Source organism: Arcicella sp. GW821-FHT09D11, from assembly GCF_059416265.1.
In genome coordinates this window covers 355647-413317 of the sequence record NZ_JBWKOV010000005.1, presented here as the reverse complement: position 1 = coordinate 413317, position 57671 = coordinate 355647, and the positions used below count along the sequence as shown (strand labels likewise).

General features: G+C 36.8%; 48 protein-coding genes (2 of these 48 cut by a window edge). 18 read left to right on the top strand and 30 right to left on the bottom strand.

The genetic code is table 11. From position 1 onward, the window contains the following. From AC07N0_RS17050 to AC07N0_RS17005, 10 genes are all read right to left on the bottom strand, one after another. A protein-coding gene (locus AC07N0_RS17050; RefSeq protein ID WP_494590129.1) for a hypothetical protein crosses the window boundary here: on the bottom strand, positions 1-42 show its 5' end (the start). 549 nt of this gene lie to the left of the window's left edge; only the first 42 of its 591 coding nucleotides appear in the window; the start codon lies at positions 40-42; the stop codon falls past the left edge of the window. A gap of 260 nt (positions 43-302) precedes the next feature. Continuing rightward, on the bottom strand, positions 303-2435 hold the full coding sequence (locus tag AC07N0_RS17045) for a fibronectin type III domain-containing protein (RefSeq protein WP_494590128.1): 2133 nt from the start codon (positions 2433-2435) through the stop codon (positions 303-305). 20 nt (positions 2436-2455) lie between these two features. Next, positions 2456-8266, bottom strand: a complete 5811-nt coding sequence (locus tag AC07N0_RS17040; protein WP_494590127.1) for a carboxypeptidase regulatory-like domain-containing protein — start codon at positions 8264-8266, stop codon at positions 2456-2458. 516 nt (positions 8267-8782) lie between these two features. Next, positions 8783-11029: a xanthine dehydrogenase family protein molybdopterin-binding subunit gene (locus tag AC07N0_RS17035; RefSeq protein WP_494590126.1), complete on the bottom strand. Its 2247-nt coding sequence runs from the start codon at positions 11027-11029 to the stop codon at positions 8783-8785. Positions 11030-11044: 15 nt separating this feature from the next. Beyond that, on the bottom strand, positions 11045-11497 hold the full coding sequence (locus AC07N0_RS17030) for a (2Fe-2S)-binding protein (RefSeq protein WP_492803034.1): 453 nt from the start codon (positions 11495-11497) through the stop codon (positions 11045-11047). Positions 11498-11609: 112 nt separating this feature from the next. Then, positions 11610-13853, bottom strand: a complete 2244-nt coding sequence (locus AC07N0_RS17025) for a xanthine dehydrogenase family protein molybdopterin-binding subunit (RefSeq protein ID WP_494590125.1) — start codon at positions 13851-13853, stop codon at positions 11610-11612. Positions 13854-14020: 167 nt separating this feature from the next. Next, positions 14021-15094 carry an alpha/beta hydrolase gene (locus tag AC07N0_RS17020; protein WP_494590124.1) on the bottom strand — a complete coding sequence of 358 codons (1074 nt, stop codon included), beginning with the start codon at positions 15092-15094 and terminating at the stop codon, positions 14021-14023. 97 nt (positions 15095-15191) lie between these two features. After that, complete coding sequence (locus AC07N0_RS17015) at positions 15192-15629, bottom strand: nuclear transport factor 2 family protein (protein ID WP_494590123.1); 438 nt, start codon at positions 15627-15629, stop codon at positions 15192-15194. Between the two features lie 56 nt (positions 15630-15685). After that, positions 15686-16141 (bottom strand): nuclear transport factor 2 family protein, encoded by a 456-nt coding sequence (locus tag AC07N0_RS17010; protein ID WP_494590122.1) that lies wholly within the window; start codon positions 16139-16141, stop codon positions 15686-15688. 48 nt (positions 16142-16189) lie between these two features. Beyond that, positions 16190-17806: a carboxylesterase/lipase family protein gene (locus AC07N0_RS17005; protein ID WP_494590121.1), complete on the bottom strand. Its 1617-nt coding sequence runs from the start codon at positions 17804-17806 to the stop codon at positions 16190-16192. A gap of 182 nt (positions 17807-17988) precedes the next feature. On the opposite strand from AC07N0_RS17005, the gene AC07N0_RS17000 reads away from it, so the two are divergent. Together AC07N0_RS17000 and AC07N0_RS16995 are read left to right on the top strand one after the other, a co-directional pair. Further along, complete coding sequence (locus AC07N0_RS17000) at positions 17989-18903, top strand: helix-turn-helix domain-containing protein (protein WP_494590120.1); 915 nt, start codon at positions 17989-17991, stop codon at positions 18901-18903. 22 nt (positions 18904-18925) lie between these two features. After that, positions 18926-19780, top strand: coding sequence for an aldo/keto reductase (locus AC07N0_RS16995; RefSeq protein ID WP_494590119.1), 855 nt, complete (start codon positions 18926-18928; stop codon positions 19778-19780). 146 nt (positions 19781-19926) lie between these two features. On the opposite strand, the gene AC07N0_RS16990 is transcribed toward AC07N0_RS16995, so the two are convergent. Beyond that, positions 19927-20847 carry a hypothetical protein gene (locus tag AC07N0_RS16990; RefSeq protein WP_494590118.1) on the bottom strand — a complete coding sequence of 307 codons (921 nt, stop codon included), beginning with the start codon at positions 20845-20847 and terminating at the stop codon, positions 19927-19929. A 348-nt stretch (positions 20848-21195) separates the two neighbouring features. Between AC07N0_RS16990 and AC07N0_RS16985 the strand changes: the two genes are divergently transcribed. Next, positions 21196-21975, top strand: a complete 780-nt coding sequence (locus AC07N0_RS16985) for a phytanoyl-CoA dioxygenase family protein (protein ID WP_494590117.1) — start codon at positions 21196-21198, stop codon at positions 21973-21975. 208 nt (positions 21976-22183) lie between these two features. On the opposite strand, the gene arr is transcribed toward AC07N0_RS16985, so the two are convergent. The 5 genes from arr to dnaK form a co-directional block, all read right to left on the bottom strand. Continuing rightward, on the bottom strand, positions 22184-22624 hold the full coding sequence (gene arr / locus AC07N0_RS16980) for an NAD(+)--rifampin ADP-ribosyltransferase (protein WP_494590116.1): 441 nt from the start codon (positions 22622-22624) through the stop codon (positions 22184-22186). 79 nt (positions 22625-22703) lie between these two features. Then, entirely contained in the window at positions 22704-22955 is a 252-nt protein-coding gene (locus AC07N0_RS16975) for an FUSC family protein (RefSeq protein WP_494590115.1), read from the bottom strand. Positions 22956-22963: 8 nt separating this feature from the next. Then, positions 22964-23683 (bottom strand): DUF3667 domain-containing protein, encoded by a 720-nt coding sequence (locus tag AC07N0_RS16970; RefSeq protein ID WP_494590114.1) that lies wholly within the window; start codon positions 23681-23683, stop codon positions 22964-22966. A 675-nt stretch (positions 23684-24358) separates the two neighbouring features. Beyond that, complete coding sequence (locus AC07N0_RS16965; protein ID WP_494590113.1) at positions 24359-25849, bottom strand: hypothetical protein; 1491 nt, start codon at positions 25847-25849, stop codon at positions 24359-24361. 265 nt (positions 25850-26114) lie between these two features. Beyond that, on the bottom strand, positions 26115-28022 hold the full coding sequence (gene dnaK / locus AC07N0_RS16960) for a molecular chaperone DnaK (protein WP_494590112.1): 1908 nt from the start codon (positions 28020-28022) through the stop codon (positions 26115-26117). A gap of 624 nt (positions 28023-28646) precedes the next feature. Between dnaK and AC07N0_RS16955 the strand changes: the two genes are divergently transcribed. After that, on the top strand, positions 28647-29564 hold the full coding sequence (locus tag AC07N0_RS16955) for a D-2-hydroxyacid dehydrogenase (RefSeq protein WP_494590111.1): 918 nt from the start codon (positions 28647-28649) through the stop codon (positions 29562-29564). A gap of 10 nt (positions 29565-29574) precedes the next feature. On the opposite strand, the gene AC07N0_RS16950 is transcribed toward AC07N0_RS16955, so the two are convergent. The 3 genes from AC07N0_RS16950 to AC07N0_RS16940 form a co-directional block, all read right to left on the bottom strand. Continuing rightward, on the bottom strand, positions 29575-30129 hold the full coding sequence (locus AC07N0_RS16950) for a hypothetical protein (RefSeq protein WP_492799512.1): 555 nt from the start codon (positions 30127-30129) through the stop codon (positions 29575-29577). 31 nt (positions 30130-30160) lie between these two features. Beyond that, positions 30161-31066, bottom strand: coding sequence for a universal stress protein (locus tag AC07N0_RS16945; RefSeq protein ID WP_492799511.1), 906 nt, complete (start codon positions 31064-31066; stop codon positions 30161-30163). Between the two features lie 77 nt (positions 31067-31143). Further along, the gene (locus tag AC07N0_RS16940) at positions 31144-32085 is read right to left on the bottom strand and encodes a universal stress protein (RefSeq protein ID WP_494590110.1); all 942 of its coding nucleotides are present in this window, start codon (positions 32083-32085) and stop codon (positions 31144-31146) included. Between the two features lie 484 nt (positions 32086-32569). Here AC07N0_RS16940 and AC07N0_RS16935 point away from each other — a divergent pair, with 484 nt between their 5' ends. Both AC07N0_RS16935 and AC07N0_RS16930 read left to right on the top strand, forming a co-directional pair. Then, positions 32570-32920, top strand: a complete 351-nt coding sequence (locus AC07N0_RS16935; RefSeq protein ID WP_494590109.1) for a hypothetical protein — start codon at positions 32570-32572, stop codon at positions 32918-32920. A gap of 139 nt (positions 32921-33059) precedes the next feature. Continuing rightward, positions 33060-34346, top strand: coding sequence for a hypothetical protein (locus AC07N0_RS16930; protein ID WP_494590108.1), 1287 nt, complete (start codon positions 33060-33062; stop codon positions 34344-34346). A gap of 132 nt (positions 34347-34478) precedes the next feature. Here AC07N0_RS16930 and AC07N0_RS16925 read toward each other — a convergent pair whose 3' ends face one another. From AC07N0_RS16925 to AC07N0_RS16910, 4 genes are all read right to left on the bottom strand, one after another. Continuing rightward, positions 34479-35357, bottom strand: coding sequence for an Rpn family recombination-promoting nuclease/putative transposase (locus AC07N0_RS16925; protein WP_494590107.1), 879 nt, complete (start codon positions 35355-35357; stop codon positions 34479-34481). A gap of 43 nt (positions 35358-35400) precedes the next feature. Further along, the gene (locus AC07N0_RS16920; RefSeq protein WP_494590106.1) at positions 35401-36432 is read right to left on the bottom strand and encodes a sialidase family protein; all 1032 of its coding nucleotides are present in this window, start codon (positions 36430-36432) and stop codon (positions 35401-35403) included. Between the two features lie 278 nt (positions 36433-36710). Further along, positions 36711-38207, bottom strand: a complete 1497-nt coding sequence (locus tag AC07N0_RS16915; RefSeq protein WP_494590105.1) for an alpha-L-fucosidase — start codon at positions 38205-38207, stop codon at positions 36711-36713. Positions 38208-38432: 225 nt separating this feature from the next. Next, positions 38433-39860, bottom strand: coding sequence for an alpha-L-fucosidase (locus AC07N0_RS16910; protein WP_494590104.1), 1428 nt, complete (start codon positions 39858-39860; stop codon positions 38433-38435). A gap of 300 nt (positions 39861-40160) precedes the next feature. Here AC07N0_RS16910 and AC07N0_RS16905 point away from each other — a divergent pair, with 300 nt between their 5' ends. Together AC07N0_RS16905 and AC07N0_RS16900 are read left to right on the top strand one after the other, a co-directional pair. After that, entirely contained in the window at positions 40161-41351 is a 1191-nt protein-coding gene (locus AC07N0_RS16905; RefSeq protein ID WP_494590103.1) for a LysM peptidoglycan-binding domain-containing protein, read from the top strand. 213 nt (positions 41352-41564) lie between these two features. Further along, positions 41565-42299, top strand: a complete 735-nt coding sequence (locus tag AC07N0_RS16900; protein ID WP_494590101.1) for an RpnC/YadD family protein — start codon at positions 41565-41567, stop codon at positions 42297-42299. On the opposite strand, the gene AC07N0_RS16895 is transcribed toward AC07N0_RS16900, so the two are convergent. Genes AC07N0_RS16895 through AC07N0_RS16880 form a run of 4 tightly spaced genes read right to left on the bottom strand, consistent with a single transcriptional unit; the run spans position 42283 to position 45083 of the window. Then, positions 42283-43545, bottom strand: coding sequence for a Y-family DNA polymerase (locus tag AC07N0_RS16895; RefSeq protein WP_494590100.1), 1263 nt, complete (start codon positions 43543-43545; stop codon positions 42283-42285). The genes AC07N0_RS16900 and AC07N0_RS16895 overlap by 17 nt on opposite strands. Positions 43546-43548: 3 nt before the next feature. Continuing rightward, a complete protein-coding gene (locus AC07N0_RS16890) occupies positions 43549-43998 on the bottom strand; it encodes a LexA family protein (RefSeq protein WP_494590099.1) in 450 nt (149 codons plus the stop codon). A gap of 20 nt (positions 43999-44018) precedes the next feature. Continuing rightward, positions 44019-44507, bottom strand: coding sequence for a GNAT family N-acetyltransferase (locus tag AC07N0_RS16885; protein WP_494590098.1), 489 nt, complete (start codon positions 44505-44507; stop codon positions 44019-44021). 6 nt (positions 44508-44513) lie between these two features. Further along, positions 44514-45083 carry a 1-acyl-sn-glycerol-3-phosphate acyltransferase gene (locus tag AC07N0_RS16880; protein WP_494590097.1) on the bottom strand — a complete coding sequence of 190 codons (570 nt, stop codon included), beginning with the start codon at positions 45081-45083 and terminating at the stop codon, positions 44514-44516. A 179-nt stretch (positions 45084-45262) separates the two neighbouring features. Between AC07N0_RS16880 and surE the strand changes: the two genes are divergently transcribed. After that, on the top strand, positions 45263-46030 hold the full coding sequence (gene surE, locus AC07N0_RS16875; RefSeq protein WP_492799497.1) for a 5'/3'-nucleotidase SurE: 768 nt from the start codon (positions 45263-45265) through the stop codon (positions 46028-46030). A gap of 40 nt (positions 46031-46070) precedes the next feature. Further along, positions 46071-47609, top strand: a complete 1539-nt coding sequence (locus AC07N0_RS16870; protein ID WP_494590096.1) for a GH3 family acyl-acid amido synthetase — start codon at positions 46071-46073, stop codon at positions 47607-47609. A gap of 181 nt (positions 47610-47790) precedes the next feature. Here AC07N0_RS16870 and AC07N0_RS16865 read toward each other — a convergent pair whose 3' ends face one another. Together AC07N0_RS16865 and AC07N0_RS16860 are read right to left on the bottom strand one after the other, a co-directional pair. Next, complete coding sequence (locus tag AC07N0_RS16865) at positions 47791-48405, bottom strand: LysE family translocator (RefSeq protein WP_492799214.1); 615 nt, start codon at positions 48403-48405, stop codon at positions 47791-47793. A 4-nt stretch (positions 48406-48409) separates the two neighbouring features. Continuing rightward, complete coding sequence (locus AC07N0_RS16860) at positions 48410-48958, bottom strand: NUDIX domain-containing protein (RefSeq protein ID WP_492799215.1); 549 nt, start codon at positions 48956-48958, stop codon at positions 48410-48412. Positions 48959-49031: 73 nt separating this feature from the next. Between AC07N0_RS16860 and AC07N0_RS16855 the strand changes: the two genes are divergently transcribed. The 6 genes from AC07N0_RS16855 (at position 49032) to AC07N0_RS16830 (ending at position 55356) form a co-directional block, all read left to right on the top strand. Continuing rightward, entirely contained in the window at positions 49032-50018 is a 987-nt protein-coding gene (locus AC07N0_RS16855) for a cation diffusion facilitator family transporter (protein ID WP_492799216.1), read from the top strand. A 55-nt stretch (positions 50019-50073) separates the two neighbouring features. After that, on the top strand, positions 50074-50826 hold the full coding sequence (locus tag AC07N0_RS16850) for an alpha/beta fold hydrolase (RefSeq protein WP_494590095.1): 753 nt from the start codon (positions 50074-50076) through the stop codon (positions 50824-50826). Positions 50827-50960: 134 nt separating this feature from the next. Then, positions 50961-51641: a response regulator gene (locus tag AC07N0_RS16845; RefSeq protein ID WP_492799218.1), complete on the top strand. Its 681-nt coding sequence runs from the start codon at positions 50961-50963 to the stop codon at positions 51639-51641. Beyond that, a complete protein-coding gene (locus tag AC07N0_RS16840) occupies positions 51641-53026 on the top strand; it encodes a sensor histidine kinase (RefSeq protein WP_494590094.1) in 1386 nt (461 codons plus the stop codon). Before AC07N0_RS16845 ends, AC07N0_RS16840 begins: the two co-directional genes overlap by 1 nt. A gap of 92 nt (positions 53027-53118) precedes the next feature. Next, entirely contained in the window at positions 53119-54060 is a 942-nt protein-coding gene (locus AC07N0_RS16835; RefSeq protein ID WP_492799220.1) for a DUF8428 domain-containing protein, read from the top strand. 123 nt (positions 54061-54183) lie between these two features. After that, on the top strand, positions 54184-55356 hold the full coding sequence (locus AC07N0_RS16830; RefSeq protein ID WP_494590093.1) for an endonuclease/exonuclease/phosphatase family protein: 1173 nt from the start codon (positions 54184-54186) through the stop codon (positions 55354-55356). Positions 55357-55359: 3 nt separating this feature from the next. Here AC07N0_RS16830 and AC07N0_RS16825 read toward each other — a convergent pair whose 3' ends face one another. Beyond that, the gene (locus AC07N0_RS16825) at positions 55360-56043 is read right to left on the bottom strand and encodes a DUF2461 domain-containing protein (RefSeq protein WP_494590092.1); all 684 of its coding nucleotides are present in this window, start codon (positions 56041-56043) and stop codon (positions 55360-55362) included. Positions 56044-56218: 175 nt separating this feature from the next. On the opposite strand from AC07N0_RS16825, the gene trpS reads away from it, so the two are divergent. Beyond that, positions 56219-57190, top strand: coding sequence for a tryptophan--tRNA ligase (gene trpS, locus AC07N0_RS16820; RefSeq protein ID WP_492799223.1), 972 nt, complete (start codon positions 56219-56221; stop codon positions 57188-57190). 20 nt (positions 57191-57210) lie between these two features. Further along, positions 57211-57671, top strand: partial view of a phosphatase PAP2 family protein gene (locus AC07N0_RS16815; protein ID WP_494590091.1) — the 5' portion only. 100 nt of this gene lie beyond the right edge of the window; only the first 461 of its 561 coding nucleotides appear in the window; its start codon is at positions 57211-57213; its stop codon lies off the right edge, out of view.

The following is a 57671-nucleotide window of genomic DNA, read 5'->3' as shown; positions in this document are numbered from 1 at the left end:
AGATATTATTGCAATGGCATTAAAAACAATGTTTCGAATCACGTGTAGCGTAAGGTTTTACAAATAAATAATAAAAATGGAGATTATTATTTTACCAATCTGATAAAAGCAAAAATCATTATTAAATGAATCCTTCTAATTAACGTATTATCCTTGAAAACTTTTACTTAAATTCTATTTATTCACGCTTTTAAATGTCCTTTAGAATATCTAGGGAAGCTTTGTTATCGCAAACAAAACCCCTGCAAGGTCACTGACCTTACAGGGGTTGGTAGGATGGATAAATACATTAAAACAATATCCTATCTCTGAACAGACCTAGAGTTTCCCATTTCGCCTTCTTTTCCATCGTTTTCAATAATACTGATGGCATAAATATAGGTCTGACCTTGCTCTATTTTTTCATCAGTAAAGACAAATGAGTCAGAAGGCATCGTGTGTACTTTTACAAAATCACCACCCGTAGCGTTACGTCTGTAAATGGTATATCCCTTGCGATTCGAATAAACGATTTCTGGTATGCTAACTTCTACACCAGCAGTAATATTACGGACATAAAACTCGTTTACCGTTTCAATTTTAGATCTTTCAAGACTGAATTCTGTAGCAGGACTATAAGCACTAACATCACCTGAAGAAGACACCGACGCTACTCTGTACTGATAAGTTTCCCCTCTTTGGATGAGGCTATCCATCAAAAATGCGTTGCCTGCTTCTTTAGGCTTCAGGGTAATATATTCCGTATCACCTTTCTTTCTCCTTTGTATCAAGAAAGTTTCAATCATATTATCTTGTGTTCTGGTATCATCCCATTGCACCCTCAGTTTGCCATTGACATAATAAAAATCAATATTGGCTGGCGGATTGATCTCAAGTTTTTTAACAGGTATAATCACCACTACGTTGCTATAGATACTGGTATCTTGTCGTAGGTTTTGATTTCTCACTGTATAATAATACTGACTTCTACTGCTCAATGATTCAGACGTATCCGTATACTTTTTTTCTTTGATAGGACCAGCAATCAAGTACATTTTTTTAGGCGAAGTGCCTCTGTACACAAAATAGCCATAGAATCCCGGTTCATCAGCGGCTTGCCATGTTAATGAAACATTGCTTCCTTTTGCCGAAACTTCCAAGTTGTACGGAGGTAATGGTTTCGAGAACTTGGTGTACGTGCCAACTCCTTGTGCTGGTACGGTTTGCTCAATCCCAATCCCCGGTAAAAATAAGGTTTTTACCTGATAACGATAATGCTCACCTACCTTGATAGCATAGTCGATATAAGTGGTATCTGTAGCAGACAATGTTGCCAGTTTTACCAAGTTATCCTGACTGTCGTATCTCGAAATATTTATCCCTGTTAAGTAAGGTTTGGTCGTTGGTTTATTCCAAGCAAGACGAATTCCATTTTCAATTTCACTTACTTTAATTGAATAAATCAAAGGCATCGTTCTAGCTTCTACCCCAAATACTACAGCAGTATCTGAATGAGCTCCCTGATTATAGATTTCATCTTCAGCCATCAAGTATGCTGTAAACTGTTCATCTTTACTGACGCTCCCAAAATAATGATAGGTGAGGGTGTCTTGCGTGCGATTTAAATTAGGAATTATCTTGATGCCCGCGATAGGTTTACCTGCTCTGGTAGGTACCACTCTTCCGCTAAGTGCCGTAAGGTTGAAAGGCACTGTTAGCAAATCTCCTTTAGGGTCAAAAGATGCACGTGTACTCGGTTTAGGAAGCGTATTTATCATGGCATCCGAAACTTTTAATTTCCAAGTAATACTTACGGTAGAATCACTCGAACTAACAAATGATACCTTAGGTTTAAGAAAAGGCAAGGCATAATTGCCTATTTTGCTTTGAGCAAGTGCCACGCCCCAAGGATATTCCGTTTTGTTTTTATCTACCCTGATGATTTGGTAATACATTACTTCATCCTCTTTTACGTCAGTATCCAAGTAAATATGTCCTAACATCATACGGGTCTCGGTAATTGAATACAGAAAACTATAATCGTTTGCTTTTACATGCGTTGCTACGAAATCAAGTAATTCCTTGTTTGTATTCTTACCTAAAAACTTTCTAACGTCGGCTAGGTCTTCTTCGTTAAATAGTTCTTTTAGTTCTTTCTCACTACTCGCTCTTTTAGCCTTGCCAATTGTTTTAAAATTTTTCAAGGGCGACTTCGCTTTCGTTGAGTCGGTAATCAGCACAAAGGGCATTCTTTTGATGATAAAATGGTCTGTAGCCTGCAAAATAGCAGTGTCTTTTCCCGCTACTTCATCCCTACCAGCTAGGTAAATATAATTGCCCAGTTTAGACGACGCTACTTTTAGTACGCGTGGAGGCTGCATTGGCACTTGTTGGGCTTGCAAACTTACAGTTGCCCAACAAGTGATTAATAGCATAAACGTTAATATATTTTTCATAAGATTTTTCTATTCAAAAATTAGTATAAGCGAACGTTAACACTTGAACCATTGCTAGATACATTAAAGTCAGCTCCAACATTAAGACATATTTTAAACCCTGCACCACAAGGAACCCAGTTACTTCCGCACGAGCAATTGAAGCTACCGTTTGGATAAGGGATGCCGTAAAAATAACTAAAGCATGGGCAGACTGCTGGCGGAGAGCAATAAGTAATGTTGATTGAATTACAGCTTGCTCGCTCTTCTGAATAAAATTGAGTGGCTAAATTGGCACTACCTCTTGCATACCAAGAACCATCGAATCCTCCTTCCAAATTCATGCTAGCAGAACCCATAGCTCCCAACGTCATACCCAAAAGAGTAACCCTGAAATCGGATGCTGTACTGAATGCTGACTTGGCGAAAAATTTATTTTCAACGAACTTATAATACATCTCTACACCTCCTGAAGAAACATATTTATAATAGAAACCAAATGCTTTGAAACCAGCTATGTTGACATCTAATCGTGCATTGAAGTTTGGTACAATCAAGTCTCCTTTCAAATAAACAGCATTCATGGTGCCATTATTATCAAGTCCGTTCCGACCTACTAACGTTAGTAAAGTTTTAGCTATGATAGGAGCACCGGGAGTATTACTATTAAAATTATAGCCAAATGCCATAAATGCGTTCCCGTTTAAGATAGCACCAGCATAAGCATCAGCATTAACTGCTAAGAACAAAGCACCATCTCCCTGTGATGATGATGGCGCTAATGCATACAGCACACCATCTATTCTTGCATCTACACCTTCTATTAATCTTACATCATTTTTTGATTTAGAACTAACCGTAACTAGTAATGAATTTCTACAAAAATCTGCATTGAATTCCATCACACCCCAAAGTTTATCTTTCATCATGAGTGACCCACTACCGTATATCACTGGGTTGTCATTACAATTGGTGTTATCAAACATAATCCCAACGGTAGCATCTTTTACCATCGCTACTGTTTTTGGCACGCCAAGTGGACCAAAACTTCCTTTTAAGAATACGTCGTATTTTTGTGTTCTAGTATCAATATCAAATCCACCACCTATGTTATGCCACATGATAGGCCCTGTAGCAACACCTGCATTGGTCGTCAGACTGGCTGCAATTTGGAAGCCACCTGCCGTATAATTATAATATTTAAAGGCTGCATCAAAATCCTTCGTCGCCATTTTTAGCTTGACGGCGGCCTCAAAACCTTGTTTTACATCATCAATCTGCAACTTTACTTTCCCATTCAGTTTGAATGAAGGAGTTTTCATTTCCAACTCAAAATCATTCAACATTATTTCAGGGCCATTGCCAACATTACCCACTACAAATGAGGCAGAAGCAGTAGTGGTCATCCCTTCAAATGGAATAGTAATTCCGCCTGTCAGACCTATTGCCCATGTAGATTCTGCTGGTTTCATTTGCACATTGTTAACGACTTGCGCCGTAGCTGGCTTAGCTGCATCAGTGAGTGCTTGAGCCATGGCTTTCATCGAGATGCCGTTACCAATGTTCACTAAGATAGTCTTGATATTTATCCTAGCTACCTTCAAATCTACCACCGCATTGGGTGACGCAACGATGTATAAATCCCAATCTTTACTGCGTAACTGGAACTGGTTTACCACGATTGGGAATACACCTGTCAACGACGACTTGATACCTGCGGAGCCTCCAGTACCAGCATAATCTAACGTGCCAGAAGTTTTGAATTCAAAGCTTCCTGCATCAAAGTTATAGCTCAAACTGATGTTACTAGTAGGACTAGGGGTCTTGAATGTTAACCCATTCATCGTTAACCCTGATGCAGGCAGTTGTACTACGCCCGCAAGGGTAGTTCCTGTGCCTTCTTTGGTTGTTAATGAAAGCGATTTGATAGTAAGCGTTCCGTTTTCTTCATTGGCTGCATCAAAAACAGTAATCTTTCCAGACATTGTTAAATTAGGGTTTGTTGTCCCTAATCCCGACAAATTCATCTTGCTGATAACTAGTCTGAAGTGTTGCATGGTGGCAACAAATGGCTTACCGCTTACCGTCATGCTACCTTGTGCTGATATGGCCGGCTTCATCGTAAACTGTTCGTAACTAGAGGACGTATTGGCAGGAACTACCAGTCCGGGTATGCTAGGTAACTGGAAGTAAGAACTTAAACTATATCCCGTACTGCTAAGGCTTGGATTACTTTTATTGATTAATAAACTACCCATGATACCCGCTTTTAATTCCAAATTCCCCGTTGCTGCTGGTACGAACGAAATCGTTGACGAAAAGTTTTGACCTGTTTCTAGGAACTTCATCCTCAATTTTCTACTACTACTCAACTCAGGAATTTGAGATGAACTAAATACATAATTAAATGTTTGAGACAATGATAAACTATCCTTCACTACTACATCAGATAAATTAATCGGCATGTTATCAGTAGCACTAGATGAACTGAAACGAAGCACGAGCTGGTCACCGCCAATGATGAAATTTGAACCTACCGTTTTAAGCTTGATAAAAGGATTACCTTGTACCTCAATGGAAGCAAAGCTAAATGCCTTTACGTTCATGACAGCTTCTTTAAAGACAACATCGCCCAAAGGCACTGCATTAATATCTGTTGCCTTAGCCTTGATAGGCACATCACTAAACGTTAGGGTTGCGTTCCTTCCTTCTATGGTATATAGGCTATTAGATGCAACCGTTAATGAGCCAGTAATCTCAAAATTTCCTGCACTTATTTTCTTTATTTTAGTAATGGCTACAGGAAAACCTCCAAAAGTTTGTAGCCTCGGTGCGTCGGGGTCTATATACTGAAGAGGGAAATCTACTGTACTATTGACTCCCACTGGCACTTTAACTTCAGTCGGAGCAATAAACGTTGATTGTACTACACTAAGTACATATTCTCTATTATCCTTGGGAAGTGTGAGCGTATAATTTCCTTGAGCATCGGTTACGGCTTCATAAGGGAGACCATTAACATATACCTTGGCTCCTGCGACCGCTGTTCCAGTTTCTTTGTTACGTATTACACCCGTAATTACCATAGCAGGCGTTAATATTACTTTTAGGTCTAACCCACTAATTCCATTAACGATATTGAAAATTCCTGAAGCCTTCATGAATGATGCGCCTCCTACAATTGGCTCAATCGCAAAACTATGCGTTCCCGGTTTACCTGTGTAAAACCACGGAACACCATCTGTTGCAGTAAAAACTTCCTTACCATCTATGGTTACTTTTCCTCCAACTATCTCCTTGTTGCTTAAGCTAAAGAATAAAACAGCACTACCACTAGGTATAAGGGTAAGTTTTGTGTCAAGTTCAGATGTCACGTAAGAGCCCTTCACTTCTTCGCTTGCACTGAAATAAGTTGGAAAAATGTCCTTCACTTGTCCCGTACCAATTCCTAGAAGATCTGCAGTGATATTATTCTTACTCTGGTATTTCAACGGATCTAGACCCCATAGATAGGACTGCCAATTACTTGCAGTGTATCCACCCGATGGATATGTTGCCTGCAACATATAAAATGATATCTCTTTATCGACATATCCATCAGCATAGCAATCAAGTTTACTACCACGTGGAACTGGATAGGGAACCTTTAGGGTAAAATAGCCATCTTTTGTGGTACGCGCAGAGATATTAGTACCTCTTAGGGTTACTAGGGCATTTTCTATGCCATCACCAGTTGTCGACGCACTAAACTTTATTCGACCAATAATGGTTGCTACTAATTTTTTAAGGGCAATATTTTTGGTCTGAAGTTGTTGCCCGTCTTGTATCACTGCATCTACTTCCGTAGCGCTTTCCATAATACGAGTATCTGTAACGGATAATTTAACAATACCTCTCGGAAGAAGCCATGGTAACTCAGCGAACTTATAATAACCACTAGCATCAGTTATAGCCGTATATACAGTATTGACGTTCTTAGGTACGCCGGGTCTAAGATCATACGTTTGAATAGTGGCTGTAACTTTTGAACCGCTTTGAGGAATGCCTGAGAAGGTAACAATACCATCTATCTGGTTTTTACTTACGTTAAAAACAAAGTTTTTTGTTACACGTGTAACGATTTTGGCAGTGTCTGATGTACTTCGTACAGGCAACGTTCCTAACGGATAATAGACCGATTCTGTTGATGGATAGCTTACTTGTACCAAGTAGTCATCAGGTGCAGTACTTCTGAACAACCGTTTAAACGTGTTTCCATTGCTACGTTTAGCAAGTACTACATAACTAACGTTATTGTAGGTTACAGTCTCGGGAGAGTTACCAAATACTGCCTTCATTACTGGTGATGCATTGTACTTGGCTTGATTTAATAAGAAATTGAGCGTCAATCCAGGATAACCAGTAGTCACTAATACTAGTGGTTTTACTTGCATAGAGATAATCTGTAAGACAGTCGTTCCAAGGTTGGTATCGTAGGTATTAGTGCTAGTTTTTACCAATTTTACCGTTTGCGTAACAGGGTAAAGTTGGTTGTCGGTATGCTTAGCTATGATATAAACCCCCTGACACATATCAGCCGTAACGGTATTGAAGCTTATACTATAAGTACCATCCGAAGCCGTTTGGGCTGTACCGAGTACAATTGATTCTCCTGAAAACATTGTTCCGTACAATGTTACCTGACCATTATTTAAGTTGTATTTCGTTGTGCCTGGGGTAGGGTTATTAACAGGCAGACTCGTAATTGATTCTGCGGCAGCATTCGTTGCTAAGTCTGTTAATGTAGCCGTACCTGTTTCATCAGTTTGTTCTGAAGAAGCATACGCGAAGGTGACTTTCCCCTGTAATACGCTGTTTACAGGAACTACAGGAGTTGTAGTCTGGATTAGCGTTGATCCTGCTGATGATGTATTACCCATTCCTGAGGGTACACTAATACCTGTTACACCAGCGTTTATTACAACAGAGCTTTGTCCATATTTAAAATTAATAACTGTGCTTTGTCCATTATTCCTAAAATTGGTAAAACCATTAGGGTCAAAGGCAGTAACCATCATGGCATATCGTCTGCCAAGGGTTAATTGCGGATCAGCAGGACTATATATATACATATTTCCCATTACTTCTTTTTCAAAGAAATAAGGTTGAGTAGCACTCATAATCGCATCATTGGGATTACGATTTCCAATGATTTCTACGATACGGACTCTATACCATGTAGTAGGGGGTGCACCAGGAGGAGTTCCCCAGCTAAGTGATATTAGCTGAACGGAAGTATTTGTGATTTCCATCCCGTCCATGGGGGCAATTATCACAGGAGGCTCTAAGCTAGTTACACTAAAATTATTACTGCAACCAATGGGGTCTTCGGCGCTTACTGGAACATTTGTATCATAATTATAGGCACGGATACACAATCGATAATTAGCTTCAGGAAGACCGTTACCACGGATAGCTTCCGCAGAAGTGATTCCGACATAATCAAGATGATCAAGATCAAAGAATGAAGTGAAATCTCCACCATTCAACACTTTCATCTCCCCAGGTGACATCACAAGTGGTGAAGCGCTTCTAAAACTGGACTGTACTCGCATCTCGATTCCATTGTCGCCAGTTACAGTACCCCTAAGTTGAAGCCGTTGTTCACTAGTGGTAGTGTTTAAAACTGTAATAAGAATTTGTTCAGGATGCGAAGTATAGTCGGTAATGCGATACCGATATGGAGGAATAATTTGTATCGTTATTCTTATCTGTGCAAATGCACTATTAGTAAATGAGCATAGCAGTAAAAAAAACAGAAACCTCTTAATAAATACGCACTTAAGACCTGATTTAGGTAAGATTGAAATCATGTTAAAAACGGATTAGCTATTTAATACTCTTTCGGCTAGTCATCACCGAAACAATTAAAACAAATTTAAGCACATATTGCTGGCAATTTTAAAAAGGTATTCCAATGAGCTATATTTTGGATGTGAATAGTGTATTTATGTATGTAAGAAAAAGAATGGATTTTAGACCGAACTTTTCAAGCTCTGAAATAGCAATCCTCAGAAAACTTATAATATATTATGGAAAAATGCAGAAACCTTGCTGAACAAAGCTACAGTATCTTTTTTTAAATGACAAATTGCTTGAGAGCGTATCAGTGAATATCACAATGGTGACTCAAAGATTCTTTCAATTAGTATGAATACCCAAGTTGGAAAGTAAAAAGATAAGTATCTATAATAATGCTATATCGTAGATTTTCGGTCTGGGAAATGTTGTGTCTGTTGGGGATGGGAGAAAAAAGAGGAGGTTTTACCCTTACTATTAGCAGGTGACTTAAGTCATTTGTTAATAGTAAGGGTTTGAATAAGCTGAATTTATGATTTTGGCTGATCAGATGTAAAAGGCTGATTGTAATATCGTCTACCTGTTGTTTTATACAACGCATTCGCGACTGCTCCAAACACAGGAGGGAAGGGAGGCTCGCCAAGTCCAGTAGGGTCAAGGTCGTTCAGCACAAAATGTACATCCACTTTTTTAGGTGCCTCGTTATGACGAATAATACGGTAATTATTGAAATTGCTTTGTTCTGCTACGCCGTCTTTGTGGGTTAATGCTCCGTAAAAAGCATTCCCGATGCCATCAACCACAGCACCTTGCACCATATTGCTTGCAGCGTCTGGATTTACTACAATGCCACAGTCAATCGCACTGGTTACTTGTTCTACATAAGGTTCGCCATTGCGTTCTATCATATCCACCACGTGGGCGGCATACGAATTATGGCAAAAATAAGCAGCGACGCCACGTTTTTTATTTTTGTTTTCAGGTTTACCCCAATTAGATTTTTCTCTTACTAATTCCAAAACCCCTGCATATCTATCAGCGTCATATTCATTGTTTTTGCCTACTGGATTTTCCTTTGCTCGTTTTAATAATTCCAAACGGAAGGCAATAGGGTCTTTTCCCATAGCTTCTGCTACTTCATCTAAAAACGACTGCTCCGCTGCTGCATTAAAATTAGAACGAGGCGCACGGAATGCACCAATCGTAATATTAGAAGGAATCTCCCAACCTTCGGCTAAGTAATTATCAACTGCACCCGCAGGGAAACGATTCGCATGAACAGGATGCTCGGGAATGCCACCACCTTTTACATGAAAACCAATCAAGTTTTTATTGGCATCTAAAGCTGCACGATAAGTAGCCGTGTACATTGGGCGATAGATTCCATAAGTCATATCATCCTCACGGGTATAAATTAATTTGATAGGCGCTTTTATTTTCTGAGAAATACGAGCCGCTTCATATACATATTGACCATACGCTCTACGACCAAAGCCTCCGCCCATGCGGGTCATTTGAATCTCAATCTTGTCGGCAGGGAGATTCAAAATCTTTGAAAGTGTAGGCTCTACCCAACCCGGTGCTTGTAGAGGACCAGCCACTACGGCTTTATCTGCTGAAACATGGGCAAAGAAATTCATAGGTTCCATACAGTTATGTGCCAAAAACGGCGCATTGTAAGTACGTTCGATAATCTGAGTGGCGTTTTTGAAAGCAGTTTCGGGGTCGCCATCTTTCCTTAATTGCTGGGCTGGTTTTTTAGCATATTCAGCCATTAATTCCATTTGACCACTGGTGGTTTCCAATCTACCTGGCACAGTCACTTCTCGTTTTCCACCGCGCCCCATCATCGTATCTTTCACGTCGCCAGTAGGCTCCCACTGTATCTTTAGTTTCTTGCGAGCATTCATTACTTCCCAAGTAGAATTGCCCACAACAACCAACAAATCATTGAATGTACGGGTATCAAAACCACCTTGCTCGAAACCATCATCATATAATTTAAAGCTAAAAACATGTTTGATACCCGGCATTTTTAGGGCTTGAGTAGCATCAAAAGATTTTAATTTCATGCCAAATGCTGGCGGATGCTGAATCATGGCAATCAGCATACCTTCAACACGGTAATCCATTCCGAAAAGTGGTTTGCCTGTAACTACTTTTAAGCCTTCTGTATTTTTCTTTGAATTTCTTACAATCGAAAAATCTTTAGGGGCTTTCAACTTCACATCTTTCGGTACAGGTATGGTAGCAGCTTTACTGGCTATTTCACCATATTTCGCTGATTTTCCGCTTGAATGAGATAGAATACCTGCTTTTGTCGTGATTTCAGTAGCAGGAACGCCCCACGTTTGAGCCGCCGCTTCGATAAGCATTTGTCTAGCTGATGCCCCTGCATTTCTCAAGGGTTTCCAGTAAATTCTAACCGAATTACTGCCCCCTGTAAATTGTGGTCCTAGTTTTACGTTATCGTGTGGCCCCATTTCTACGACCACATTCTTCCAATCGACATCCAATTCCTCCGCCACCATCATCGGTAATGAAGTCATTACATTCTGTCCGAATTCGGGATTCGGACACATGATTTTGATAATGTTGTCGGGCGTAATCTTGATATATCCATTGAGTTCACTCCATTGTTCTGGCAAGTTTATTAGAGCCATTTTGTCTGCCGACTTGAAGCTCGACAGCCAAGTAAAGCTCAGCATTAATCCACCACCTGTGAGAGCGGAAGACTTTAAAAATGAACGACGGCTTTGTGTGTTATTATTTTCCATGTTGATATTTTTTTGCTATTGCTTTACAGATTTAATAGCTTCCTTAATACGTAAATAAGTTCCACAACGACAAATATTACCACTCATGGAAGCATCTATCTCTTCATCTGAAGGGTTAGGGTTCTCTTTTAATAAAGCTGCCGCACTCATCATTTGTCCTGCCTGACAGTAGCCACATTGAGCCACGTCGTGTTCAATCCATGCTTTTTGTACAGGGTGAGTACCATTCGCAGACAAGCCTTCGATAGTAGTGATGGCTTGCTTGCCCACTGCTGACACTGGCATACTACAAGAACGAATGGCAGTACCATTCAAATGAACTGTACACGCTCCACACATAGCCATGCCACAACCAAATTTGGTGCCAGGCAGATTAAGGTGGTCTCGTAAAACCCAAAGCATTGGAGTTGAGGGATCAACATCTACCTGTTGTATTTTCCCGTTTATTTTTAGTGAGTATTTTGCCATAGCGTTATATCTACTTTATTGAGAATTAAGCGAATTTATATAAATAAAACAATAAGAAATAATGTTTTTCAAACAGAATCTTACGAATTTTAAACATTGTATCCTTTGTAACCTACAAATTATCGGTAAAGGGCTGATTGTAAAAACGCTTACCCGTAGCCTTATACAAGGCATTTGCCAAAGCTGCATATACTGGCGGGTAGGCAGGTTCTCCCATGCCCGAAGGGTCGAGTGTATTTTGTATGAAATGCACTTCAATATGTTTGGGTGCTTCGTTATGGCGAATCATGCGGTAATTATGAAAATTACTGGCATCTGCAACGCCCTTTGTTAAAGTCATTTTTCCATACATGGCAGCCCCAACGGCATCTACAATACCACCTTCTGCCATATTTTTGGCAGCATCAGGATTGATGACAATCCCACAGTCAATCGCACACCATACTTTATTGATAACAGGCACACCGTCTTTCATTTCCAAGTCGAGTACATGAGCCGCATACGAATCATGACAGAAATAGGCAGAAAACCCTAGCTTTTTGCTGGTTTTGATATTTTCCCAATTAGCTTTCTCTTTGACTAACTCTAGTACTTTGGCATATCGTTCGGGTTCATATTCGTTGTTTTTTCCTACTGGTTTTTCTTGGGCACGTTTTAATAATTCCAAACGAAAAGCTATTGGGTCTTTTCCTGCTGCTTCTGCCACTTCATCCAGAAATGATTGTTCGGCAGCAGCCATAAAATTAGAACGTGGCGCACGATATGAGCCAACCGTTATGTTCGAATCAATCGTAAAATCTTCTGCTAAATAATTATCAACCGCTCCCGCAGGAAAACGATTGGGGTATAAAGGCGATTCTGGTACGCCACCAGTTTTTACATGGAAACCTATTACATTATTGTCGGCATCAAGTGCCGCCCGATAGTGTGCGGAATAAGTAGAGCGATAAATACCCGAAGTCATATCATCTTCACGGGTATAAATTAACTTGACAGGTGCTTTTACTTGTTGTGAAATTAGCGCCGCTTCAATCAACCAATGGGCATAAGAGCGACGACCAAAGCCACCACCCAAGCGAGTCATTTTAATGTCAATTTTCTCCAGAGGCATTCCCAAACGTGCTGATAGTGCCTGTTCGGTAAATTCTGGCTTTTGAAGTGGTCCTGATAATTCGGCTTTATCAGCTGTTACATCCGCAAAGAAATTCATGGGTTCCATACAATTATGCGCCAAATATGGAGCCGAATAAGTACGCTCAATGACTTTAGTAGCACTTTTAAAGGCCATTTCTATGTCTCCATCTTTTCGGCGAACAGTAGCAGGTTGAGCCATTCGTTCTGCCAATTTAGCAGTGTGTTCTTTCGAGTCTTCTAGACCAGCAGGAATCTTTTCAGTTAGTTTCCTACCCAACATATTGCGGTTTTGAGTATATCCCTCAAAAGGTTGCCAGTCAATTTTCAAGGCTTTTTTTGCTTGCATCACTTCCCACGTAGTATTGCCAACAATGGCAACTACTTCATTGAAAGTAGTAGTATCAAAAAATGTTTTTTCATAACCATCATTGAAGATTTTGATAGGGAAAATGTCTTTTATGCCTTTCATCTTCTTCACGGCCACCTTGTTGATAACCGACTTGAACTTTAGTCCAAAGGCAGGAGGGTGTACTATCATCGCAATAAGCATTCCTTCCTTTTTGGTATCAATGCCAAATAGCGGTTTACCCGTAATGATTTTTTGTAAATCAACATTGCGTTGGCTTCTACCAATAATCTTAAAGTCTTTGATGTTTTTTAGTTTTACATCTTTTGGAACAGACATTTGTGCAGCCATAGTGGCCATATCGCCATATTTGGCTGATTTTCCAGTACTTTTATGATACAAAACCCCCGATTCAGTAGTTATTTCTTCTAAGGGTACATTCCATGTTTTGGCAGCTGCTTCTCTGAGCATTTGACGGGCGGTAGCACCAGCCATGCGGAGCGGTTGCCAACTTAGGTGAATTGCCTGACTACCTCCGATAAACTGTCGGGTGAAATGCTTGGTATCTAAATCGGCTTGTTCGATAATAATTTTAGAGAAGTCAACGTCCAGTTCTTCTGCCACAATCATTGGCATAGAAGTTTTTACACCTTGTCCGCCTTCAGGGTTTGGCGACATAATTTTGATGACATTATCAGCCGTAATTTTTACAAACCCGTTGAGTTCATTCCAATTCGCAGGTAATAATGTATTCTTCTCTGTATCAGTAACTTTAGCACTTGAAAAACCACTAATACTTAGCATCAATCCACCTCCTGCAAGGGCAGATACTTTTAGAAATGAACGACGACTATGAGTTGTTTGTGATGCTTCCATATTGATATATTAACTATACTTGAGTGTTGTAAAACTAATTATCATCAAAAATATCTTTTTGTTTGAACAAGCAGATGCATTGAGGATAATTTTAGACCAACGCCTGTGTATTCCCACGAACGACAATTATGATAGTTTTGCCTTTGTTTGTGTTTTTTACCAACAAATCAATCCAATCCTTTTTCTTTCAACCATTTAGAAAGTAAATCAGCAATCTCCACATTATTCAAATCAGAAAAAGGAAAATGGGTATTGCCTTTTATGCCAATTTCAGGCAAGTGAATAATCGTAACATCACCGCCATGACGATTCACTGTATCTCTCCAAAGCTTTGCCATTTCCAAACGAGCCCTCCAACCATCTTGCCCCGGATTATCAATAGGCTTGTCAGGAATAAAATCACCGTAGTAAATAATGATAGGTATTTTTGTAAGTTTCAAAAAGTCAGCCATCGGAACAGCAACCGCTGAAACAGGGCCTGCAGAACTTGCAATAGGAGGAGGCACCTGACCTTCGGGAAAAAGAAAGCCACTACCCGGTTCATAAGAAGCAATTGCTTTAATATGGCTATTTTTTACGGCAGTTGCCCAACCAAATCCTCCTGAATGAGAATGTGTGACAAGTATACCCTCACCAATTTTATCAAAAAGCTTCGATATAGCATCAGTAATTACTGCTGTATCAAATCCCCCGATATTAGGAGTCATCTGTCGGAAATACTGATTTAATGTTTCTTTATCTTTTGCAAACTGTACACCTTGAAAATATTCAGTTCCGATACCCACTCTGAATGTCCCAAACCACATTTGTTCGTCAGGAGTAGGAGTGATGGTTGCTGTTTCTGTACTTCTACTAGCATTTCCTCGGCGAGGTTGGTCGATGAGATACACTCCGAATCTTCGTCTCAAGAAGATATTATTAAACCCTTCACGACCATCTGGCGTTGTTTCCCATGTTTTAGAAAACTGTCCGACACCATGCCAAAAGACCAATGGTAATTTTCGAGCTTTTGTAGGAAGTTGATAAGTAATATAGGCATGGTCACCATGAAAAGTCTGTCCTTCGGGTGTACGTTTGATAGGGTCAAAGGTACCAGCATTTGTAATGACAGTTCCTCCAACGGCAAAGCTACCTTGCTCTTTAATGACTAAAAGCCCCTTTTGAGAAGGAATACAGGCAGTAAAAAGTAGAGGAATTAGTACTACAACTAATCGAGAATAATATCTTGTAAGTTTTATCATTTTTTGATTGTTTTTATGCCGTTTTACTACAAAACTACACATGGAGTGACTTTGTTAATTTTATCGTAGTTTGCTTCACGCTGTATTTCAATAGTTCTTATGGTGTCATAAGTTTTGAAAATGAAAGTGAACCCATTTTCCATTCATTCCCGACTTTAACATAAACTTCCGTAACCATAAATGGATTGCTTACCTCATTTCCGCCAACTACTGCCAGTAGTGTAATCCTATTTAATAGAATGACAGTATTATCGATAATTATTGGTGATAAAACCTCATGAATATCGGCTTTTTTATAATGAATAAATCCTGATTTAATAATGTCTAATTCACGTTCTTTTCCCCATGAGCCACCCATGTGTACAAACATTGATTTATCGTCAAACAATTTGGCTAATTTATCGACATTTTTATCCGACATCCATTGCCATTTGTTTTTTGAAAGTGTTTTGATTTCTTCTTCAACTGTATTTTGAGCAAAAGTGTTTATTGACATCAAAATAAAAGATACGATTCCGAGAATTATTTTTTTCATTATTTTAATATGTTTATATCCCCTCTCTCAAGGAAAGTGAGACTTATTTTAATACACTATTTCTTTATCTGATGTGTATCTCGAACACTGCTGAATGTTAAGGCTAATAGTTTCCACGCCTTACCTTGTTTTTGATAGACCTCTGTTACTGTAAATTCAGTCTTGGCTTCCGTTCCTCGCACAATAGCCTCAAGCGTAATTCTGTTCCACACGATAGCAGTTTTACCAGAAACTTCTATAGCTGAATCATGCACTATGGCATTTTTATACCAAATACTTCCTGTTTTAATGATTTCAAGCTCTTCGTCTTTCTTCCAAGTACCACTCATGTGTACAAATTTTGCTTTGTCATCGAAAAGAAGTGCAAGTTTGTCCACGTTCTTATCAGCCATCCATTGCCATTTGTCTTTGGAAAGCTGCATGATTTCTTGTTTTGTCTTGTCGGAAGATTGGGTAAATCCAACTTGCCCAAAAGCTAAAAGAATCGAAACTACTAATATTATTGCTTTCATATTATTAAGTATGTTGTTTAATGTTATTGATAAAAGATACTACTGATGTTAATGTAAATTGCCTGACGTAACAGCCTTTTCAATTACATCAAGTCTTGCTTTTTTAGGGTCAGGTTTTCCTACTGCTTTTCCATCAGGTTGAAAATCAATCAATTTATTGCTTTTTACATTATATATGGGCCATTCTGGGAGTCCTATTCCATTTGGATTACCTGTTTTTGCAAAATTTGCCCAATAGATATTCATCATTTTAGCAACTGCTTCATCTTCAGGCATTGTTTTGGGATTACCCCAACGGGCATTTAAGTTATTAAACACATAGGCAATTTCAGATGCATGTGGTGCTCCATATCTTGCACGCGCTTTCATGGCTTCTGGCACATAAGAGAACAAATAAATATACGCACTGTTGGCTTTTTTAGTAACTGCATTCGCTGTAAAACGAGCTGGTTCTGCCCAAACTTTGTCTGTATTTACCATCGTGAGCATTTCTGCGAGAGTTCTGGTAGTATCTGGAGCAAATACTTTTTGTGCCTCTTCTTTCATGTTACCAAATAAAGAAAAAAGCTCTTCTTTATTTAGGGCATTGACAAACCCTGCGGGTACTTCGGCACTATTTGAGCCAATAATGATTGGTACATTGTTTTGTCTGCCTGCCTTATAAGCACTCTCTGCTGTTTCTATCACAAGTTTTCCATCAAGAATTGGTCCCGAATAAATAGGCGTATTTCCTACGGTTTCTTCACCACTATCGATAATATCAGCTACAGGAAGCTCACGTAGTTTGGCAAGTGCGGCTGCATCTGTACCTTCGATGCCATGTTTTTTGGCGAAATTCAATCCAATTGTTTCGGCAGAAATAGGATAATATTTATCAGCATTTTCTTGATTGATAGGTCTGCCAGTCAATACACCATCACGCCCACCACCCGATTCAATAATTGCTTTATGGAATAAGCCTTTCGCAGATGGGATAGTAAGTAATGATTGTACAGAAACACCCCCTGCTGACTCCCCAAAAATAGTCACGTTTTTAGGGTCTCCACCAAATGCAGCAATATTTTCTTTTACCCATCTGAGCGCTGCTATTTGATCCATGTAGGCATAGTTCCCTTTGGGTTCATTTGGGAATTCTTTACTCAAAGCAGGATGAGCAAAGAAACCCATTCTACCCAGTCGATAGTTAAAAGTGATTAAAATAACACCTTGTTTGGCAAAAGAAATACCTGAGTTTTCAGGACTTGAACCGCTACCAAACACAAAAGCACCGCCGTGAATCCAAACCATTACGGGCAGTTTGTCATTATTTTTAACTTCTGCGGGTTTCCATATATTCAACGACAAGCAGTCTTCGGCTGAATTAGGCGATATTTTTTGTCTTCCTGCCTGAGAAAAACCAGCCTGTCCACAGTCTTTACAAAACTGAGTAGCATCACGTTCTCCTTCCCACGGCTTCACTGCTTGGGGTGGTCTCCAGCGATATTCGCCTACGGGCGGAGCAGCATAAGGAATTCCTTTAAAGATAGCAACATCTCTCTCCGTTACTCCGCGTACTATTCCTGATGCGGTACGAACTTTTGGAGCATTACTATCAGCATGCTGTGCTTTCAAAGAATACGTAATTATTAGTAAAAGAAAGATTAAGACTTCAGTCGATTTTTTCATAGTTGCTGTAAAGGTTTCAAATTTGACTTCGTAATGTGAAGATTACCGATTACAAAGTTCATCTTATTTTGATAGATGAATAGTATAAAAAACACTGCTTTTTCTACCATTTTCACTGATTGAAATTCGTGCTTTGATATAGTTATGATAGAATTACTACTTTTGTTTCAAACAAGACGAACATGGAAATTTTATATCCGATAAATAATATCAGTAATTACAATGCTGATAATAATCATAAGACACTTCACCCTTTAGTAAGTGTCATCGACTTTTCAAAAGCTGATGAAAGAAATTGGGGTACTGAGGCTAAAACCATTAAGTTTCAGTATGGGATGTACTGTATTTATCTGAAAGATGTAAAATGTGGCGATATACGTTATGGGCGTGATTATTACGATTATCAGGCAGGTACATTGGTGTTTTTTGCTCCAGGACAAGTGATGGAAGTAGATAATCATGGAATAGCTTATCAGCCTGTAGGGTATGGATTGATTTTTCATCCTGACCTAATCCATGGAACTATTCTTTCAAAGACAATCAATGATTATAACTTTTTTAGTTATAAAACAAACGAGGCATTACACATATCCGAGGATGAACGGCAGTTGGTGTTAGACCTTTTTACAAAAATTGAATCAGAACTTAAACAGCCAGTTGATAAGCATAGCAAGAAGCTTATTGCATCCACGCTTGAATTGTTCCTTAATTATTGTGACCGTTTTTATGACCGTCAATTCATCACACGCGATAACGTTAATAGAGGGATTCTCTTAAAATTTGAAGACCTGTTGAATAACTATTTTTTATCAGAAAAACCTCAAAGTATTGGGTTACCTTCTGTCGCTTATTTTGCAGACCAACTTCATTTATCCGCCAATTATTTTGGCGATTTATTTAAAAAAGAAACAGGCAAATCAGCCAAGGAATACATTCAAGAAAAGATTATAGACATAGCCAAAGACAAGGTTGTTGAAAAAGATAAAACAGTCAATGAAATTGCCTATGAATTAGGCTTTAAATATCCGCAACACTTTACGAGACTCTTTAAACAACGGGTGGGGTGTACGCCAAATGAGTATAAAAATTTAAACTAACAAATTTCTATTTCTTAACAGTATGCAAACTGTAAAACTAAACAACGGCATCGAAATGCCCATTTTAGGCTTTGGCGTTTTTCAAATTCCAGATGCTAATGAATGTGAAAAATCGGTAATTGATGCCATAGAAACAGGCTACCGCCTTATTGATACTGCTGCCTCTTATATGAATGAGCAAGCTGTAGGGAAGGCTATCAAAAATAGTGGCGTAGCGAGAGAAGAACTATTTATTACTACGAAACTTTGGGTACAAGACACAGGATATGAAAATACGAAAAAAGCATTTCAAAAATCTTTGGAACGCTTGCAATTGGATTATTTAGATTTATACCTGATTCATCAGCCCTATGGCGACATATTTGGTTCTTGGCGAGCGATGGAAGAACTTTACGAGGCTGGAAAAGTAAGGGCTATTGGCGTTTCTAATTTTCAACCAGATCGTGTGATGGATTTATTGATGTTCGGAGCAAAAACGCCTCCTGCAGTAAATCAGGTTGAAACACACCCATTCTGCCAGCAAATTGAAAATCAAGCTTTTCTTCAACAAAATAATATTCAAATCGAATCATGGGGACCATTTGCAGAAGGGAAAAACAACATTTTTCAAAATGAATTGCTTCTTTCGATAGCAAATAAGTATCATAAAAGCGTGGCTCAAATCATCCTAAGGTGGCTTACACAACGAGGAGTAGTAGTTATTCCAAAATCTGTGCGTAAAGAAAGAATGGCTCAGAACTTTGATATTTTTGATTTTGAATTGGAGGGAGCAGAAATGGAAAATATTAAAAAATTAGATACAAAAACCAGTCTATTTTTTGACCACCGAAACCCTGAAATCATTCAATGGATGGGAAGTAGGAAATTGGATATTTGAGGGAAAAGAAGGTTAGCGAAAAATCCTTTCTTCTTATTGGTATAATTGTCAAAAGATTATAATACAAACCTCCCATTTTACTTTCATTTAGTAAAATGGGAGGTTTGTATTATAATAGAGGTATTTTTACATGAGGAGGAGTGATATTAATAAGAAAAATATGTATTGATAAACCAATCTCTTTGTTGTTTATATTCTTCAGAATTTTCATATCCCTCATCCCTTTGATTTGCCAATACGAGTGTTTTGACCGTTCTGCCTAAATGAGTATTTTTTAGTTTTTCTATCTGTTGTTCAGTTAATTTAAGTTCTATTAAACTTAGCACTTCTAATTCTGGGAAGTTTTTCGATTCCATGAATTTCTCAATAACTTCAAACGTTAAAACTGAGTCTTCTGTAGATTGATGAAATGCTATATTAATATCTTGATAGCTAAAATGTTTTAATTTGGGGAAACAATTAGCCCCTGAAAGTCTTTCAAGAAAGTTATTATTGTCATAGCCTGCTCGCACTTCTAATGCTTCAATAGGATGAAATTCCCTTTGGAAGAAATTTTCATTAGGTGCAGATACTAAATTTAAAGTTCTTAACTGTGGCATTGAATCTAAAATTTTTCCACCGAGCCCACCTTCATCGAACCCTCCATCCATCGAAGCAATTAAAGAACCATCTTTTGAATAATGTTGTGTATAAAAAAAGTCTAAGTTCGGAAATGAATTGTATGATAATAATTCAACAAAATAAAGCTCGACAGTCCCATTTGCATGCCCGCCTTTATGAAAAAAACGTAGCTTTTTAATGATTTGTGTATATTCGGAGGTAGCAATTATTTTAAGAATAGTAGCAGCATCGTCAGCATCATTCACATAGATATGTAATTGTATGAAGTTTTCATTGGCAGGTTTTATTTCGACAAAATATCCAGCACAACCTGTTGAAAAACTTGCTAAGTCTTTTAGAAATTCATCTTTTTGTAGGTCTATATACTCTTCTTCATCTTTTTTTATTGCTGAAATTCTTTGAGCGTAGAAGGCATTTTCAATGTCAATAAATAGTTGTGAAATCATATTTCATGATTGTTTAATGGGTTGAAGAAATACTGAATGTTTGAAATTATTACTGATGTTTTATCCTATAAAATAAAAATCAATCATTTTGTTTTTTACTATTCTTAAAACTATGTAATTATTCTAATATGTCCAATCCATCTAATGGACTTTTATTTGATTAAAAGGTTAATTCCTTCAACACAAATTCTTTTCAAATTTGTCGATTGTTTTTATATTTGTTGTATGAGGATGACCGTAATGCTTTAATATTCTTTTCCCGCTTTGTTTCAAAGGCAATGCACTAAATATTTGATAGTGCTAGGCTTTTTATTGTTCAATGATTATAAATAAAAGCAAAAGAATATTATGGCAACCGTATTAAATAAAAATGAAATAGAACAATTTATTTCAGAAGGTTTCATTCGAATTGATAATGCATTTTCTTCAGAAACTGCGAAAGAAGTAGTAGATATTTTATGGAAGGACATCCCTTTTGAACGTTCTAATCCCCAAACTTGGACACAACCCGTAGTTCGTCTAGGAATGTATTCCCAACAGCCCTTTATAGATTCTGTTAATACCCCAACATTGCAAAGCATTTTTAATCAATTGGTTGGTGTAGACAAATGGATTCCCTGTCAGAGTGTAGGCACATTTCCAGTCAGATTCCCCTGTGAGAAACAACCAAATGACACAGGTAAACACGTTGATGCAAGCTTTCCGGGCAATGACCCAGCCAATTATTTTGAGTGGCGTGTCAACGTCAAATCAAAAGGCAGAGCCTTATTGATGTTGGTTTTGTATTCGGATGTCAGTAAAAATGAAGCGCCGACTATCATTTACAAAAAGTCACATATCGACGTGGCAAAGTTGTTATCTCAAAAAGGAGAGTCAGGACTTTCTTTTATGGAACTGGCAGGCAAATTAGATGAATTGCCTAAAAGAGAAGAAGCTTTTGCTGTAGGAAAGGCTGGTACAGTTTATTTATGCCATCCGTTTTTGGTGCATTCAGCACAAGCCCATAATGGCAAGACACCTAAATTTATGGCTCAACCTCCTTTATTGTTGCGAAATGAATTAACGATTGCAGGTTCAGATATGCGCTATACCCCCGTTGAAGAAGCCATTCGTTTAGCGTTTGATTAGGTAAGTAATATTTATTAAGTCTAGAGGTTGCGATTTGACGACCTCTGGATTTATACTAAAGACTCTGTTACCTGCTAAAAACTAGCAAATATTATTAAGACTTCGTTTTTCTACATTTAATTAAAAAGAACGGCTGACTTTCATTAATTGCTAAGATTTCAAATAATCCAGCCTTGTAACTTGAATAGAGCGTAAAAACATTATTTGGTTAATTGATAATCACTGCATTCGGATTTGCTTCGATGTTTGCCAACCTTTCACGCCATTGAGCGAGTTCCTCAGGTGTTAGTCTTACCCAATCTGTTACTTCACCAATGACTTTCAATGGTGCTTGGCTGCGATATGAGCGAGTAGGATTACCCGGAAATTTTTTGTCGGTAACATTTGGGTCATTTTCAAAACTTCCTATTGGTTCAACGATATAAACACGTTCAGAACCATCACCTTTGGCTAAGGTTGCAGCAAGCCCCGCTCCATTCACTAAAGCTGTAAAATAAATATGATTCATGATGATTTCGGGTTTATAATTCGACCTAAACCCTGCTGTCAGCAAATCGCCAATTTGCAAATCCGCTTTCGTTCCGTGATAAAAGGGACCATTGTCTAGAACTTCCGTCTTATCAAGTATGCTTGTTTTAATTTCTATCATTTTTGCGTTTTGAGGGACGTTTTAGAATGACTATTAACGAATATATAACCACCATACGGTGTTAGTAGTTAGTAGGGATTTATTTCAAGTTTCGCTCTTTTAAAAGATTTTCTAATTCTTTATTGTCATATTTGGAGTTATTAGCCAGTTTATACGCAAAAAACAAAGGGATTAATATGAAAAATCCTAAACCGTTTTTCGCAATGCTGTAAAATACAATTCCTATTAGCAATCCAATTAATAGCGCATTAATGATAGCAGTTGATTTCACTTTTTTTGCTACTTGCAATAATTCCTCATCTGTTAATTCTGTTAGTTCTTTTTGTTTCATTTCGGTTATTATATTTTTTTAGTTATCAAATCAATAGTTATCCCTATTAGTATTGCTAGGATTTGAAATGAGCCAACCCCTAACAAATAGGCAAAAAGAGCCTTTGAGTAATTTTTGAAGCCTCCACCAAAAAACTGTCCAATAGCCCAAGACAGATATATCAATATAATACTAAAAATGACTGTATCAAGAATAGCGTTTGTAACAAATTTGCCAACAATGGGGTGTACCGAAAGCCATAACATACCTTCGCCCATGATAAAACACAGCAAAACGCCAATTTCATAAATATTGTACGCATACTTTTTGAAAAAAATCCTTGTCCAGAACACAATGAATATTAACATCAAGATATTGGCATATCCATAATTGTTTTGAATCCAAAGCATAACGTTATTTACACTTGAAGCTCCATATTGTTTTTGAAGTTGTTCTTCACTGAGTACATCAATCTCTAAATAGCTCGTAATCAAGCTATAAATCACTGAACATAGAAACAAAAAAGTGACAGGTTTGGTACAAGCATTTCTATCAGTACTGAGATAATGGTGAATTAGTTTGCTAGGCCGTAGCAACAATTCACGAACAGTAAACAAAAAGCCTTTCTCATAGCCAATCAGGTTTAGAAATTCCTCTGCGGCATATTTTCTATCAACTCTTTTCAATAAAGGTTCTTGTTCGTTGGTATTGATAGCCTGACTAGGATAGTCTAAATGTTCATTCTTCATGCTCACCTAATGATAGTTTTTAAAAATTTGTACATAGCAACTTACGATATTGTTGATAAAAATACAAATGCTTTTGTGGAGAAAATTCGCATGAAGGATTGAGAGATTTGGACTGTGGTTTATAAAACTATGGTTATTGTAGTCTAGCAACTTATATGCGGACTAACTAGTATTAAATCCCAAAGGGATGTTATGATTATAGCAATCCCAGATAAAGCCAAGTATATAAACTCCGAAGGAGTGACAGATTTTTCCTACTATTGTATCACCCCTTCGGGGTTAGGTAGGTATTGGAAATTATCTTTTCTATAATCATAATATCCCTTCGGGATTGAGATACTTTAATTATACTACACTCTCGTTTGACGTAGTTTTTCACTATGTCAGTGCGTATTGCAATATTACATCGTCATTTTATGTTTTTTCAATTTACGTACTTTGCGTGCCATTAGACGTTGCGGACTGGGAGTCGCCTTTTAAGAATGCCTGACACTCTGACGTAGTAAAAATACGCCAAACGAGAGTGATTTTTAGCGGACTAGAAGTCCTTTTTATCAATAGTTCGAGATACCCTTCGGAACATCTCGAACAGCAGAATTCTAAGAACGCCTCACACTCTGACGTAGTAAAAAAGTACCCCGAGCAAGGGATAATTCTTCTGAATAGCCTAATTTTTTAATTGAAAATCAAAACTAGGTTTTCGAAATTTTTTATTGATTTATGTACTTTTTGATAATCTATTTGAATATTTATTTTGCCATGAATTATATCGTTTCTAGACTCTCTTATTTTTGTAATGATACTTTTCAGTTGATTATATTTTATTTGAAAAGGCTTTATTTCATGACATTTTTTTAACATTTGATATGTAGAAGGCGGAAATGTTTTAATAATATTTTTTGAAACAGCTTTGTTAAAATCAATTTCCGAGATATATTCATTTAAATAAAATTCAGTATATAATGGAATCCCATTCATAAAGTTATCAACTTCTTCTTTTGTTAATTTAGTTAATAGCCTTTCAGGAATTTTGGTATTCAATAGATTTTCAAGGGCACTGTTAATAGAAATGATTGATTCTCTATATTTATTTAATAGCAAAAAATCCCTCGCATCGCAGTATAATAATCGCCACAATTCAATATCATTTTGCTTGAGGTTTTCAATTAACTTTTGTTTTTGTTTATTATCAATATAACTTGATTGAGATATCCTTTTATATTGTCCAAGAGGGCTATGAATTATTGATTTTATTTTAATATCACCTGCTAAAATATCACAAGTGAAGTTGTAAAGCATTTTATAAGAAAGGTTATTTAGCCAATACTTATCAGTAGTAATTCTATATCTTTCTATAAAATAATTCATTATATCAACAGACTCTAAAATTAAAGAGTATGATTTATTATCATTCAAAAGATCATTTGAAACCACTCTAATTGTTGGATTTATATATTTCCCTATTTTTAATTTAACTTTAGTTTTATTTGCTATTCCAAATTTATCTTCAATTCCTTCTATTTGATGTTCCCCTACAGGTTTCCATGGACAGCTATCATTTGGAATTATTTCTGTATTTATATGACAGTCTATTCCCTTGTATTGAAATGAAAATTCTTCATTCTCCATAACAAATATTGGGAATGGAATCTCAAATTCAATCAAAGTTTTAACTTTATTCTCTTTAATAGCTTTAAGAATTAAAGAATCTTCTGTGATTTGATCTAAAAGAGATTTTATATTTATCCTTCCAATATTTTTTTGTAATTCATCAATTAGGTTTTCGGCTTGCTTTAATTCTTCTTGAGAATTGTTAATTAGGCTTAACATTAGTTTATGCCTTGCAATCATTCGTTTAGTGTTATAGATATTGTTTTCGCTATCTAAATCTGAAGGGTTAAATCTACCTAAAATTTCTAAAGACTTATTTAAATGAAAAACAGATTTCTCATAGTTATTTGCTGTGAAATATATACCACCTAAATTTCTATTTGGTAAATATGTAGTAGATTGATATTTTAATTTGTAATTATCAGGAAGTTTTTTATAAATCTCTAAGTATTCAATTAATTTGTTTTCAAGCGTAGTGTTATTTTTATTTTTTTCAAATATGTCTATTTCATTTTGAATTTCGATTAATTTTTTTAGTTTTTTATTTACATCCATATTTAATTATGTTGATTAGAGTTAAATAAAATATAATGGTGAGGTTAGAATGCATAAGGTAGCGTTCAAGTATGTCATTAGCAAGTATACAACGACAATATAACCAACTATTTGAAAAAAACTTCTATTCAATTTATCCTAATCTAAGACAAATAACCAAAAAAAAGTACCACAAAACCCAATCAAAATACGATTAAAGATTTTATGGTACTCTTAAATATTTCAGCCTAAAGCCTAAAGCCTACCGCTTACAGCCTAAAGCTACTTATTTCACTTCCTCAAAAGGAACATCTTCTGCTGATGAGTTTCCAGCTCCTGAGTCAGCAGTTTGACCTGCGTCTCCTGTTGGTTGAGCTCCCTCTGGGCTACCTTGTGCATACATTTCTTGCGAAGCTGCTGCCCAAGCGTTGTTCAATTTTTCAAGTGATGAATCGATAGACGCTACATCACGTGAACCGTGTGCTGTTCTTAATTCTCCTAAAGCATCTTCAATCGCTGATTTATTACCTGCTGATAATTTATCACCGTACTCTTTCAATTGTTTTTCTGTTTGGAAAATCAATGAATCAGCTTGGTTGATTTTTTCAATTTTTTCACGCTCAGCTTTATCTTCTGCTTCGTTAGCTTTTGCTTCCTGACGCATTTTTTCGATTTCAGCATCAGTTAAACCGCTTGATGCTTCGATACGGATATTGCTTTCTTTGCCTGTTCCTTTGTCTTTTGCAGATACGTGAAGGATACCGTTGGCATCAATATCAAACGTAACTTCTACCTGAGGAACGCCACGTGGTGCTGGTGGAATACCGTCTAAGTGGAAACGTCCTAACGAACGGTTCTGAGTAGCTAACGGGCGTTCTCCTTGCAATACGTTCAACTCTACTGAAGGTTGGTTGTCTGAAGCTGTCGAGAATGTTTCAGATTTCTTAGTAGGAATTGTAGTGTTGGCTTCGATTAATTTAGTGAACACGCCACCCATTGTTTCGATACCTAACGACAAAGGAATAACGTCTAATAATAATACGTCTTTTACTTCACCTGTCAATACACCACCCTGAACTGCTGCACCAATTGCTACGGCTTCATCTGGGTTAACACCTTTAGATGGTTTTTTACCGAAGAATTTCTCAACTTCTTCTACTACTCTTGGAATACGTGTTGAACCACCTACCAAGATTACTTCGTCGATATCAGCGTTTGAAAAGCTTGAGTTTTTCATCGCACGCTTACATGGCTCAAGCATTCTTTGGATTAAAGAATCTGCCAATTGCTCAAATTTAGCACGTGATAATGTACGTACTAAGTGTTTAGGCATACCGTCCACAGGGAAGATATATGGCAAGTTGATTTCAGTAGATGCACTAGATGATAATTCTACTTTAGCTTTTTCAGCTGCTTCTTTCAAACGTTGAAGTGCCATTGCATCTTTACGCAAATCAACACCTTCGTCGTTCTTAAATTCGTTTGCCAACCATTCGATAATTACTTGGTCGAAGTCGTCACCACCTAAGTGTGTATCACCGTCAGTAGATTTTACTTCAAATACGCCATCACCTAATTCTAATACTGATATATCGAAAGTACCACCGCCCAAATCGAATACAGCGATTTTCATATCTTTACCGCCTTTGTCAAGACCGTAAGCTAAGGCTGCTGCCGTTGGCTCGTTGATGATACGTTTAACTTCTAAACCTGCAATTTGTCCAGCTTCTTTAGTTGCCTGACGTTCTGCATCATTAAAATAAGCAGGTACTGTAATTACTGCTTCTGTAACTGTCTGCCCTAAATAATCTTCGGCAGTTTGTTTCATTTTAGTCAGAATCTGAGCAGAAATTTCTTGAGGTGTGTACAAACGGTCACCGATGCGTACACGTGGAGTATCGTTTGAACCTTGTTCTACAGTGTATGCAATCGTTTTTAATTCACTACCAACTTCTGAATAACGTTTACCCATGAAACGTTTGATAGAAGAAACTGTGTTTTTAGGATTAGTGATAGCCTGACGTTTGGCAGCGTCTCCGACTTTACGTTCACCGTTACCATTATCTAAGAAGGCAACGATTGAAGGTGTAGTGCGACGACCTTCTGAGTTAGCGATTACGACTGGCTCGTTACCTTCCATTACAGCTACGCAAGAGTTGGTTGTTCCTAAGTCAATACCGATAATTTTTCCCATTGTTAATATTAATTAAGTATATGAATAAGATTTTTATTTTTACTATAAAGAGGCTTACAAGAATGTTTGCCTATTTTTGTTACTCTAAATATGTTTTGCGCTATTCAATCATTACATAAACAGATAGAGATTTCCTTACTTTCAACAATCTTGATGCCAGTACTTTTTTAACCCTTTTTTTGTGCCATAATGGCAGGACACCCTTTTTGATTTGCCATACTAGCAGTTTTTCCAAAAAAAACTGACAGAATACCATAAAATAACAAAGCCATACACAATGACCATTATTTAACGTTTTATTTCTAGCGAGGGACTTAAGTCCTATTGATTACCCACATATTTTAAAAAAATTGACATGAAGATGTAATTATTGATAAAATTGGCTCAAATAGCCTTTCAAACCAAGCGTTGAAGACCTTATCCCTAGCGAGGGACTTAAGTCCCTCGCTAGGGATAAAAGCATATTATTAAATCAATGCCAACAAAATAACTTCGTAAGATTTGACAACTTTTGAAAGTTGTCAAATCTCGCTGAACAAAATTAGTATTTAAAAAACTGTTCCAGAGAATAGTTAAGACGATTCCCACCACATACGAGATTTTCTTAAAAACAATCAATTCAACATGAAAATATATATTCATACCAAATTTGAAGAAAACGAAGCTTTGCTTATCAAAGAGCAATTATCAGACAAATATAAAATTATCATAGGTGAGGAGGTTCCCGCTGAAAAAAGAGAGGAGGAATTTCTGAGTGCTAGTATTTGTTTTGGCAATGTGCCGCTGGCGTGGGCTCAGAAAGCAACTCGTTTGAAATGGTTACAACTGCATTCTGCGGGACTAGACCCTTATCAGCAATTAACTGGCCATACCTTTAAAATAACTAACCTGAAAGGCTTCTTTGGGCAGTCGGTAGCAGAAACGGCGGTAGCTGGTATTTTGGCGATGTACCGTGGTGTCAACCATTTAACCCAACTGCAAATGCAGACGAAGTGGGTCGGGACGCCTTTGCGTTCTACCTTACATCTATTGAATAATGCCAAAGTATTAGTACTTGGGGCAGGGGCAATCGGACTAAAAGTAAGAGATTTACTGACAGGTTTCAATTGTAAAACCACCGTGTTGGATTCTAAAACGATTACACAATTAGAAGAACATTTGCCCACGACTGATATTGTAGTAGCCACTTTGCCCGAAACGCCCGAAACCATTGGTTTATTTAACAAAGAGCGTTTGCACCTACTAAAATGCACTGCTTTGTTTGTAAATGTAGGCAGGGGTTCGGCAGTGGATGAGCAAGCTTTGATAGAAATGTTATTGAATAATCAGCTCTACGGAGCTGTGTTGGATGTAACAGCTACAGAGCCACTTCCAGATGGCCACCTACTTTGGCAAATGCCGAATGTGTTATTAACCCAGCATACCTCTGGCGGATGGGCGAATGAAAATATTGACAAGATTAAGTTCTTTATCGAGAACTTAACAAGATTTGAAAGTGGCGAAGCCTTGGTAAATGTAGCGAATCTGGCACGAGGCTATTGATATACTACAGTTACTTAATATTAGTAGAAGTATTGGGAGAATAATCAAAAAAAAGTGTCCCAATTCTTCTTTCTATATTTTTGATAGGAGCCGCCACTACCCAAATCTTATTAGTTTTTTGTAAAACAACGATGGAATCTTGTACAAACAACGGCGAGGCATACAATGCCAACGCCGAAGTGTTTTCATTGTTTTTATTGCTAGCCACCAGAATTTTCCCTTCAGTATCCACGATGTTGATATTAGAGAAATGATTCATTTGAACGATATTTCCGACAAAGCCATTAATCCTTTTTAAGTCCTTTTTCATCAGATTGGTTTGGATAGACCAAAGCAAGGGCTTACAAAGCGTTTTTAATATTTGCTGTTCTTTCTGATTAATGTCTTTGTTAGTATCAAACACCAATATCTCCTGAGCTACTTGGTTTTGGTAATCTTTCCAATAATAAATGCTGATAGTACTTACCAAAGCAATTATGGTGGTGGAAAACCAAAACCAAGCCCAAGAGTACCCGTGAGGGGAATTTGTAATGACTTTTTGATGAAAGTCCTGAGTTGCTTGCATGAGATTGTTTTCAAAGAGGTATTACAAAAATCTAACTACTACTCACGGTTTCATCAGTTAATGTTTTTTCAGCTTTCACAGGTTCCTCTTGTGGTCTGACAGACAACACTGGAATTTTGGCATGATTCAACACCTGTTGCGCAAAAGGGCCAACGAAATAATCTTCAATTGAATAGCTAAAATCGGCTGTAATAATGAGCAAATCGATATCTAATTCATCTGATTTTCGCAAGGCCGCATGGGCTACGGAATCAGTATAAGTAAAGATAGAATAGCCTTTGATATTATCTTCAACCAGTTTTTCATTCAAGGCCTTCAACTCTTGGTCTAAATAATTAGATTTCTTAGCGGTGTCGTCGTCCAGTAAAGCTAAAATAATGAGTTCAGACTGATATTTTGAAATAATTTTTCTAGCGAATTCATATTTATGCAAGGCATTCGGGATGGTTCTTACAGGGAACAACACTTTCTCGAAATTCTTCCATTTCTTCTCATTCGGTATCGTAAGGACAGGGCAAGAGGCTTTTTTGCTTACATCAAAAGCATTTGTACCCATAAAAAACGATTTAAAGCCCGAAATACCATGTGTGCCCATTACAATCATATCTACAGCATGGTATTCAGCGATTTTAATAATCTCGCTTACTACACTCCCCACAATACACAACGGAATCACCGTGATGGGGTGTTTTGCTGTAACAGACTCCGCCAATTTAGCTAGTTTTCTGTTTTCTCTTTGGATAACGTTTTCTCTAGTCAAATCCAGCTCTACACCATGTTCGGAAATAGTTAAATACGTATCAGGATCAATGATGTGTAGTAGATGGATAGTCGATTCATAAGCTTGACTCATGTGAACAGCATAATCTAAGGCATTTAACGATAGTTGGCTGTAATCAATAGGTACTAGGATTTTTTTGATTGTTAGATTTTCCATGATTTAAAAAAATAAGTGGTGAAAAAATAAACCCATTAATTGAATAATTTGACGATATGGTTCTTGTGTTTGTTTTGTTAAATTATCCCTAACATTTGCACAGGGTAGGGGTATTCGCTGTTTTCTTCATTTTCATTGACCGACTTTACCACAAAGGCATCGGCAGGTTTGGGTCTGATAGATAAAACTGGTACTCTGGCATAATGGACTATCTGTTGAACAAAAGGACCAACGTAATAATCCTGGATGTGGTGGTCTATCGATGCGGTAATAATCAGTAAGTCAGCCATAAAATCGGTGGTTTTTTCAAGCACTTTCGCTGCTACTGAATCACAGTAATAAAAACCAGTTTGTGATTTTAAGTTATCTTCCTTTAATTTTTTATCAAGTTTAGAAGTTTCCTGACTTAACATTTCAAAACTTGCTTTCTCGCCATCTTCCAAAAGTCCTACTACTACCAACTCTGCATCATTTTCTCTTAAAAAATTTCGTGCCATGCTATATTTTTGGATGGCTCCCTCTACGGGTCTGATGGGATAAACGATGGTTTTAAAGGCTTCAAACTGACGATGAGATGGTACTATCAATACGGGGCAATAGGCATTTTTTAAAACATTGAAGGCATTTGAGCCCATCATGAATTCTTTAGTGCCTGATACACCGTGTTTCCCCATTACAATCAAATCGGCATAAAAATCAACAGTGGCTCTTACTATTTCTGGACAAACCCATCCCGTTCTGATAATGGCTCGGCAATCGATAAACGCTTCATTAGTAATTTTATCAGCAAGTTTTCTAAGATTGGTTTGATGAGTATCAAGAAGTGTTTGTAAGCTTGAATCACTAATCATGGTATTGTCGTCCTTATTACTAACCAAGGGGCTAATATTGACTACATGCAGTAAAATCAATTGTGCATGCTGACGTTTGGCCATTCTAATAGCGGTATGAAGCGCATTCATTGAAGATTCACTAAAGTCAATTGGAACAAGTATTTTCTGAACTGCTTGTGTATCCATAATATATGAGTTTTAGGTTGAAAAATCATCAAAACAGCGGTAACGAACGGTTTGATGATTCAAAATTGAAACTCATAACTTAACCATAGCTTAATCTAATATTAGAATTTACTTAGAAAATACTGCGAGTTAAGTTAATGACCACTTGGAAAAATGTAACATTTGCTAGGTTTAAATGCTTGTTATTTTATTGATAAGTTGTGATTAGTAAATAGTGATTGGTGAATAGTCTGCCGTTACGGTTGTATTTCAAATAATTAGTTATCAGTTGTTTACAATAAATGAAAGCGTTGATTAAATTATATTGATGACCCACTATTGATAATTGTCATCTAATTAACTGTTTTTATTTCAACTTTATTATTTTTTGAGATAAGATTAAACCTTTGTAGAATCAGATAGTCGAAATGATAAAATAGGATAAAGTAGATTATTATTTTATAATGCGCGTCGCACAAACGTCATGTTACTAAAAAGATTCATATTGTCATTATTACTGTTCAGTAGTGTATGGTTAATCTTAGCAAAGATGCCTACCCACCACCACAGCTTGGCATTGAAATCTGCAAAAAGTAATCATGTGGCTGGTGCAAGTCGTTTACAAACTCAAAATACTTTATTTAAATCAATTCCTTATGATGGTTTAGAGGATGGAGATAAAGTTTCTCAAGACCACACAAATCATCTTGATAGCGGTTTGCTTTGGAGTAGAACTGATAAATTATTATTGTTTGTTCAAAATAAAGCTACTTTAACATCCGTTTTAGATGTAAACAATCACAAATTCCCTCATTTATTTATTCTCTTTCATTCTTGGAAATACTTGTCCTTTTAAATTAAAATTTAACACTCTTTTTTCTGTAAGACATCCCTGAATCAGCCGTATTTCATACGTTTGTGATGATGCGTTTTCTCAGGGTTGGGAAAAGAGTTCTCAGTTTCAATTTAAAGCAAATATTTTAATCACTGAAGAAATGAAAACTAACATGATTGTTGAGGGCACTGCCACAAAAAGAATCACAAAAACTAGCTGGATTCTTTCTACAATTTTATTGATGACTACTTTACTTTTTGTAAACATCAACGCTTTTAGCCAAACCAACCAATTGGAAACAGATAAGGGATTGCAAAATTCAATAGCATCCTATAATGCAGATGTTCGTCAGGCTATTTTATTAGTTAGCCAATATCCACAAACGCTTACGCAATTACAGCAAGAGAAAAATCAAACACAGGGTGCTTTTCAAGCCCTTATTGGGGATTTTAGCCAGAAAAAACAAGGTTGGTTCTATGAATTAACCCGTTTCCCTGAATTGACCCACACGTTGGCAACATTGCCATCAGGACAAAGTCAGGATGATATTAAAAAACTGTTGCCCAACAATGATGAAAACCTACAAACAGCCGCTTGGCGTTTGTATCGTCACCATCATGATGATCTAGTTCAAGCTGATAATCTGAACCAACAAGCACAAAATAGTTTTGCCAAAGCCATTCAACCTTTGGATGTGCCAACACAAGATGCTTTTAAAAAATTGGCGCAGTATCCAGACGTATTGTTATTATTGACAGATAATATTGACTTGACTACTAGACTAGGACAGCAATATATTGCTGACAAGGATGGTTTAACTACACAATTAGCTAGCTGGCACGATAGTTTAATGATACAAAATCAGGCACAGATAGCGGCCTATAAAAAAGAGTTGGGCAACAGTCCACAAGCCCAACAAGAGTTGAATCAGGCTGCTAAAGATTTTGCTAAAACCAACGGTTATATTTTGCCAAACGGACAAGTCGCTTACGGCAATAACTATAATTATGGTTATGCCAATCCTTATTCATATTGGTTTGGTTATCCTTATTGGTACAGTTCACCACTTTGGTATCCTAGTGCTTATTGGGGCAGTTTCGGCTTGTCTTACGGTTTTGGTGGTTTTGGCTTTAGTGCTTTTCCTGCCTACGGTTTTTCAAATTGGTTTTATAACGGAGGATATTATATGAACTATCCTTATTTGTATAATCATTTTAGCAATTATTATCGTTCTATGGCGATTAATCGCCCACATTATAATAATGGTATGATGGCTGGTAATCGTAGTAACTATTACCGCTCATACAATGGCAATAATGGGGGATACAACCGTGGAGGTGCAAGCTACAGACCAAACTATGGCGGAAATGGCGGTTTCCAAAATAGAGGTTTTAGCGGGGGAGGAGTGAGAAGCTTCGGAGGCGGAGGCGGTGGAAGACGCCGTTAATCGCAAAAGGGTGGTGCAGAGTTTCGCATCACCTTTTTTGTTTTTAGGCACTATTTTACTTTTAATACAATGTGTTTGATGTTCTTGCGGTTGGCAGTATAGGTAATATGAAATCTTTATTGAAGAAATATCCTATAAGTTCTCAATTTCTTCAATAGATAAGTTGGTTACTTTAGCAATTTGTTCGATGCTTAGAATGCCTAACGCTTTTAGATTCTTAGCAGTATCTTTTTTTAGCTGTTCAGTTTTTAGCTGTTCCTCTTCTTTCCCTTTTTGATAACCCTCTATTCTGGCAGTATCCAATAAACTGATTGCTAAGCGGTCGTTTTCTAAATGTTTATAGTAATCTCTCTGTTCAGTTTCATTGAGTGATTGGATACGAAGAAATTCAGTCACTTCTCTTAGACCTTTCGCTTTTGCTCCTTGAGGTACTTCATTATTTTTTAAATAATATATCCACTCGTCTAAATTATCATTTGCTACATTATCAAAATTGTTGATTTTCAAAACATAGTACTCAGGGAATAATTGAAAAATTTCAATTTTATCAAATAGTTCTTTTTGCTTTTCTGAAAGTCCTAATGTATCGCCTTGATGAATACCTACAAATTGTGTTTTACCATGATAAACATAATCTTTGCCTTGTCCTAAATCAAAATAGACTATATTAACTGAATACACTTTTTTGATTTTGCTATAAGGTTCTCCTAAGTTCAAATACTCTGAAGTTACTTTAGAAACACCATAAAGCATACGTTGAAAATAATCTAGTTGTTTGCTGTTTTGTACTTCAATTATAATTAATTCTTGTGCTTCATTTAATGCTAAAATATCTACTTTATTGAATTTGTCCTCTTGTGATTCTTGATTTGATTCACTTTCAAGAATTTGTTCAATAGAGATAGTATCGTTAAGTAAGACTGATAAAAGTCCTTCCAATATTACAAAGTTTGATTTTTGTCGAAGTAGGCGTTTCATAGCCCAGTCGAAACGAATAAGAGTATCTTTCATAAAAACTTTATTTTCACAAAGATAGTTTCTTTTAAAATACAATCTACTTCACTTTCAATACAATATGTTTGATGTTCTTGCGGTTGGCAGTGTAGGTAATATGCACCAATCCGTCGCTACTTTGAATAATGGCAGGATAACTAAATTCTCCTTCTTTGTGGTCTTCCAAGGTATAGACATCTTGCCAGTCTGTACCATTTTTTGAAACTGCTACATTGAGTTTATACCGACCATTGAACCAATTTGCTCCTTTTTTTAAAGGATTATACACTAGTACTTGCAAACCATTTTTTAGCGTTGTGGCATCTGTGCCAGAGTTAGGATTAGGGATTGTCGTCAAACTAAGGCGTGACCATGTTTTGCCGTTATCCTCCGACCACGTTTGAACCACTGCATTTTGGCGAGAACGACAAAGCAATTGGAGTCTGTTGCCTGAATATTGTAAAATGCTTGGTTGAATTACCCCAAATGTATCGCAATCAATGCTAATTTTCTGGAACTTACTAGCATACTTATCCGACTTTTCAAGATGGATATTCCATACTTTTTCATCAAGACTTTCAGTACTTGATGGATATAGAATTTCGCCATTGGCTAATTGAAAAGGTTTGTTTTTAATAGGCCCTAGCATTCCGTCGGCTAGTTTTTCGGGTTTACTCCAATGTTTTCCATCATCATCAGAAGACATTTTCATTCCCCACCATTCGCGTGGATTTTTACCGACTTTATAAAAAAGCAAGAGTTTACCAGCTTTTGTTTTGAACAAAACAGGATTCCAACATGGAAACCTGAGGGTATCATTGACAACGCCATCTACGAGCATCTTGGGTTGTTTCCACTGTCCTTTTTCATTCACAGCTATCCAAATACCAACATCTGGGCTACTTTCGTACTTACCACCAAACCACGATGCCATAAAGGTATTGTTCGATAATTCAACAATCGTAGAGGCATGACAAGCAGGCGTAGGGGGCGTGTTAAATACAAACTCACTTTTTATCAATTCGGCTTTGAAAGCTGATTGAGCGAAAATATTGAAGGATATAAAAAGTAAAAATATAAAAAGGTATTTCATGGGTTTAGTATTGAATTAAAATCTGTAAAAAGACCTTTTCTTTCTATTAGTTGGTGAGTTAAGTCACCAACTAATAGAAAGAGTTAGCAGAAGCGTGAATTTAAAACCGTGATTTATGAGCCACATAATGCGGTTTAGTTTACATTGCTAAGCTCCTTACCTACTTATCTTATTCCTAGCGAGGGACTTAAGTCCCTCGCTAGGAATAAGTACTTGTTTTTAATTTTTTTTAATAATATATGATTTAAGACAATCTCGCCTAAAGCCTATAGCTAAAATCAATAAACACCAATATTCGAAATCACAGGGCAAGCCTTGGCATCTTTGATATTGATTCTTACTTTGCTAGTTTCCACGCCATCCAGCTTCAATATTCTTTTATAGCCAATCGTAGTAGCCGACGCTACCTCTTTCCATGCGTTATCTTTCCAAACCTCCACATTAAAGCTTTTTACTCTTTGTCCTAATTTGATGTATTCTTGCAAAAGCACATACTTTACAGGCTTACTAGCCCCTAAATTAATTTCAAGGCTTCCTGATTTTTGTTCATCATTGGTTGTCCAATAGGTTTCCTTGTTGCCGTCAGTTACGTTTTTAGCCTTAAACGTTACATCATTTCCGCGAACCTCACTAGCTTTTACAGAGGCGTTAAGTGCCAAATTAGTTTTAAATTCCTTATCCAAAATTGCCTTGAAACCCTTCAATGACTTTACATCATTTTCATGAAAAAGCCCACGACGGTCAGGAGGAATGTTCAATAATAGGTTTGAACCTCTGCCTACTGAACTCAAATAAATTTCAAATAATCTTTCTGGCGATTTTACCTCAGCATCTTCTTTGGCATGATAAAACCACCCTGGACGAATAGACACATCTATTTCGCTCGGAATCCAAGCTGTTCCGTTTTCAGAACCCGTATTCAATAAGTGTTCGATACCACCTTTGCCAGCATACAAAGTATCAGGCGTAATATTATTCCAATTGGTTTCGCCAGCGATACCTCTTTCATTACCACACCAACGTACTTCTGGACCAGCATCACTGAAAAAGATAACATCAGGTTGCATTTTTCTCACCATCGGAATGGTCGTTTTCCAGTCGTAATATGTTTTAGCATCAATTTTACGCTTCTCGTTTGCACCACCATAATACCCCGTTCCGCCATTAGCACCGTCGAACCAAAGTTCAAAAACAGGTTTGTATGTACTAAACAATTCCTTTAATTGATTTCTGTAATAAGTAATGTATTCAGGCTTGCCATAGTCGGCATGATTTCTATCCCATGGCGATAAGTAAACGCCAAATTTCACCCCAAATTTCTTACAAGCCTCTGCCGTTTCTTTGACAACATCGCCTTTCCCATCTTTATAAGGACTGTTTTTAATAGAATGCTCCGTGAATTTACTTGGCCATAGCGTAAATCCATCATGGTGCTTGCAAGTAAGAATTGCACCTTTAAAGCCAGTAGCTTTCAAGGTACTAATCCACTGGTTAGCATCCAGTGCCGTAGGGTTAAAAATAGCGGGACTTTCATCACCATTTCCCCACTCCAAATCTGTAAAAGTGTTGGTCGTAAAATGGATAAAAGCATTAGTCTCCATTTCCTGATAAGCCAATTGCTCTTTCGTAGGAATCGGATATACAGGTTTTGGCGCAGTAACAACTTTTTTACTTATCTTTTTTACAATCGGCTCATGCATTTTGGATAACGTTTCAGCATGATTGAGTTGAGAAAAAAGCAAAAAAGGAATGGATAATAATAGCGTGTTTTTCATGAAATTATTAAAGTATGTTTAAATTTTGAAAAGATTTATTACTCAAAATTTTATGCTATTTACGCGTCAGCATTTAGTGAAATTCCACTGTTTGAGCGATAGCGAGTTTGGAATTTCTTGACTTTCTTTTGTTACTTTTCTTGTGTCAAGACAAGAAAAGTAAGGTCTTGCGAAAGGAAATATTGTTTTTGAGATATAAACAAAATATAATTTTTAAACATATTCTTAGTATTTAAAAGCTAAACTCGGATAGTTCTTATATTTTTTTAGGAAATTAGTTGGCAACGTCACCGTTACTTTGTCGCCTTCCGCTTTCCATTTTACGGTTGTTTTCTCGCTTAACAATTGCACTTTTGCTCCTTTAGCAGGTACATTACCAGTCCATGTGATGGTCGTAGCAATTGGTTGATTTTCAGGTAATCTTACTAGGGCATAAATAGCGTTGTCTTTGCCTTTGGTAAAAAACGTTTCGCCGTCTCTGTAAACATCCGTTGTTCTGGTATTATAAATAGCTTCGCCATTAGCATTCAACCAAGTACCGATTTCTTTCAAACGTGATACCTGTGTGTCGTTCAATGTTCCGTCGGCTTGTGGTCCAACCCCTAGTAATAAGCTACCGCCTTTGGCTACTACTTCAATCAAACTATGGATAACTTTAGTAGCCGATTTGAAATTATCATTCGGTACATAACCCCATGCACCGCCTAAAGTAATACAGCTTTCCCACGGCGTGTCTGATTTATTGACTGGAATACTTTGTTCGGGTGTTCTGTAGTTTTCATATTCACCATGAACCGTCCTATCAACTACTAAAAGGCCAGGCTGTGCTTTACGAGCCATCGAAGCAATTTTGGGCATATCTATTTCCTGACTAAACGCTGGAATAGCAGCACCCCACGCGCGTACTTCGTCAGTAACGGTATCCAACGGACGAACCCAACCGCCATCAAGCCAAAGAATATCCATTTTGCCATAGCCCGTCATCAATTCTTGAATTTGGTTGTAGCTAAACTCTTTGAATTTATTCCAACGCCAAGGATTCTTACGGATGTCATAATTCACATTGCGGTCGGGCGTAGCATAACGATTCCACCAAAAGTACTCTGAATGCCAGTCTGGTTTTGAAAAGTAAGCTCCAATCATAAAATTCTGTTTTCTGAAAGCCTCAAAAACATATTTGGCTACATCGGCTTTTGGATGTTGAGCAAACGGCCCATTTGAAATTTTGAAATCCGAATACTTGGTATCGAACATCGAAAACCCATCATGGTGTTTTGTCGTAAAAACTACGTATTTCATTCCAGCGTCTTTGGCAGCACTAGCCCATTGGTCTGGATTGAAATTGGTAGGATTAAACTTTTTGTTCAAACCCCAATACCATTTTTTATAATCATCATAGGTTTGGGTACTGTCGCGACTAATCCAATCTTCAGAACATAATTCCCATGATTCTATAATGCCTGGCACGGCATACAAACCCCAGTGGATAATCATCCCAAATTTTTGGTCACGCCAAGTTTCTAACTTTTCTTTTACCAAGGGATCAGTAGGGTATTGATATTCCGTTGAAGCTTGATGAATATTTCCCTGTGCTGATGAGTGAAAATGTGAAAAGATAAAAAGACCAAGTAATGCAATTATTTTGTTGAGCATAATAATAGTTTTTGTGAAGGATAATATGACAAACGATTGTTGTTGAAAATCGTTTTGTTTGTTAAATCGACTCTTTTTACAAAAGAGATTTCAAGGATACTTATACCTCTTTATATTTACTAAATTACAAAAATATTTGATTTATTTTTAATAATCGGAAATATATTACAGTTTTAATAAAATAAATGTATATTTTTTAGGGGCTACATACCGCTTAATAATTATTGAGGTCAGAAACAAGTTGAAGAATTAATTTTAGCTAATTTTAAACAGCAAACTATGAACTTTAACTATGACAAAATGACACACACTGTACAACCAAAGGAAACCCTTTATAGTATCTCAAAAAAATACGGACTTTCTGTAGACCAACTCACCGAAATGAATAGTTTGCAGTCTAGCAATTTGTCGATAGGACAAGTTTTAGTTGTTAGTGCTTCCGCTTTTTCTAATGCTACTACCACCACAACCATTTTTAGTTCTTCCAATGTCTATAATGATAATACAGCTTACAGCACCTTCAATCAGCCAAATACGATCAATAACAGTTTTGCCAATCCTGTAGATTATGGAAGTTCAGTTTTTGAACGACGACAAGTATTTCAAATTCAACAACAAAGCAAAGGATCATATAGTATTTATGTAATTAATTTTCCGAGTTCAGAAGGCTTTATGCAGACTGGCCCCATGCGTGACGTTTATCCTTCGCCTAATCAGGTAAATCCTAAAGGAGTAAGCTATGCAGGGCAGTCGGGTTTTGATGAAAACAAGAGTATGTTTTTAGATTTATGCCAAGAGGCTTATTATGCCGATATCCTGAAATATATTTCAAAAAACGAGGGATGTTTTGATGCTGTAAATAGCTATGACAAAGCCATTTTTTCTTTTGGATTTATTCAGTTTACAGGAGCTATAGCTAGCGGTTCGATGTTGACTAGGGTATTAGCAAGGCTAAAAGATAGAGACGAAGATGTATTTAATGAATGTTTTGGGCAATACGGCATGAATGTTCAAAATTATGGAACGCCTGTTTTTCAGATAGACACTAGTTATGGTACCAAAGAAGGCGATGCTGCGTATTTAGAAGTGGCCAACGATTTGAGGTTAACAGGAGCCTTTATTGCCAGCGGTTTTAAACCAAGCATGATTTGCGTACAGGTAGAAATAGCCTTAGAAGAATATGTAGTCAAGGCGGTTTCGTCTGCGGTGATGATTAATATTTATGGCAATGCATATCCATTAAACCAGCTTATCAATACACAAGGAGGAATCGCTTTCAGAGTAGATTTAGCTGTAAATCGAGGATTGAGCGGTTCATTGGCAGTACTAAAAAAGGCGATAGAACAAGTAGTGTCAGAATCGGGAAGCGGAGATATTGCTAGTTTAGATGAAAGAAGTATCATCGAAAAAGTAGCCATGAACGATGTAGAAACTTGGAAAAAACAACGCGTATTGAAAGTGTTGGATAGTGGCTTTAGTTTTGCGAAGTGAAAAAATAAGAATGTAGGTTTCTACTAAAGATATATAACTTCCTTTTTACTGATTAAACCTGTAAAATGGGAGTTTTTATTGAAAAAAGCTTACAAAATGCTTTAATTTGACATAAAATAATAGAGAATAGTTTTACACATTAAATTAAACAAGCAGGGCAATCAATACGATAAGATATTCAAAGAAAATATAGAAGCTGTTATACCAAGTTTAATGGAAAATATACTTGGTATATCTGCGGTTTTATCAGAAGAACTTCCCGATGATATTCAGCATACTAAAGAACGGAAAACTGATGTTTTAAAGAAAATAACTGATATACAAGGTAATACGTTTATTCTTCAAATAGAATTTCAAGTCGTAGATGAGCCAGATATGATTTATAGAATGGCGGAATACAACATTATGTTGGCAAGAAAATATAGATTGCCAATCGAGCAATTTGTGATTTACCTTGGCTCAACGAAACCAAAACTTTCGACTCTAATAGAAAGTAAACTATTAAAATATAATTTTCCTTTAATTACATTTTCAGAACTTGATTATCATATTTTTGTAAAATCAGATAAACCTGAAGAAATAATATTGAGTATTTTAGCCAATTTCAGAGAAGAAGACCCAGAAAGTGTATTAAAGGAAATTATTCATCGTATCGAAGAAACCACCGAAGGAGATTTTTCGTTAAGAAGATACATACAGCAGTTGCGAGTATTGTCACAATTGCGTAATTTAGAGATAGAAATCGAAAAAAATATGATAAGCATCGCAGAATATATTGATGAAGAAAGGGATGTCCTTTATATCAGAGGAAGAAAAAAAGAACAGACAAGGATTGTTACCAACTTGTTAAATAAAAGCGACTTTTCTATTGAGAAGATTGCTGAAATCACAGATGTCTCATTAGACTTCGTAAAAAACATTCAGCAACAACTCAAGCTTTTACCTTAATAATATCTGCCAATCTCGTGGTATATCTCTGTGAAAGCTTCTCTTGTTTCATTTTCCAAGTACGTTGTAAATCTTGGGTAGCTAGTTTTACTACCGTAGTTCCTGTTTTTCTATTGATGTTGTCTACAGCTTCCATCAATTTTTTATGCTTGGGATTACTATTCTGAAAGAGGCTGATTTGTTGAGCATCTTCGGGACTTAAATCTGTTACAATTACACCTGCTTTTTTGTATTCAAAGCCCTCTCTGAAAATCTTATCTAATGCCTCCGTCGCAAATTTTGCTAATTCTATGTTTGAATTAGTCGGATAGGGTAGCGCCAATACTTGACTTTTGCCGTATTGTTCTAATTCTTTTCGATGCGCGTTAGTACGCAGAAAAACCACGATGGCATTGCAACAAGATTTTTGCTTTCTTAACTTCTCAGCACAACTCACCGTAAAAGTGATAATCCTTTCTTTAACAAGCTCATAGTCTTTATAATTTGTTTCAAAACTTCGGGTGGTAGCAATGTTTCTTTTATCAGCGACTTCGTCTAAATCTAAGCAACTAATTCCTTGGAGTTCTTTGTATAGACGTAAACCTACTACGCCCATTTGTTTCTTTACCCATTCTTCTTTGCAATTAATAAAGTCAAAAGCAGTGTGAATTTCTGCTGCTTTCAAACGTTTGGATAGTCTGTAGCCTATTCCCCAGACGCCCTCTATCGCCAGCCATTTTAAAGCTTTGATGCGTTTCTCATCGCTATCAATTACATATACGTTACCTGTTTTTTCGGGGAATTTTTTAGCAATATTGTTAGCTACTTTTGAAAGGGCTTTAGTAGGAGCAATGCCCACACTGATAGGAATACCCGTGCCTTTGGTTACTCGATAGCGAATCTGATTGCCATACTTTTGAAAATCGAAGTATTTTTTAAAGCCATCAAACTTCAAAAAGGCTTCGTCGATACTGTACAATTCTATATCTGGTGTAAATTCGGCTAATAAATTCATCACTCTGTTGCTCATATCGCCATACAAAGCATAGTTGGATGAAACCACATGGATTTTATTCTTGTAAAAAAAATCCTCAAACTTATAGGCAGGAGCGCCCATCGGTACGCCAGCCTTTTTAGCTTCGTTACTTCTAGAAATCACACAGCCGTCGTTATTAGATAGCACAGCAATAGGTTGGTTTCTCAGTTTGGGCTGAAAAACTCTTTCGCAGGATGCGTAAAAATTATTACAATCAACTAGTGCAAACATATTTTAGTGCTTTTGAATGGAAAAAGTAACCATACCCCAAATTTCAAAATCGTAATATTCTGTCACTTTCGTTGGCTTATAATTATCATTAGCAGGCATCAGCCAAATACCCTCTTGGTCAACTTTCAGGCGTTTTAATACAAACTCTCCGTTCAGGATACATACAGCAATTTTGCCATCTGTAGGCTCAATAGATTTGTCGATAATCAATAAATCTTTGTCGGCAATGCCTGCGTCAGTCATCGAAACGCCGTCTGTTAGGGCAATAAAAGTAGTGGAGGGATGCTTGATTAAGTATTTGTTAAGGTCGATAGCGGAATCTAAAAAATCGGCGGCTGGCGAAGGAAATCCCGCACTGATGCCCCCTTCGATGAGCGGTAACTCTAACGAAGTTTCATCTGAAAATGCGTAAATCTTTAATGTTCCCTTTATATTAACAGCCTTAAGATTCATAGGTTTAGTTTTGTCAGGTTTTAAACGATTTTATGCATGACATAATCATTCATCCAGTAATCATTCCCTATATTAATATCTATTTCTTTGACCACCTCAAACCCCAGTTTTTCATAAAAACTTTTTGCTTTGTTGGTTCTGTTTACATTCAGTTCTATATAATCACAATTTTCTGCTTGGGCTATTGCTACTATTTCCTGAATCATCATTTTGCCAAAGCCTTTTCCCTGTGTTTCAGGCAAAAAATAAATCTTATGTAATTTGATCATTTTTTCCTTTTTTTCAAAGCCCGAAAACCCTACTGGCTTATCATTATCAGAAAAAATCAGGAAATGGTTTGTTTCAAACTGTTTTGAAAGGGATGCATCACTATACATCATCTCTAGCATAAACAATGTTTGTTCCTCCGTCAAGATGCTTCCATAGGTTGGTCTCCAAGTTTCATTAGCAATTTGTTGAATAATGGGTAAATCCTGTAAACTAGCTTTTGCTATTTTGTAATCACTCATGATAATCTATTTTTTGTCTTTTAATGAAAATAAAGCAGGATATTTAGGCGTAACATTTAGATAATAGGCTTGGATACTAGCTAAATCAGCTTCGTAATTGCCCGTGGGGTAAAATACATCTAAAAAGCCACCTTCTTTTTTCTTATAATCTAAAAACCCCAAAATGATAGGCACTTCTGCTTTTAAGGAAATATGATAAAATCCTGATTTCCATTCGCTTGTATAAGAACGTGTGCCTTCTGCAGGAACAATCAATTGAATGGGCTCAGGAGAGGTTTTTAGTAATTGAGCCATCTCTTCCACTAAATTATTTTTTTTCTCTCTGTTTACAGGAATCCCGCCCAATCCTCGCATTAATATTCCTAGTGGAAATTTAAACAGGGAAGCTTTTGCCAAATAGCGAATCTGTAGTTTGACAGAATAAATGGTTGCCATGCAAAAGAGGTAGTCCCAATTAGAGGTATGTGGAGCGGCAATCATCACAGCACGGTGGTATGAGTTTACGCCATTGGGTGTATTATCGATGACTTTCCAACCTGAAAATTGCAGGATTAGTTGACCTATGATTTTTAACATGAAAGATTTCTGTAATTTCGTCGCCACAACAAAACTACCTATATTTGATTTTAGATTCAAAAGTAAAGATATTTTGGTATTATTATCAGATATTTAATAATAATAATTAGGGCTAAAAGAAGCTAAAACATTAAATTTGATACAACAAACGTAGATTTTTAAAATACTGATTACAAACAATGCAAAAACCACTCATATTGATTGCTAATGATGATTCAATAGCGGCGAAAGGGATAAAAACATTAGCAGAGATTATGTCTAAGATTGGCGAGGTATACGTAGTAGCACCCGACAGCCATCAGTCTGGAATGGGGCATGCCATTACCTTAGACAGACCGCTCAGAGTGAATCTGGTAAAAGATTTTTTACCTAATGTAGAGGCTTACCAATGCAGTGGAACACCTGCTGATTGTATAAAATTTGGGAAACACTTTTTATTAAAAGGTAGAAAAATAGATTTAGTGGTTTCGGGTATCAATCATGGCTCAAACTCTTCTATTTCAGTGATTTACAGTGGTACCATGTCGGCAGCAATAGAAGCTGCTATAGAAGGCATACCAGCGATTGGGTTTTCGTTGTGTGATTTTGGAGCTGAAGCCGACTTTTCGCATACAGAAGAATACATCATTCAGATTGCTAACAAAGTATTGGCAAATGGTTTACCTAAAGGCATTGCCTTAAATGTAAACTTTCCTAAAAAATCTGATGAACCCCTTAAAGGCATTAAAGTGTGTCGCCAAACGGATGCTTTGTACCGCGAGACCTTTCAAGAAAGACAAGACCCGTATGGAAAGGCATATTATTGGATGGACGGGTTTCTTCAAAATAAAGATACGGCAGGTGGAAATGACGAAGATGCTTTGGCAGAAAACTATGTTTCAATTGTTCCTGCAAAGTTTGATTTAACAGACTATCAAGCACTTGATACCATCAAAGAATGGTTTTAATAGGTAAAAACTTTAAACTTTTTCTTACGAATTAATTCCTATGGCAATAGTTGGCAATATTTTAAAAAGAGGTATCGGATTGACAGGCTTGATAAAACGCCCAAAATCTAATCTAGCGAAGATTCAGCGTAAGACCTTGGTGAAGTTGTTGAACAAAGGACGCTTTACGCAATTTGGAGAGAAGTATCATTTTGAGGAAATTATGAATGCTGCATTGTTTTCGGACGATAAAGAATTCTACACAAAATATAAGAAGCTTGTTCCTGTGTATGACTACAACAAGATGTTTGCAGAATGGTGGCACAAGACCTTGGCAGGAGAAAAGAATGTTTCGTGGGTAGGAAATGTAAAATACTTTGCTTTGAGTTCAGGTACTTCAGAGGCCGCCTCCAAGCATATTCCTGTTACGAAAGACATGGTGAAAGCCATTCACAGGACTTCAATCCGCCAAATTTTGGCATTATCTGCCTATAAAAATCTACCTTCGCAATTATACGAAAAAGGCTATTTAATGCTTGGAGGGAGTACAAAATTACAGGATAAAGGTGATTATTTTGAAGGAGATTTGAGTGGTATTACCGCTGGAAAAATTCCGTTTTGGTTCGAACGTTTTTATAAACCTGGAAAAAAGATTGCTGAAACTGCCGACTGGAGTGAAAAGTTGGATAAAATAACGAAGAAAGCAAAAGATTGGGACATTGGTTTTATTGTAGGGGTGCCAGCGTGGATTCAGATTTTGATGGAAAAAATCATCAAAGAATATAACGTAAAAAATATCCATGAAATATGGCCAAACCTAGAAATATACTGTCATGGAGGGGTAAGTTTTGAGCCTTATAAACAAGGTTTTAGCAAGCTACTTGGTCGCCCAATTACTTATATTGAAACATATTTGGCTTCAGAGGGCTTTTTGGCGTATCAAACCCACCCCAATAGCGATATGCAGTTGGTGCTAAACAATGGGATTTTCTTTGAGTTTATTCCTTTTAACGACCGCAATTTTGATGAAGATGGCAGTATGGTTCAATACCCAGAGACATTGATGATAGATGAGGTAGAGGAGGGAAAGGAGTACGCCCTGTTGATTTCTACCGTATCGGGTGCATGGCGTTATCTGATTGGAGATACGATTAAGTTTACCAATAAAAAACAAGCTGAGATTATTATTACAGGCAGGACAAAGCACTTCCTGAGCCTTTGTGGCGAACACCTTTCTGTGGATAATATGAATAAAGCCATTGAGTTGGCTTGCAAGCAATTTAATATCGATATCAGAGAGTTTACGGTAGTAGGCAAAAGGCTGGAAGATACCTTCGGGCATCATTGGTATGTGGGAACAGATGATCAAGTAGATGCTGAGGAATTGCTAAAATTCATAGACGAAACCCTTTGTAGAATCAATGATGATTATCCCGTAGAGCGTAAACATGCTTTAAGAGGGTTGGAAATCAGTGTGTTGCCAGTGAAAGCTTTTTATGATTTTATGGCATCAAAAGGCAAAACTGGGGGGCAACATAAATTCCCGAGAGTATTGAAGAAAAAAGACTTAATCGCTGAATGGGAAGCGTATATTAAATAGAGAGGAGATTTTTTACCCGCTGATTTTGCAGATTAAACCCGCTGATTTTCGCTGATATAATATGTCTGCGAAAATCAGCGAAAAAATCTCTATAAATCTGCGGGTAAAAAATATTTATATCAGCAACAAAAATGACAGTTAAAAACTGATTGCTCATTGCTTATATCTCAATGCTCATAGCCTACAAAAACTGCTTCCAAAGAATCAACAGCCCCGAAATAATAAAAATAATCCCTGCTACTTGATTGATTCTCCTTAAAATTGTAGGTGTTAATACCTTCTTCATTTTCTGCGCATAAAAAGCAATGAGCGACTCGGCCAACATCGTGGCACACAAACTAGCTACAAAAAAAATGATGGTTTCGTTGATACTAAACCCTTCTACACCAGTTAAGTAAGTAGAAGTCGTGAAAACGGCAATGTAATTTGAAGGATTCAATAAATTCAATAATATCCCTGAAATAAAGTAGTAAAGAAAAGAACCAAACTTCGATTTAGGATATACCAATTGGGTTTGCTGTTTAAACAAACTATTGAACCCAAGAATAAACAGAATAGATGCCCCAACGATGGCAATAATAATATTGAAATATTGAAACTTTGGTAGAAAACTAGTGCCAAATACTGCAAAAAACATCAAAATAGCGTCCGCAGCTGTTACACCTCCAGCAATCAACACTCCTCTTCTAAACCCAATATCAATACTGGTTTGTATCAATCTAAAAAACGCTGGCCCAAAAGTAAAGCACAATAAGAATCCATAAAGGAATCCAAAAACAATCGCATTAATTATCATAAACTTAAATTCCTTTCAAACGTGCCACTTTCAGAATTGTTGCAATGCTTAATGAATCCGTAATTTCCGAATCCATGACCATTCTGATTGCTTCAACTAAACTCACTTTCTTCAACACCAAAATTTCTGTATCATCTGGTTCCGACTCTCCATAGGTTAAGCCTTCTGCCAAAAACATAAAACCAACCTCGTCGGTTACCGAATTTGAGGTATGAAGTTTTCCTAATTCCGTCCAGTTTTGGGCTTCTATGCCTGTTTCTTCTTTTAATTCTCGTCGTGCAGATTCCAGAATGTCTACCTCAAAAGAACCTCCACCCATCGGAATTTCCCAAGTATATTCGTTTAAAGTATATCGATACTGGCCAACTAACCACGTATTGTTTTCTTCATCGAGTGGTAAAATTGCGGCTGCCCTTGTTTTAAAATGAGCCACACCATAGATACCTGCTTCGCCATTGGGCTTAATTACTTCTTCGTGGCGAATATTTACCCACGGATTATCATAAACTTCACGAGACGATACCGTCTTCCAAGGATTATCAAAAGTTGTCATATTACAAAGGTATAATAGTCTGTTCTAAAATTAAAATATGAATTTCGTACCTTTGTAATTAAATACTTGAAGAATGTCCCCTAAATATAAATTAATACTTACATCATTTGTAGTGAGTACACTATTGATGATTGTAAAATTCATTGCTTATTATTTAACTTATTCTAGTGCTATTCTAACGGATGCACTCGAATCAATTATTAATGTAGTAGCCAGTGGTTTTGCTTTTTATGCGGTTTATTTAGCATCGCTCCCCAAAGATTTGAACCACCCTTATGGACATGGCAAAATCGAGTTTTTTTCAGCTGGATTAGAAGGTGTACTTATCACGCTGGCTAGTATATTCATCATTTTTCACTCGGTACAGGGATTTGTTAACCCCTTGCCTTTGAACGACCTAAACGTTGGTCTCTTGATTATTTCTGGTGGAGCTATTATTAATTATTATTTAGGCTATGTAATAGAGAAAGAAGGTGTTAAACAAAATTCACCAACTCTCATTGCAGATGGAAAACACTTGAAATTAGATGCCATGAGTGGTATTATTTTGATTGTTGCTATTGGTTTAATCATTCTCTCAGGAGCCTTATGGATAGATGGTGTTGCTTCTATCATTTTTGCTGTTTTTATGGGCATTAGTGGTATCAAAATTATCAGGAAATCGATTGGGGGATTAATGGACGAAACCAATGATAATATCCTACATAGTATCGTAGAAATCCTGAAAAATAATCAAAAGAAAGAATGGATAGATGTTCATAACCTAAGGATACAAGAGTACGGTTCCGACCTCCACATAGATTGTCACTTGACTTTGCCCAACTATTGGGTATTAGATAAAGTACATGATACTGTGCATGAATTTGAAGAAATTTTAGGCAAAGAATTTGACTCAAACGTAGAGTTTTTTATTCATGCTGACCCATGTTTGCCAGATTGTTGTCATCATTGCAAAATTGAAAATTGCCCTATCAGGCAGCATGAGCAGACTAAAAATATAGAGTGGAATAAAATAAATTTATCATTAAATCAGAAACATTTTCTTGAAGACATTTCATAAAGTTGGCATCGTTATAATCATAATAAGTTGTTTTTCATGTTTGAAGAGCTTAAGGATGAACGAGGCAGCCGTTAATAAATATTACAGCCAACATCCACCTAAGCCTCAGTTTTCATACTTTAACTATGCAGGTAAAAAGTTTTTTTATGCTTCGTCGGGCGATAGTACTAAACCAATGCTTTTTTTGATTCATGGTGCCCCCGGAGCATGGCCTGGGTATAAAGAGTTTCTATCGGATAGTCTGTTGTTGGTAAAATATCAAATCGTAGTGCCCGACCGTGCAGGCTATGATAAATCAGACAAAGCTGTAGTTTCTATTGAAGAACAAGCCAAAATACTGTACGAAATCATTAAAATAAAAAAACCATTAGAAGTCGTTTTATTTGGACGTTCGTATGGGGCAGCTATCGCAGCTAGAATGGCCGCCGATTTCCCAAGGATAATCAAGCAATTAATTTTGGTTTCACCAGCCTGCGACCCATCTACTGAAAAATTCTGGTGGTTTTCTAGACCCGTAAATACAAAGTTTGTACGGTTCTTTCTGCCAACATATATTAATACTGCCACCGACGAAAAATTTAGCCATGTGGCTGAATTAAAAAAACTATTACCCTACTGGCAAAAAATTACTTGTCCCGTTACGATTATGCAAGGAGGGAAAGATTGGGTTATTGAAACAACCAATGGGCAATTTGTGGCTGATGCCTTAAAAAATGCCCCTCATCGCTTGATTTATTTACCCGAAAATGGACATGGAATAACTACAGACCGCTATGGACTTGTAAAAGATATTTTGCTGGAAAAGTAGCGAGTAAATGCTTTTGAGTCCTTAAAAATCTTCATTAAACATTAAAATTCCCTTAAAATACGCCTTTTCCAATTTTCATTATTGTTCTTTCTGCCTAATATTCCTTAATTTTGATTAAAGCAAACGAACATCGTATGAGAATATTAGTAATAGAAGACGAAATAAAGACGGTGCAACTCATCAAACAAGGGCTTGAAGAACAGCAATGTGAAGTGGATGTAGCCTATGATGGTAATATGGGGTTTCAGCTAGCTTCTCGCAATCATTATAATTTAATTATCTCTGATATCATCTTACCCGGCATTAATGGTCTAGAGCTTTGTAAGAAGCTACGGGCAAATGGCATTTCTTTTCCAATACTCCTCCTCACAGCCCTTGGTACTACTGATGATAAAATCATTGGGCTTGATAGCGGTGCCGACGATTATCTGGTAAAACCCTTTGAATTCAAAGAGTTAATGGCCAGAATCCGTGCTTTAACCCGCAGAAGCATAGGCGCTATTCAAACAGCTAATACCTTGAAAATAGCTGATTTAGAAATGGATTTAGAAAGTAAAAGCGTGTCAAGAGGAGGCAAAGAAATCGTATTGACGGCCAAAGAGTTTTTGTTGCTCGAATATTTTATTAGGCATCAAGGACGCGTAATTTCTAAAGCTGAACTGGCCGAAAAAATCTGGGATGTAACCTTTGATACGGGTACTAACGTCATAGAAGTATATGTAAACTTTGTCCGCAAAAAAATTGACAAAGATTTTGACACTAAACTATTGCATACGCAGATTGGGATGGGTTATGTACTGAAAATGCCAAATTGATGATTAATATTCGCTCCAGACTTACTTACCAATTCATCGCATTGGTAACGGCCATCTTACTGCTTTTTTCAGTAGGGGTATATTTCTTTAGTAAGCTATATCTTGAAAAACGTTTTTATAAGCGCCTGCAAGACCGTGCCATTACTACCACTACTTTGCTCTTCGATTTACAGGCAACTGATTCTACAGTGCTGAGATTGGTCAATATTTCGGATAAAGAATTATTGATTGATGAAAATATTTTTGTGTATGATGAAATCAGTAAGATGATTGTATTTTCATCCAACAATGGCAATCTGCTTTCACGCCAACAGTTATTGCCCTTGATGAAATCTGATCAGATTACTACCTACGCCCGTGTCGGCGACTATCAGGTATTGGGGATACACCTGAGAAAGGGAGAGTCTGACAACTGGGTAGTAGTAAGTGCGATTGATAAAAACGGCATAGAAGCCTTAGACGACCTAAGGCGAATCTTGATGATTATGATACTGGCAGGTATTTTATTACTAGGACTCTCAGGCTGGTTTTTTGCTGATAGGGCACTGGCGCCGATGTCTAGCATTATAAAACAGGTAAACGGTATTTTTCCTGAATATGTCGCCAAAAGGGTAGAACATCCCAACCGCTCAGATGAAATAGGGCTGTTAGTCGCTACTTTTAATCAACTGTTAGATAGGATTGAGGACGCGCTAATTATGCAAAAAATGTTTATTGCCAATGTCTCGCATGAATTAAAGAATCCCCTTACCAAAATATATTCGCAGATAGACGTAGCCTTAATGCAAAAAAGGAGTCCCGAGGTTTATGAAAAAAGCTTAAATTCTTTAAAAGAAGATACTACTACCTTAATTCAGTTAACCAATACCCTTTTAAATTTGGCAAATACCATTGTCAGTTCAGAAAGCGTACAAAAAACACCTATCCGAATGGATGAGCTACTTTGGGAAACCAAAGGACAACTTCAAAAATGGCATGAAGATTATCAGGTACAAATTAATTTCTTAGACTTTCCCGAAGACGAAGAATTTTTAATCCTCCAAGGCAATGAAGCATCTCTAAAGGTAGTATTAATGAATTTAATGGACAATGCCTGTAAGTTTTCAAACGATAATACAGTAATTGTCAGCTTCTTAGCCAATGAAGAGGGCATTAGAATATCCTTCATGAACAAAGGCTCAATTATTCCAGCGTCGGACTTACCCTTCATCTTCCATCCATTTTATCGGAGCAATGCCACCGCCCAAGCCACCAAAGGACATGGTGTTGGCTTGGCGATAGTCTCACAAGTTACTCGCCTACACAAAGGCGATGTCACAGTGGTTTCCGATAAAAACGGAACCATCTTCACGTTATCATTCCCCAAAACCACTGAGCAATTTTAAGGTAAATTTAATGTGAGTTTAATTCTTGTTTAAGTTAAGGGTTGTTAGTTTGTATCATCAAAACAACAACAATTACTTAAACAGGAACAATCATGGAATCAAACAACAATCAAGGAGTATTCAAAATTACTATAGGTGTATTGATTGGTATTGTAGCTTTATTAAGTTACTTATTCATGGGAGCAAGAAACGAAACGTTTGAGCTTCAACATTCACTTACAACCAAAGTTGAACAGTTATCAAGTACTCAAATTAAACTAGACTCTATTGCTTTTGTATTAAATGATAAAATAGCTGAAATTAAAAAATTGGGCGGAAATGTTACTGAATTAGAAAATGTAAAAGCTCAGTTAGAAAATGATAAAAAGAGATTAAAATCTGATTTTAATTTCTCTGTTCAAAAATACGATACCAAAATCAAAGAATACGAAAATTTCTTGACTGTTAAAGATGACGACATTCGCAAATTGCAAGAAGAAAATGGCAACTTGATAGCTCGTACCAAAACACTTGAAGAAGAAAAACAACAAGTGGTTACTGAAAACACTGGCTTGAAAACTGAAAAAGCTTCGTTGGTTCAAACTGTTTCTGATTATTCTTCACAAAATGATGATTTGAAACGCAAAGTAACGATGGCAAGTGCTATGAAGGCTATCAATGTTCAAGTAGCAGCGTTGGCATCTAATGGTAAAGTACGTGAGGGGGGCTTATACAAAGCATCAAAAATCAATAAATTAAAGATTTCATTTATCATGCCTTCGAATCCTGTGGCTGAGAAAAATAGCAAAGAAATTTTTGTTAGAATTCTAGATCAAAACGGAGCTGTAATAAGCGAAGATGGCTCGGCAGGAGCAGTAAATTATGATGGAAAAGAACTAGGGTACAGCTTCAAACAAAGTGTTCCATTTGAAAATAATGACCAAAAAGTGGACATCATTTACGGTAAAAGTTCTTCTTATCAATCAGGGAAATATAACATCGAGTTGTATTCCGAAGGGTTCAAAATCGGAAATGGTTCATTTCAAGTTAAGTAATGATGGAATGAATAAAATGCAAAGACGATGTTGAACAAACATCGTCTTTAGTTTTTAAAAGGAGCAATGTCATTTTTTGTTCGGCACAATTATTTAATAACATACCCTAAACACACTAATGATATGATACTATACATCAAATTTTTTCAAATCTTATTCGTTTTTCCAAGCTTATTACTTTCAAGCACTATCGATGGACTACGAATTGCTTATCAGAAATTCAAAGAATTTCCTCTAGCTTATACCGCACTTTCTTATCTGTTCATTACAATGTCTTTTTGTCATTATCCAATTTTTGACCATTGGATAGCAGGTTTCATCATGATGAGCTCGCCCATTGCCTTTGTAGTAGGACTAATAGCAAGCGGTTATTTATTATACAAAAAACAGAAAGTAATGGCCACTATTGGCTTTATCTGGGTATTGATGGCCTTCCCCATCATGAAGCGTTTTGTAAGCATCAATAATACTAATACCGAAGAAATTACCTCTTTAAATACCTTAAAAGTATTGAGTTTTAACGGAGAATGTTTTGCTGAAAATGCAGAAGGAAATTCAAAATGGGGCGCGTTAAAGTCGGATATTGCTTGTTTTCAGGAATACTCGCCCAATCAGCATCTTGAAGGGCAATACTCAAACAAGATTGAAAAACTAACAGATTTTGGTAAAGATCGTTCTGTAGGACTGGCTTTGTTCTCTCAGTACCCAATCGTCAATCAATACAGTAAAATTTGGGATAAGGCTTATGGCCCTAAAATCAATGGTTTTATCTGTGCAGATATTGCTTATGGTAATGATACCGTTAGGGTTGTAAATGCACATTTATGGTCGATGGGTGTAAGAATCAACCAGAGCATAGATGCCTTGAAGAATGGGGAGTTTAAACAATTTGCATTGGAACTCATGGATACTTTTGATAAGATGAAACAAGGATTTGAGTTTAGAAACGAACAGTTGAAAGAGGTAGAGTCGTATGTAGCAGGTAGTAAATATCCTGTAATCATTTGTGGTGATTTCAACGAAACTCCCTTTGGCTATGCTTATGGAAAATTAAGTTTAAGCTTTAAAAATGCCTTTGAGGAGGTAGGTAAAGGTCTGGGATTTACCTTGAACAGACAACCGTACTGTGTGAGAATAGACCAGCAATTCTTTAGTGCAGAATGGCAAGTGCAGTCGTGTCATACTATTTCAGATTTTAATATCTCAGACCATTTCCCTGTGATGGCAGAATATGTATTAAAAAGCCCGAATAAGATTTCAAATAATTCGAACAATGTTTTTGTTTCAATTTTTTAAAAGCTACAATTTTATGGCAGGCTCTTGGTCATCAAAGAAAATATAGTTCAAAAAGTCTAGGTATGGTTTCAGTGTAAAGCATGCTTCAGTAACTTTTTGAACAAAATTATCCGCCGATACTTCTTCGTTTGAAAATTGATGCCAGAAAAATAATTGTTTTTTACGAAGCAATTCAATCTCTGGATGCTCTTTTGAATATCCTTTTGGAGCCGACTTTACTGATTCTCCTTCGGCCTCACCAAAAGTCTTTATAAAGTCAGGCTTGTAAATAATTGATTTTAATTCGGCAGCGTTATAATCAATTTCTTGTCGGAGTTTTGCCAATTGTTCGGGTGTAGGCGAATACATACCGCCCCCTATAAACGATTTGCCGTCTTCAATATGAAGGTAATAGTCCATTCTGCCAGCTTTTCTACCACCAGCCGAAAAACTAGCAGACAACCACGTTTTGTAAGGTGCTTTATCTTTACTGAACCGAACATCGCGTGCTATTCTGTAATTACAGTCTTTTACTTCAACGCCAGTCATATCTTCAAAAGCCCCTATAGCACCAATGAGTTCTTTGATAGTAACTTCAAAATAGGCCTTTACGCCATCATACGTTTTTTTGTTGGCATGAAACCATTCTCGGGTATTGTTTTCTTTGAGTAAATTTAGGTAATCGAAAGTTGAAGTAGGAATAGCCATTCTTGACAATTTTAAGGGGATAAAAAAAACGATAATTTATTAGGTTGAAAATACTTAATTCGTGAAGTTACGTAAAATCAGGTAACTCGATTTGATGGATTCATGGATTTTACTCAATTTTGCAAAATATTAACATCCGTTATATTTTATTTTACGATTATACCCTTTTTTTAAAATGCGCATTCTAACAGGCATACAAGCATCAGGCAGACCCCATTTAGGCAATGTTTTGGGTGCAATTCGTCCAGCCATCGAATTATCAAAAAATCCAGCTAACGAATCTTTTTTGTTCATAGCCGATTTGCATACACTTATTTCATTAAAAGACGGCAAGCAACTTCGTGAAAATACGCATGCCATTGCCGCCGCTTGGTTAGCTTGTGGTTTTGATGCAGACAAAAATTTTTTCTATCGCCAATCTAAATTAGCGGGCTATCATACTGAATTATTGTGGTATTTAAGTTGCTTTGCACCTTTCCCAATGTTGGCGAATGGACATAGTTTTAAAGAAAAATCTGAAAGATTAGCTACTGTCAATGCTGGATTATTCACTTATCCAGTACTACAAGCTGCTGATATAATGCTATATGATGCCAATTTAGTTCCAGTAGGGAAAGACCAACGTCAACATCTTGAAATGACAAGAGACTTGGGTGGGGCATTTAATAAGCAATATGGTGACGATACTTTGGTAATACCTGAAGCCATCATAGATGAAACCGTCATGGTAATTCCAGGGACTGATGGACAAAAAATGTCAAAATCTTATGGAAACTATATTGATGTTTTCTTGGGTGAAAAAGATTTATTGAAGGCCGTAAAGAAGATTGTTACAGATGCTACACCACTGGAAGAGCCAAAGAACCCTGAAACAGACAATGTTTTCAAACTATATTCTTTGGTAGCAACAAACGACGAAGTAGAGGAAATGAGGGCTAATTACTTAGCTGGTGGTTATGGCTATGGTCATGCCAAACAAGCCTTACACCAAGTATTAGTACGTGAATTTGCCAAAGAAAGAGAATTATTTAATTATTACATGAATAATATCCCTGAACTAGAGCAAAAATTAGAAGAAGGCGAAGCGAAGGCAGAAGTTATTGCTAAAGCGACTATCGAGAGGGTTCGTGAAAAACTGAATTTCTAAATCTTACAACAACAATTCTGATGAATCAACTTGATACGGAAGTATTCTTATGGCTTAATTCACTGCATAATAATACTTTAGACCCAATTATGGCGTGGATTTCGGCCAGAAACTCTTGGATTCCCCTTTACGTACTTATCATTGGATTATTAGTATGGCGTTATAAAAAGCAATCAGTTGTTATGATACTAACCATTATAGTAAGCGTAGCATTGGCTGATCAAATTTGTTCATCATTTTTTAAACCATTAGTAGAACGACTCAGACCTTGTCACGAACCAGCTATTCAACATTTAGTCCATGTAGTAGGCAATTGCGGAGGTCAATTTGGCTTTTGTTCTTCACATGCCGCCAACTCGTTTACCTTGGTAGTATGCTTAATATTATTAGTGGGCAAACAATATGGTTGGGTTAAATACCTACTTTTATGGGCAATAATTGTTTCGTATAGTCGTATTTATATAGGAGTTCATTATCCACT

Bases quoted from the DNA above. Each gene is read 5' to 3' on its own strand.
- AC07N0_RS16870 (WP_494590096.1), top strand. From the start codon at position 46,071: ATGGCAATAGTTGGCAATATTTTAAAAAGAGGTATCGGATTGACAGGC.
- AC07N0_RS17045 (WP_494590128.1), bottom strand. From the start codon at position 2,435: ATGAAAAATATATTAACGTTTATGCTATTAATCACTTGTTGGGCAACT.
- AC07N0_RS16825 (WP_494590092.1), bottom strand. From the start codon at position 56,043: ATGGCTATTCCTACTTCAACTTTCGATTACCTAAATTTACTCAAAGAA.
- AC07N0_RS16890 (WP_494590099.1), bottom strand. From the start codon at position 43,998: ATGAATCTTAAGGCTGTTAATATAAAGGGAACATTAAAGATTTACGCA.
- AC07N0_RS17030 (WP_492803034.1), bottom strand. From the start codon at position 11,497: ATGGCAAAATACTCACTAAAAATAAACGGGAAAATACAACAGGTAGAT.
- AC07N0_RS16970 (WP_494590114.1), bottom strand. From the start codon at position 23,683: ATGAAGAATGAACATTTAGACTATCCTAGTCAGGCTATCAATACCAAC.
- AC07N0_RS17025 (WP_494590125.1), bottom strand. From the start codon at position 13,853: ATGGAAGCATCACAAACAACTCATAGTCGTCGTTCATTTCTAAAAGTA.
- AC07N0_RS16840 (WP_494590094.1), top strand. From the start codon at position 51,641: ATGATTAATATTCGCTCCAGACTTACTTACCAATTCATCGCATTGGTA.
- AC07N0_RS17035 (WP_494590126.1), bottom strand. From the start codon at position 11,029: ATGGAAAATAATAACACACAAAGCCGTCGTTCATTTTTAAAGTCTTCC.
- AC07N0_RS16835 (WP_492799220.1), top strand. From the start codon at position 53,119: ATGGAATCAAACAACAATCAAGGAGTATTCAAAATTACTATAGGTGTA.
- AC07N0_RS16940 (WP_494590110.1), bottom strand. From the start codon at position 32,085: ATGGATACACAAGCAGTTCAGAAAATACTTGTTCCAATTGACTTTAGT.
- AC07N0_RS16965 (WP_494590113.1), bottom strand. From the start codon at position 25,849: ATGGATGTAAATAAAAAACTAAAAAAATTAATCGAAATTCAAAATGAA.
- AC07N0_RS16930 (WP_494590108.1), top strand. From the start codon at position 33,060: ATGAAAACTAACATGATTGTTGAGGGCACTGCCACAAAAAGAATCACA.
- trpS (WP_492799223.1), top strand. From the start codon at position 56,219: ATGCGCATTCTAACAGGCATACAAGCATCAGGCAGACCCCATTTAGGC.
- AC07N0_RS16985 (WP_494590117.1), top strand. From the start codon at position 21,196: ATGGCAACCGTATTAAATAAAAATGAAATAGAACAATTTATTTCAGAA.
- AC07N0_RS17000 (WP_494590120.1), top strand. From the start codon at position 17,989: ATGGAAATTTTATATCCGATAAATAATATCAGTAATTACAATGCTGAT.
- AC07N0_RS16830 (WP_494590093.1), top strand. From the start codon at position 54,184: ATGATACTATACATCAAATTTTTTCAAATCTTATTCGTTTTTCCAAGC.
- AC07N0_RS16945 (WP_492799511.1), bottom strand. From the start codon at position 31,066: ATGGAAAATCTAACAATCAAAAAAATCCTAGTACCTATTGATTACAGC.
- AC07N0_RS16905 (WP_494590103.1), top strand. From the start codon at position 40,161: ATGACACACACTGTACAACCAAAGGAAACCCTTTATAGTATCTCAAAA.
- AC07N0_RS16925 (WP_494590107.1), bottom strand. From the start codon at position 35,357: ATGAAAGATACTCTTATTCGTTTCGACTGGGCTATGAAACGCCTACTT.
- AC07N0_RS16845 (WP_492799218.1), top strand. From the start codon at position 50,961: ATGAGAATATTAGTAATAGAAGACGAAATAAAGACGGTGCAACTCATC.
- AC07N0_RS17010 (WP_494590122.1), bottom strand. From the start codon at position 16,141: ATGAAAGCAATAATATTAGTAGTTTCGATTCTTTTAGCTTTTGGGCAA.
- surE (WP_492799497.1), top strand. From the start codon at position 45,263: ATGCAAAAACCACTCATATTGATTGCTAATGATGATTCAATAGCGGCG.
- AC07N0_RS16920 (WP_494590106.1), bottom strand. From the start codon at position 36,432: ATGAAATACCTTTTTATATTTTTACTTTTTATATCCTTCAATATTTTC.
- AC07N0_RS16855 (WP_492799216.1), top strand. From the start codon at position 49,032: ATGTCCCCTAAATATAAATTAATACTTACATCATTTGTAGTGAGTACA.
- AC07N0_RS16895 (WP_494590100.1), bottom strand. From the start codon at position 43,545: ATGTTTGCACTAGTTGATTGTAATAATTTTTACGCATCCTGCGAAAGA.
- AC07N0_RS16990 (WP_494590118.1), bottom strand. From the start codon at position 20,847: ATGATTTCACAACTATTTATTGACATTGAAAATGCCTTCTACGCTCAA.
- AC07N0_RS16865 (WP_492799214.1), bottom strand. From the start codon at position 48,405: ATGATAATTAATGCGATTGTTTTTGGATTCCTTTATGGATTCTTATTG.
- AC07N0_RS16885 (WP_494590098.1), bottom strand. From the start codon at position 44,507: ATGAGTGATTACAAAATAGCAAAAGCTAGTTTACAGGATTTACCCATT.
- AC07N0_RS16975 (WP_494590115.1), bottom strand. From the start codon at position 22,955: ATGAAACAAAAAGAACTAACAGAATTAACAGATGAGGAATTATTGCAA.
- AC07N0_RS16910 (WP_494590104.1), bottom strand. From the start codon at position 39,860: ATGCTCAACAAAATAATTGCATTACTTGGTCTTTTTATCTTTTCACAT.
- AC07N0_RS16915 (WP_494590105.1), bottom strand. From the start codon at position 38,207: ATGAAAAACACGCTATTATTATCCATTCCTTTTTTGCTTTTTTCTCAA.
- AC07N0_RS17040 (WP_494590127.1), bottom strand. From the start codon at position 8,266: ATGATTTCAATCTTACCTAAATCAGGTCTTAAGTGCGTATTTATTAAG.
- AC07N0_RS16950 (WP_492799512.1), bottom strand. From the start codon at position 30,129: ATGCAAGCAACTCAGGACTTTCATCAAAAAGTCATTACAAATTCCCCT.
- AC07N0_RS16995 (WP_494590119.1), top strand. From the start codon at position 18,926: ATGCAAACTGTAAAACTAAACAACGGCATCGAAATGCCCATTTTAGGC.
- AC07N0_RS16955 (WP_494590111.1), top strand. From the start codon at position 28,647: ATGAAAATATATATTCATACCAAATTTGAAGAAAACGAAGCTTTGCTT.
- arr (WP_494590116.1), bottom strand. From the start codon at position 22,624: ATGATAGAAATTAAAACAAGCATACTTGATAAGACGGAAGTTCTAGAC.
- AC07N0_RS16880 (WP_494590097.1), bottom strand. From the start codon at position 45,083: ATGTTAAAAATCATAGGTCAACTAATCCTGCAATTTTCAGGTTGGAAA.
- AC07N0_RS16860 (WP_492799215.1), bottom strand. From the start codon at position 48,958: ATGACAACTTTTGATAATCCTTGGAAGACGGTATCGTCTCGTGAAGTT.
- AC07N0_RS17020 (WP_494590124.1), bottom strand. From the start codon at position 15,094: ATGATAAAACTTACAAGATATTATTCTCGATTAGTTGTAGTACTAATT.
- AC07N0_RS17015 (WP_494590123.1), bottom strand. From the start codon at position 15,629: ATGAAAAAAATAATTCTCGGAATCGTATCTTTTATTTTGATGTCAATA.
- dnaK (WP_494590112.1), bottom strand. From the start codon at position 28,022: ATGGGAAAAATTATCGGTATTGACTTAGGAACAACCAACTCTTGCGTA.
- AC07N0_RS17005 (WP_494590121.1), bottom strand. From the start codon at position 17,806: ATGAAAAAATCGACTGAAGTCTTAATCTTTCTTTTACTAATAATTACG.
- AC07N0_RS16900 (WP_494590101.1), top strand. From the start codon at position 41,565: ATGGAAAATATACTTGGTATATCTGCGGTTTTATCAGAAGAACTTCCC.
- AC07N0_RS16850 (WP_494590095.1), top strand. From the start codon at position 50,074: ATGAACGAGGCAGCCGTTAATAAATATTACAGCCAACATCCACCTAAG.